At 63.2% G+C, this 46,898-nt stretch carries 43 protein-coding genes, 1 tRNA gene and 1 pseudogene (1 of these 45 only partly in view); 15 read left to right on the forward strand and 30 right to left on the reverse strand.

Annotated features, from left to right (window positions below; genetic code table 11):
• A protein-coding gene (locus tag ACPPVP_RS42375) for a bifunctional diguanylate cyclase/phosphodiesterase (protein ID WP_426530013.1) crosses the window boundary here: on the forward strand, positions 1 to 2,438 show its 3' portion. 670 nt of this gene lie to the left of the window's left edge; 2,438 of the gene's 3,108 nt are visible here — the last part of the coding sequence; the start codon falls outside the window, past its left edge; its stop codon occupies positions 2,436 to 2,438.
• Here the strand turns inward: ACPPVP_RS42375 and ACPPVP_RS42380 are convergent.
• Together ACPPVP_RS42380 and ACPPVP_RS42385 are read right to left on the reverse strand one after the other, a co-directional pair.
• A complete protein-coding gene (locus tag ACPPVP_RS42380; protein WP_426530015.1) occupies positions 2,354 to 4,288 on the reverse strand; it encodes a patatin-like phospholipase family protein in 1,935 nt (644 codons plus the stop codon). The two genes, ACPPVP_RS42375 and ACPPVP_RS42380, sit on opposite strands and share 85 nt — an antisense overlap.
• Before the next feature lie 152 nt (positions 4,289 to 4,440).
• Positions 4,441 to 5,520 (reverse strand): LLM class flavin-dependent oxidoreductase, encoded by a 1,080-nt coding sequence (locus ACPPVP_RS42385; RefSeq protein WP_426530017.1) that lies wholly within the window; start codon positions 5,518 to 5,520, stop codon positions 4,441 to 4,443.
• A 139-nt stretch (positions 5,521 to 5,659) separates the two neighbouring features.
• Between ACPPVP_RS42385 and ACPPVP_RS42390 the strand changes: the two genes are divergently transcribed.
• Positions 5,660 to 6,067 carry a YccF domain-containing protein gene (locus ACPPVP_RS42390; protein ID WP_426530019.1) on the forward strand — a complete coding sequence of 136 codons (408 nt, stop codon included), beginning with the start codon at positions 5,660 to 5,662 and terminating at the stop codon, positions 6,065 to 6,067.
• Positions 6,068 to 6,108: 41 nt separating this feature from the next.
• On the opposite strand, the gene ACPPVP_RS42395 is transcribed toward ACPPVP_RS42390, so the two are convergent.
• Positions 6,109 to 6,585 (reverse strand): universal stress protein, encoded by a 477-nt coding sequence (locus tag ACPPVP_RS42395; protein WP_426530021.1) that lies wholly within the window; start codon positions 6,583 to 6,585, stop codon positions 6,109 to 6,111.
• A 171-nt stretch (positions 6,586 to 6,756) separates the two neighbouring features.
• Between ACPPVP_RS42395 and ACPPVP_RS42400 the strand changes: the two genes are divergently transcribed.
• Positions 6,757 to 6,833: transfer RNA gene (locus tag ACPPVP_RS42400), tRNA-Arg, on the forward strand.
• 144 nt (positions 6,834 to 6,977) lie between these two features.
• Here the strand turns inward: ACPPVP_RS42400 and ACPPVP_RS42405 are convergent.
• The 4 genes from ACPPVP_RS42405 to ACPPVP_RS42420 form a co-directional block, all read right to left on the reverse strand.
• Complete coding sequence (locus ACPPVP_RS42405) at positions 6,978 to 7,811, reverse strand: creatininase family protein (protein ID WP_426530023.1); 834 nt, start codon at positions 7,809 to 7,811, stop codon at positions 6,978 to 6,980.
• Positions 7,812 to 7,888: 77 nt separating this feature from the next.
• On the reverse strand, positions 7,889 to 8,698 hold the full coding sequence (locus ACPPVP_RS42410) for a type III pantothenate kinase (protein WP_426530025.1): 810 nt from the start codon (positions 8,696 to 8,698) through the stop codon (positions 7,889 to 7,891).
• A 480-nt stretch (positions 8,699 to 9,178) separates the two neighbouring features.
• The gene (locus ACPPVP_RS42415) at positions 9,179 to 9,400 is read right to left on the reverse strand and encodes a hypothetical protein (protein WP_426530027.1); all 222 of its coding nucleotides are present in this window, start codon (positions 9,398 to 9,400) and stop codon (positions 9,179 to 9,181) included.
• Between the two features lie 476 nt (positions 9,401 to 9,876).
• Positions 9,877 to 10,395, reverse strand: coding sequence for a copper chaperone PCu(A)C (locus ACPPVP_RS42420; RefSeq protein ID WP_426530029.1), 519 nt, complete (start codon positions 10,393 to 10,395; stop codon positions 9,877 to 9,879).
• Between the two features lie 69 nt (positions 10,396 to 10,464).
• Here ACPPVP_RS42420 and ACPPVP_RS42425 point away from each other — a divergent pair, with 69 nt between their 5' ends.
• Positions 10,465 to 10,704 (forward strand): hypothetical protein, encoded by a 240-nt coding sequence (locus tag ACPPVP_RS42425; RefSeq protein WP_426530031.1) that lies wholly within the window; start codon positions 10,465 to 10,467, stop codon positions 10,702 to 10,704.
• 29 nt (positions 10,705 to 10,733) lie between these two features.
• Entirely contained in the window at positions 10,734 to 11,882 is a 1,149-nt protein-coding gene (locus ACPPVP_RS42430; protein ID WP_426530033.1) for a transporter, read from the forward strand.
• Between the two features lie 113 nt (positions 11,883 to 11,995).
• On the opposite strand, the gene ACPPVP_RS42435 is transcribed toward ACPPVP_RS42430, so the two are convergent.
• A complete protein-coding gene (locus tag ACPPVP_RS42435) occupies positions 11,996 to 13,693 on the reverse strand; it encodes a methyl-accepting chemotaxis protein (protein WP_426530035.1) in 1,698 nt (565 codons plus the stop codon).
• Positions 13,694 to 13,906: 213 nt separating this feature from the next.
• On the opposite strand from ACPPVP_RS42435, the gene ACPPVP_RS42440 reads away from it, so the two are divergent.
• The gene (locus ACPPVP_RS42440) at positions 13,907 to 14,221 is read left to right on the forward strand and encodes a hypothetical protein (RefSeq protein WP_426530037.1); all 315 of its coding nucleotides are present in this window, start codon (positions 13,907 to 13,909) and stop codon (positions 14,219 to 14,221) included.
• 13 nt (positions 14,222 to 14,234) lie between these two features.
• On the opposite strand, the gene ACPPVP_RS42445 is transcribed toward ACPPVP_RS42440, so the two are convergent.
• The 5 genes and pseudogenes from ACPPVP_RS42445 to ACPPVP_RS42465 form a co-directional block, all read right to left on the reverse strand.
• Positions 14,235 to 15,503 carry a serine hydrolase domain-containing protein gene (locus ACPPVP_RS42445; RefSeq protein ID WP_426530039.1) on the reverse strand — a complete coding sequence of 423 codons (1,269 nt, stop codon included), beginning with the start codon at positions 15,501 to 15,503 and terminating at the stop codon, positions 14,235 to 14,237.
• Positions 15,504 to 15,529: 26 nt separating this feature from the next.
• Positions 15,530 to 16,171, reverse strand: coding sequence for an aspartate/glutamate racemase family protein (locus tag ACPPVP_RS42450; RefSeq protein WP_426530041.1), 642 nt, complete (start codon positions 16,169 to 16,171; stop codon positions 15,530 to 15,532).
• A 55-nt stretch (positions 16,172 to 16,226) separates the two neighbouring features.
• Positions 16,227 to 17,238, reverse strand: a pseudogene (locus ACPPVP_RS42455) (amino acid ABC transporter substrate-binding protein).
• A gap of 13 nt (positions 17,239 to 17,251) precedes the next feature.
• Complete coding sequence (locus ACPPVP_RS42460) at positions 17,252 to 18,601, reverse strand: aspartate aminotransferase family protein (RefSeq protein WP_426530043.1); 1,350 nt, start codon at positions 18,599 to 18,601, stop codon at positions 17,252 to 17,254.
• A 5-nt stretch (positions 18,602 to 18,606) separates the two neighbouring features.
• The gene (locus tag ACPPVP_RS42465; protein WP_426530045.1) at positions 18,607 to 19,482 is read right to left on the reverse strand and encodes a MurR/RpiR family transcriptional regulator; all 876 of its coding nucleotides are present in this window, start codon (positions 19,480 to 19,482) and stop codon (positions 18,607 to 18,609) included.
• Between the two features lie 103 nt (positions 19,483 to 19,585).
• On the opposite strand from ACPPVP_RS42465, the gene ACPPVP_RS42470 reads away from it, so the two are divergent.
• A complete protein-coding gene (locus ACPPVP_RS42470; RefSeq protein WP_426530047.1) occupies positions 19,586 to 20,773 on the forward strand; it encodes an amino acid ABC transporter permease in 1,188 nt (395 codons plus the stop codon).
• A gap of 4 nt (positions 20,774 to 20,777) precedes the next feature.
• A complete protein-coding gene (locus ACPPVP_RS42475; RefSeq protein WP_426530049.1) occupies positions 20,778 to 21,899 on the forward strand; it encodes an amino acid ABC transporter permease in 1,122 nt (373 codons plus the stop codon).
• A gap of 62 nt (positions 21,900 to 21,961) precedes the next feature.
• Here ACPPVP_RS42475 and ACPPVP_RS42480 read toward each other — a convergent pair whose 3' ends face one another.
• From ACPPVP_RS42480 to ACPPVP_RS42520, 9 genes are all read right to left on the reverse strand, one after another.
• A complete protein-coding gene (locus tag ACPPVP_RS42480; RefSeq protein ID WP_426530051.1) occupies positions 21,962 to 23,833 on the reverse strand; it encodes a methyl-accepting chemotaxis protein in 1,872 nt (623 codons plus the stop codon).
• A 75-nt stretch (positions 23,834 to 23,908) separates the two neighbouring features.
• A complete protein-coding gene (locus ACPPVP_RS42485) occupies positions 23,909 to 24,088 on the reverse strand; it encodes a hypothetical protein (RefSeq protein WP_426530053.1) in 180 nt (59 codons plus the stop codon).
• 32 nt (positions 24,089 to 24,120) lie between these two features.
• The gene (dctP, locus tag ACPPVP_RS42490) at positions 24,121 to 25,176 is read right to left on the reverse strand and encodes a TRAP transporter substrate-binding protein DctP (RefSeq protein WP_426530055.1); all 1,056 of its coding nucleotides are present in this window, start codon (positions 25,174 to 25,176) and stop codon (positions 24,121 to 24,123) included.
• Between the two features lie 526 nt (positions 25,177 to 25,702).
• Complete coding sequence (locus ACPPVP_RS42495) at positions 25,703 to 26,059, reverse strand: DUF1428 domain-containing protein (RefSeq protein ID WP_426530057.1); 357 nt, start codon at positions 26,057 to 26,059, stop codon at positions 25,703 to 25,705.
• Between the two features lie 127 nt (positions 26,060 to 26,186).
• A complete protein-coding gene (locus ACPPVP_RS42500; RefSeq protein WP_426530059.1) occupies positions 26,187 to 26,921 on the reverse strand; it encodes a DUF899 domain-containing protein in 735 nt (244 codons plus the stop codon).
• A 15-nt stretch (positions 26,922 to 26,936) separates the two neighbouring features.
• Positions 26,937 to 27,278 (reverse strand): SRPBCC family protein, encoded by a 342-nt coding sequence (locus ACPPVP_RS42505; RefSeq protein ID WP_426530061.1) that lies wholly within the window; start codon positions 27,276 to 27,278, stop codon positions 26,937 to 26,939.
• Positions 27,278 to 27,745 (reverse strand): ArsR/SmtB family transcription factor, encoded by a 468-nt coding sequence (locus ACPPVP_RS42510; RefSeq protein WP_426530063.1) that lies wholly within the window; start codon positions 27,743 to 27,745, stop codon positions 27,278 to 27,280. Before ACPPVP_RS42510 ends, ACPPVP_RS42505 begins: the two co-directional genes overlap by 1 nt.
• A gap of 156 nt (positions 27,746 to 27,901) precedes the next feature.
• A complete protein-coding gene (locus tag ACPPVP_RS42515; RefSeq protein ID WP_426530065.1) occupies positions 27,902 to 28,156 on the reverse strand; it encodes a DUF3551 domain-containing protein in 255 nt (84 codons plus the stop codon).
• Positions 28,157 to 28,239: 83 nt separating this feature from the next.
• A complete protein-coding gene (locus ACPPVP_RS42520; protein ID WP_426530067.1) occupies positions 28,240 to 29,217 on the reverse strand; it encodes a Bug family tripartite tricarboxylate transporter substrate binding protein in 978 nt (325 codons plus the stop codon).
• 151 nt (positions 29,218 to 29,368) lie between these two features.
• Between ACPPVP_RS42520 and ACPPVP_RS42525 the strand changes: the two genes are divergently transcribed.
• The 3 genes from ACPPVP_RS42525 (at position 29,369) to ACPPVP_RS42535 (ending at position 33,423) form a co-directional block, all read left to right on the forward strand.
• The gene (locus ACPPVP_RS42525; protein ID WP_426530069.1) at positions 29,369 to 29,788 is read left to right on the forward strand and encodes a VOC family protein; all 420 of its coding nucleotides are present in this window, start codon (positions 29,369 to 29,371) and stop codon (positions 29,786 to 29,788) included.
• Positions 29,789 to 29,988: 200 nt separating this feature from the next.
• A complete protein-coding gene (locus tag ACPPVP_RS42530; RefSeq protein WP_426530071.1) occupies positions 29,989 to 31,569 on the forward strand; it encodes an AMP-binding protein in 1,581 nt (526 codons plus the stop codon).
• A gap of 162 nt (positions 31,570 to 31,731) precedes the next feature.
• Positions 31,732 to 33,423, forward strand: a complete 1,692-nt coding sequence (locus ACPPVP_RS42535) for an amidohydrolase (RefSeq protein ID WP_426530073.1) — start codon at positions 31,732 to 31,734, stop codon at positions 33,421 to 33,423.
• A 197-nt stretch (positions 33,424 to 33,620) separates the two neighbouring features.
• On the opposite strand, the gene ACPPVP_RS42540 is transcribed toward ACPPVP_RS42535, so the two are convergent.
• The 4 genes from ACPPVP_RS42540 to ACPPVP_RS42555 all read right to left on the reverse strand — a co-directional run bounded on the left by ACPPVP_RS42540 (position 33,621) and on the right by ACPPVP_RS42555 (position 39,300).
• Entirely contained in the window at positions 33,621 to 34,910 is a 1,290-nt protein-coding gene (locus ACPPVP_RS42540; protein ID WP_426538356.1) for a cytochrome P450, read from the reverse strand.
• A 202-nt stretch (positions 34,911 to 35,112) separates the two neighbouring features.
• The gene (locus tag ACPPVP_RS42545) at positions 35,113 to 36,210 is read right to left on the reverse strand and encodes an HD-GYP domain-containing protein (RefSeq protein WP_426530075.1); all 1,098 of its coding nucleotides are present in this window, start codon (positions 36,208 to 36,210) and stop codon (positions 35,113 to 35,115) included.
• Positions 36,211 to 36,538: 328 nt separating this feature from the next.
• Positions 36,539 to 38,812, reverse strand: coding sequence for a molybdopterin cofactor-binding domain-containing protein (locus ACPPVP_RS42550; protein WP_426530077.1), 2,274 nt, complete (start codon positions 38,810 to 38,812; stop codon positions 36,539 to 36,541).
• Complete coding sequence (locus ACPPVP_RS42555; protein ID WP_426530079.1) at positions 38,809 to 39,300, reverse strand: (2Fe-2S)-binding protein; 492 nt, start codon at positions 39,298 to 39,300, stop codon at positions 38,809 to 38,811. Before ACPPVP_RS42555 ends, ACPPVP_RS42550 begins: the two co-directional genes overlap by 4 nt.
• Positions 39,301 to 39,606: 306 nt before the next feature.
• Between ACPPVP_RS42555 and ACPPVP_RS42560 the strand changes: the two genes are divergently transcribed.
• The 3 genes from ACPPVP_RS42560 (at position 39,607) to ACPPVP_RS42570 (ending at position 41,469) form a co-directional block, all read left to right on the forward strand.
• Positions 39,607 to 40,395, forward strand: coding sequence for an alpha/beta fold hydrolase (locus tag ACPPVP_RS42560; RefSeq protein ID WP_426530081.1), 789 nt, complete (start codon positions 39,607 to 39,609; stop codon positions 40,393 to 40,395).
• Complete coding sequence (locus ACPPVP_RS42565) at positions 40,392 to 40,736, forward strand: hypothetical protein (protein WP_426530083.1); 345 nt, start codon at positions 40,392 to 40,394, stop codon at positions 40,734 to 40,736. Before ACPPVP_RS42560 ends, ACPPVP_RS42565 begins: the two co-directional genes overlap by 4 nt.
• Before the next feature lie 61 nt (positions 40,737 to 40,797).
• The gene (locus ACPPVP_RS42570) at positions 40,798 to 41,469 is read left to right on the forward strand and encodes a dienelactone hydrolase family protein (protein ID WP_426530085.1); all 672 of its coding nucleotides are present in this window, start codon (positions 40,798 to 40,800) and stop codon (positions 41,467 to 41,469) included.
• 105 nt (positions 41,470 to 41,574) lie between these two features.
• Here the strand turns inward: ACPPVP_RS42570 and ACPPVP_RS42575 are convergent, their stop codons facing one another.
• From ACPPVP_RS42575 to ACPPVP_RS42590, 4 genes are all read right to left on the reverse strand, one after another.
• Positions 41,575 to 42,582: a Bug family tripartite tricarboxylate transporter substrate binding protein gene (locus tag ACPPVP_RS42575; protein ID WP_426530087.1), complete on the reverse strand. Its 1,008-nt coding sequence runs from the start codon at positions 42,580 to 42,582 to the stop codon at positions 41,575 to 41,577.
• Between the two features lie 349 nt (positions 42,583 to 42,931).
• Positions 42,932 to 43,684 carry a polysaccharide biosynthesis/export family protein gene (locus tag ACPPVP_RS42580; protein ID WP_426530089.1) on the reverse strand — a complete coding sequence of 251 codons (753 nt, stop codon included), beginning with the start codon at positions 43,682 to 43,684 and terminating at the stop codon, positions 42,932 to 42,934.
• Between the two features lie 138 nt (positions 43,685 to 43,822).
• Positions 43,823 to 44,479, reverse strand: coding sequence for a peptide-methionine (S)-S-oxide reductase MsrA (msrA, locus tag ACPPVP_RS42585; protein ID WP_426530091.1), 657 nt, complete (start codon positions 44,477 to 44,479; stop codon positions 43,823 to 43,825).
• A gap of 122 nt (positions 44,480 to 44,601) precedes the next feature.
• Positions 44,602 to 44,919 (reverse strand): hypothetical protein, encoded by a 318-nt coding sequence (locus tag ACPPVP_RS42590; RefSeq protein ID WP_426530093.1) that lies wholly within the window; start codon positions 44,917 to 44,919, stop codon positions 44,602 to 44,604.
• A 374-nt stretch (positions 44,920 to 45,293) separates the two neighbouring features.
• On the opposite strand from ACPPVP_RS42590, the gene rpsT reads away from it, so the two are divergent.
• Positions 45,294 to 45,560 carry a 30S ribosomal protein S20 gene (rpsT, locus tag ACPPVP_RS42595; protein ID WP_426530095.1) on the forward strand — a complete coding sequence of 89 codons (267 nt, stop codon included), beginning with the start codon at positions 45,294 to 45,296 and terminating at the stop codon, positions 45,558 to 45,560.
• The last annotated feature ends 1,338 nt before the right edge of the window (positions 45,561 to 46,898 follow it).

Below are 46,898 nucleotides of genomic sequence, written 5' to 3' on the forward strand. Positions count from 1 at the left end.
TCGGAACCGGCGCCGCGATCTCGATGTTCCATGCCGACGGCACCCTGCTGGCGCGCTATCCGCAGGTTGACGACCTGGTCGGCCAGAATTTCGCAAAGGCGCCGCTGCTGCAGCAGGTCCGGGAGCGCGGCGGCCGGCAGACGCTGCGCGTCCAAAGCCCGATCGACCAGACGGACAGGCTGGGATCTGCAGCTCCGCTCAACCACTACTCGGGCGTCGTGGTCGCGACCAACACCGTTACCGCCGCGCTTGCCGACTGGCGCGAGCAAACCCGCTTCCTCGTCGCCGCGGCAACGCTGGCGGCAGCGGTGATCGCCATGATCCTGTTCGTGATCATCAGGCAGATCGCCCGGCAGAACCGCGATGCGCAGCAGCGGCTGGAAGCAGAACGAAGCCGGCTCGACACCGCGCTGAACAACATGATCCAGGGACTGGTGACGTTCGACGCCTCGACGCGCCTCGTCACCTGCAACCGGCGCTATATCGAAATGCACGACCTGTCGACCGACATCGTGAAACCGGGCTGCCTCTTCCGTGACCTGATGCAGCATCGCAAGGACAACGGATCGTTCGACGGCGACGTCGATGCATTCTGCTCCCTTGTCATGCGAAACGTCGCGCGCGGTCAGGTCACCCACAGCGTCATGCAGTGCCGGGACGGGCGCGCCTTCCTGGCCGTCAGCAGGCCGCTCGCGGATGGCGGCTGGGTCGCCACCATGGAAGACATCACCGAACGGCGCAATCTCGAACAGGAGCGCGACCGCAACTACGCCTTCCTGAGCCAGATCATCGATCACATCCCCTCGCAAATCACCGTGAAGGATGTGCACGACCGGCGCTATCTGCTGGTCAACCGCGTGGCCGAAGCCCAGTTCGGCATTTCGCGCGACCTGATCGTCGGCAAGACGACCTCCGACATCTTCCCGAAAGCCGCGGCCGAAATCATCGCGGCCGACGAGGAGAAAACGCTGCAATCTCCCGACGGCCTGTTCAAGGACGAGCACATCTGGGAAACCCCGGGGATGGGGCCGCGCTACATCACCTCCAGGCGGCTCGGAATCCGCAATGCGGCGGGTCAGGCGCGCTACATCATCAACGTCGTCGACGACGTCACCGAGCGCCGGTTGGCCAACGACAAGATCGCGCATCTGGCGCATTTCGACGCGCTGACCGACCTTCCGAACCGGGTGCTGTTCCGCGAGCAGATCGAGCGCGAGCTTCGCAAGGCCGCCAGCGGCCAACAATTCGCGCTGCTCTATATCGACATCGACGAATTCAAGGGCATCAACGATTCGCTTGGACACCATGTCGGCGATGAGCTTTTGAAGGCGGTCGCCGCCAGCCTGAAGAATTGCACCAAGCCGGGTGATCTCATCGCCCGCCTTGGCGGCGACGAATTTGCGGTGATCCAGACCGCTGTCGGCGGCCGCGCCGAGGTCGAGGAATTCGTGACCCGCATTTACGAGGCGATACGCCGGCCTTATCAATGCCTCGGTCATCACCTCTCGACCGACGCCAGCATCGGCATCGCGCTGGCGCCGGAAGACGGCACCGAGCTCGACCAGCTGATCAAGCACGCCGACCTCGCGATGTACGCCGCCAAGGCCGAGGGACGCCGCGTCCATCGCTTCTTCGAGCCTGCCATGGATGCCCGCGCCAAGGCGCGGCTCACCATGGAGCAGGATCTGCGGCAGGCGCTGGCCGACGGCGCCTTCGAAATCCACTATCAGCCGTTGCTCGATCTCGCGAGCGGCGAGGTGACGGGCTGCGAAGCGCTGTTGCGCTGGCGTCATCCCGAACGCGGCATGATCTCGCCCGTGGAATTCATTCCGGTCGCCGAGGACACCGGCCTGATCAATGAACTCGGCGACTGGGTCATGCAGACCGCCTGCACCGAGGCGGCCAGCTGGCCGTCGCGGGTCAGGCTCGCCGTCAACGTTTCTCCGATCCAGCTGAAGTCGCCGACGCTGGCGCTTCGGATCACCGGCGCGCTTGCCGCCTCCGGCCTGCCGCCCGACCGGCTCGAGATCGAAATTACCGAGGCGGTGCTGATCCACGACGACGAAAGCGCGCTGGCGATCCTGCATCAGCTCCGCGGCATCGGCGTGCGCATCGCGCTCGACGATTTCGGCACCGGCTTCTCCTCGTTGAGCTATCTGAAGCGGTTCCCGTTCGACAAGATCAAGATCGACCGCTGCTTCATCAGCGACATCGAGGTCGACGGCTCGGCCGCGATCGTGCAGGCGGTGGTGAACATCGCCGCAGCCCGCCACATGACCACCACCGCGGAAGGCGTCGAGACCGAGCAGCAGCGCGACATGCTGCGCCAGCTCGGCTGCACCCAGATGCAGGGCTATCTGTTCAGCGCGCCGAAGCCGGCGGCCGAGGCGAGGCGATTGCTGGGCGCGCGATCGGAAGCTGCGACCGCCGTCGCCTGACGCCGGTTCAGCGCGCCGGTATCGAGAATGGCTTCGATCGCCGAACTGCCGCCGGCCTCCAGCGCCGCGATGGCCTCCTGGGCCCAGCGGTAGGACGCGTCAAAGATTTCCGTGTGACGATCGAAATCCGTCACGTCGACCCCGTCCGGAGACGGCGGCCGCATCACCGTATCGAACGGCCCGACCGGCAGCGTATCGTAGCGCTGATGCGCCACGAGGCTTCGCCACAGCACGTTCACTGCGCTGGGTGCGGCGGGCAGCAGCTTCTTGCGGAACGGCGTCAGCATGGCGGCGATCAGCTCGAGCCGTCCCGGCAGCGATGCATAATCGACGTCGAACATCTCCGCCGCCGGCTCGCCGAAATGCACCACCAGATTGGGACCGCTCTTGAGCTGGTGCATCGACGCCAAGGGCACGTTGTCGATGAGACATCCATCGACCAGCATCGCCCCCTCCGGTGTGTAGAACGGCGGCAATAGCCCGGGGATCGCGCTCGATGCGCGCACCGCCTGCCAGAGCGGCCCGGTGCGGATCAGTTCGAGATTGTGGGTCGAAAGATTGGTCGCGACGGCCGCAAACGGCCGCCAGCAATCCTCGATCCTGCAGTCGGGGCCGTATTGATCGGCCAGCGCGCGATCGAATGCCTTGTGATCCAGCAGCGAATAGCGCGGCCAGGTCGGCCGCCGAAAACTTCGGCTTCTGACGAAGATCTCGTGCGTGCCGCGCTCGAGATGCTCGGCTTCGAGATTTTTGGCAAAGCCGGCCACCATGGCGGAGCCAACGCTGGTGCCGACAAAGATATCGAACATCACGCCGCGTTCGCGAAAGGCCTTGTAGATTCCGACATGCGCGGTCCCAAAACTGCCGCCGCCGGCGGCAACGAAGCCGACCGCCCGGCCGCACAGAAAGCGGACAAGGCTGTCGATATCGATCTGGTCTTCGAGGGCGACATGGTGATGCATGAAGGCCGGCAGCCGGGTCAGCCAGGCCGTGGTGCCAGAGACCTCGCCGCTTCGATGGTCATGAACACGGACGAGACGTCTGGCCGAAACGGAATGAACCTCGCAGGCAAAGGCCTCGATCTCGGTCAATGCGGCGGCAGGTGCGTCACCGCGGCACGCGAACACGACCATGTCGGCCTGACGGATGGCCTTGCGCGCCCAGGGCGAAGCGTCGCGGCCACCGAGATAAACCACCAGCGGCGCGGTGTGTTCGAGCCTGTTGAGCCATTCGGTGACGTCGTGTGCATCGAGTGCGCGCCCGGGAAACATCGCCTGGAGGCGGGCGGAGTCGATAATCTCGGCATCGATCGCGGCGAGCCCCTCGCGCATCCGGCGATCGAAAGCGCCCGGCAGCGGCTCCAGTCCGCCGTCGATCAGCGCCACCGTTCGCGCCTTCGGCGAGCTGGGGAATGGCGCGATGCGCGCGGTCTCCTTGGCGAACCGCCGCGCCAGCGCTGCGAGCAGCGCCTCGACGATGGCGGGGGCTTCCTCGACAAGCTTCTGGTAGGCCGGACGCGTCAATGCCAGCACGCTGGTGTCGCGGATGGCGATCACATCAGCCGTGCGCGGCACATCGGCGAAGAAGCCGATCTCGCCCACCAGTTCGCCGGCCCGAAGCTCGGCGATCGGCTCGCTATAGCCGGTCTTGCGCACCGCGAGCGCACCATGCAGCACCAGGAAAAACGAATCCGACGGACCGCCTTGTGCGACAAGCAACTGCCCGCGCACCAGATCCTGGCGGACCAAGGCGTTGAGAACCTTCAGCCGCTGTTCGGCACTCAGCGTTCGAAACAGCGCGAACTCCTCCAGGGCGGAGCTCCACGCAAGTACCGAACTCGATCCACTCATTTGGCGGCACCCGGTTGAAACCGTCCAACTCTAGCCCCGCGCCATCACCGCCGCGAGCGATATAAAGGCCGCCGCTAGGCGCAGCGCAGCAACACCACGTGAAACGGGCTTGCGGATGCACTGCAGCATGACCGCCGCATCTGTCTCCGGCTCTACGCCGTCCACCGGCCGCGATTTTTCTCGGCCAGAATGGGCCGAATCAGTTGGCCGAAGCGCTCGGCTTCCTCGTCATGCAGATAGCCGGACAGGCAGAAGGAATGGCAGCCGGCATCGATGAATTGCTGCAGCGTCTCTGCGCACTGGACGGGATTGCCGACCACGGCAATGCCGGCGCCGGGGCGGACTTTTGTGATGCCGGTCCACAGATGCGGCAACAGCAAGTCGCCATGCTCGCGGGCAAGCTGCTGCACGCGCAGGTTCGCTTCCGACTTGTTGTAAAGTGTCTGGATTTCCTGCTTCTGCCGCTCGGTGCCGTGGCGCACCAGTTGATCGGCGGCTTCCCAGGCGTCCGCTTCGTTCTCGCGGCAAATCACCTGCAGCCGCATGCCGAAGCCGATGTCATTTTCGCGGCCGTGCGCGCGCGCCATCTGTCTGATCTCGGCCATATTCGAGGCGATCTTTTCCGGCAGGTCGCCCCAGAACAAATGCACGTCGGAATGTTTGGCCGACAATTCCCAGGCCTGGCGCGAGCCGCCGCCGAGATAGAATTTTGGAAACGGCTGCTGGAACGGGCGCGGCTTGATATGCGCGCCAGAAAGTTTGTGAAATTTTCCTTCGAAGTTCACCGGGCCGTGCGTCGTCCACAGCGCCTTCAGGATCGAGACTTCCTCCTCCATCAGTTCGTAACGCGCTTCCTTCGGATAGCGCACGCCCTCGCCTTCGACCTCGCTCTCGTTCTGGCCGGCGATCAGATTGATGCATATCCGCCCGCCCGACATCTGGTCGAAGGTCGAGATCATCTTCGCCAGCAGCACCGGATTGATGTAGCCCGGCCGCGCCGCAATCAGCGGCTTGATGGTGGACGAACGTGCCGCCATGAACGCGCCGGTGATCCAGGCTTCCCAGCACACCGAGCCGACCGGGATCAGGAGATACTCAAAACCGGCCGCTTCCGCCGCCTGCACCACGCGGTCGCACAGTTCGGGCGAGCCCGGAATCTGCGCATCCATCAGGCCATAGGCGGTGGTGTCGCCATGCGTGGGCAGATACCAGCCGAATTCAAGCGGACGCATGAACGTTTCTCCCTGTCGACGCGTGTTGCCGGATCGTTCGGCCGACGAGTTTAACGGTTGCGAAGCGAGGGGCAATCGGGTTCCGGTTGCAAGGCGTTTTTGATTTCAATCGCGCGCACGGCAAGTTAGAGTTTCGACCATGTCACCGGTTTCACTGCTGCTCAATATCATCTGGATCGTTCTCGGCGGCGCATGGATGGCGTTCGGCTGGCTGGTTGCCGCCGTCGTCATGGCGATCACGATTATCGGGATTCCCTGGGCGCGCGCCGCGTTCAACATCGCGGCCTATACCCTGTTCCCGTTCGGCTTCACCGCGATCTCCCGCGACGCCTATACCGGCCAGGAGGATATCGGCACCGGGCCGCTCGGGGTGATCGGCAACATCATCTGGCTGGTGCTGGCGGGATGGTGGCTGGCGCTCGGGCATCTCATCACGGCCGTGGTGCTGGCCGTGACCATCATCGGCATTCCCTTTGCCTGGGCGCACCTGAAACTTGCCGGCATCGCGCTGTGGCCGATCGGCAAGGTCATCGTTCCCACGAACTAGGTTCGGATCAGCCCAAGGCGGCCTGGAAGTCAGCCTTGGACTTATCCCGAGGCTGTCGTTTCCGCCGGCTTCAGCCGTTCGAACTCGGCGTCGCTGATCTCGGTCTGGGCCACCAGCACGCTGCAGCGCAGGCGCTTGACCAGATAGCTGCCGATCGAGCCGAACCACCGCGCCAGCGTCCCCTGCGGGCGGTGGCCGACGACGACGAGATGCGCGCCGATTTCCTCGGCCACCTCGGCGATTTTCTGCCCGGCATCGCCGACCTCGAGCCGCGCGGTCGGCGTAAAGCCCACAGCCTTCAGCCGTTCGCACCCCTCGTTCAGGATGGCCTTGTAGTCCTCGGTTTGCAGCTCGATCGGGATCGTGAGCCCGGCCTCCGGCGTCATGATCGAGGAAACCTCGACGACGGCGAGCAAAAAGACCTCGGAACGGCAGAGTTGTGCGAGCTTTGCGCCCTCCCGCAATGCGCGCCGCCCCTCGACCGAACCGTCATAGGCGAGAAGAACCTTCTTATACATCGGACGTCCCCATCGATGGCGAGAAGATCAACGCGGCAAGACTAGCACCAATTGGCGCAAACGGATCGGAATTTTGCATGGGGAACGCGGTTCATCCTACCACCTTCGTCTCCCCGACCCCGAGAAGGGCCGTTGCCCCTGCCCGGCCAATCGGCTAAATGAGGCGGCGAAGCACCCGTAGCTCAGCTGGATAGAGCGTTGCCCTCCGAAGGCAAAGGTCACACGTTCGAATCGTGTCGGGTGCGCCAGTTCGGTACAGAACTGGGCACGCCAAAACCCGCGATTTTTGCACTTAATGCGGCGACCAGTGTGCGCAGAAGCATGCTTTCGAGCCCGTGATGCGTAGTTCTTTCTGATCGACCCGTTGGGCGAGCGCATGAGCCGTGTCGTCGTCACTCCGCCTTGCCAGCCGTCGTCTCCTGCCCGCGGCCCGGCCGCCAGACCGGATCCGGGCGCGACCATAGCACCGTGTCGCGGATCGCTTCGGCCAAGGCCTCTGCCTGCACGGCGAGGAAACGTGCGCCCTTTTCGGCGGTGGCGGTTCGCGGGTCTCCCCAGGTGCCGGTGACCGGCGCGCGTTCCGAGAATGAGTAGAACCGGGAGAAGCCCGCCGGCGCGTGGACGGGAGCGGGAGCCTGCTGCATCGCCTCGTCCAGCTTGTGCGCCTTCACACTATCTTTCGCGATCGCCATCATGACCGAGGTCTCGCCCTCGCACGCGTGCTTCGGCGCGGTGTCGGACTCGAAGATGGCCGCGATCTTTGCCGGCGCCAGGAACCACGGCGTCGTGGCCACGATCGGAAAATCATATGCCACCGCCAGTTCGCGCGATGCCACGGCAAGAGGGTCGATATTGCCGCCGTGGCCGTTGACGATCAGCAGGCGGGCAAAGCCCAATGCGCGAAGCGATCGCACGATGCTTTCGAGGATCGCGCGATAGGCGGCGTAGTCGACGCTGATCGTGCCGCCAAACGGCAAATGATGCTCGCTCAAACCCAGCCACAGGCCGGGCAGCACCGCGACCGGCACTGGATCCGGCCCCTCGGCCACCAACCGGGCGGCCGCAATCGACGCCGCGCTGGCGCTGGCGGTATCGGTGATGACAGGCAGATGCGGACCATGCTGCTCCAGCGAGCCGGCGGGCAGGATCGCCAGAGCCCCTTTGCGTGCGGCGATCTCGCGCAGATCCGGAGCGGTCATGCGTGCCCATTCGACTTCAATGCTCATAACGATCTCCCGAAAGAATTGGATGGAGCGGGTTTATCATGTGGTCTGAAGCCGGAAGCCCGGCTGGAGAAAGCTGCTTAAGGATTGATATCCCCGGTCAGGCCGCGAACCTGATGCGCTGTTGTCGCATTGCGCCGGTAGATCTCCAGAAGGCCGCGAATCGTCAGGTCGGGATCGAAGTGATCGATCGCCTTGGTGGCGCCGTGGAACAACGACGCGATACCGCCGGTTGCGACGACTGTCATCGCTTCGTTCCGCTCGGCCTTGATGCGTTCGATCATACCCTCGATGAGCGCAACGTGACCCCAGAAAATGCCGGACTGCATGGCGCTGACCGTATCGTCGCCGACCACCCGTCGCGGCTTTTGCAGCGCAATCCTGGGAAGCTTCGCGGCAGCGGCATGCAGGGCCTCCATCGACAGATGGACGCCCGGCGCGATCACGCCTCCCTCGAAGCCGCCATCGCTCCCGATCACGTCCAGCGTGATGGCGGTCCCGCTGTCGACAATGATCAAGGGACCGGAATAGAGCTTGAGCGCGCCGAGCGCATTGACCAGACGGTCCGACCCAACTTCCGAAGGCTTGCTGGTCCGCACCTGGATGCCCAGCTCGACATTCTCACCGATAATCAGCGGCTCGACGTGCAGATAGCGACGCGACAGATTTCGCAGATTGAAGATCGACTGCGGCACCACACTCGATATCACGCAGGCCTTCAAAAGCCCGAGCTCGAGTTTGTGCATCGCCATCAGCTGCGACAGCCACACTGCGTATTCATCGGCTGTCCGGCTGGGCTCGGTCGCCGACCGCCATTGGGCGATCCAATGGTCGCCGTCGTGAACCGCGAACAGGCTGTTGGTGTTTCCCTGCTCAATTGCCAGAAGCATCGATCGAGTCCTGCGTTTGCCGCTTCAGACTACGGAGGGTTGCGTTCTGAAATGCCGCCTGAACGCGAGCTCTCCGAAGACTTCCAGGAGGCGTAGCACAAGTTCGTATGCTGTCGCAGCACCGGTAATTGGAAGGGCGGCAAGCGCCGACATCATGGCGGCACGGCGAGGCAGCGATGCTCCTCTATGGCGATGGCGCGTCGTCGCTTTTTTAAGGATTTTCTGAAATCGCCCGGTCTGCCTGATCCAGGAACGGTCAGTCCCGGACACGTCGCAGGTGCCCAGACCCAAAATATCGAAAACAACCCCATGCAAAGTAGAATGGGGGCCCGGCTCGCAGCACTCAGGCGGCTTGCGCCCCGGCCGCTGGCCATCGACCCTGGCAGCGGAAGCACGCAAATGGCCCGTTGGCCTCACCCCACGCCGCCGCAATTCTTAATGAATTCCAGGCGCACCCCGTTCGGGGCACCCGCCGTCAGCTCACGCGGCGTAGCTTGCGGAGTGGATCGAGGTATTGCCGGAGGCCGCGGAACAGAAGGCCTCATAGTAGGCTTCCAGTTCGGCTACGGCGCGATGCTCCCATTCCCTGGCTTGCGCCAGAAGGGAGCAGCTGTGAAGCGGCCGGAAGGCCGCGGTTTGGCGGTACAACGACGCGATGGTGCGGTACCGGCGAACGTTTTCCATGATGGCCAGGCTGCGCATGTTCGGATCTCCCTTTCTTTCCCGGGGACGAATTTGCGGCACAACGATTTTCGATTCGTTAGCGGGGCGCGAAGAGAGAACCTGTGGTTTCCGAACTGTTGACGGCGCATCCTTACGGGTGGACACGACGCAACTCTTCGGAGAACGGAAGCCCGGCCGCTTCAATCGCCTGTGCGCGCCGCCTGGGGCGAGGTCGGAGAATTCCCGCTCGAACAGACGACGTTCGTCAGGAAGCCGCTATCAAGTGCCCATGCGGGCAGCATCGTGCGGGCGCAGTATGCCAGTCCGACGCCGAGAAGTGATGCGCACACCAGCGTGGCCACGAACGGCCATGCCGTTCGTTTTTGTTGCGGTGATGATGGCAGGCTGGCTGCGGTGGCCGCTGACGTCTGGTTCGAACTGGACACTGGTCAGAATCCCCGCTGGTGAATGATGCGTTCGAGACCAATCTCGGGCAGAGCCCGCGAAGCCACAGTCTAGTGATGCTTGTGCTGTGCACCCGCGACGCCGCTGACGGCGGCTCCGGGATTTTCCTCGACGTTGTAGACGATCTCGACCGGCCCGGCCTTCTCGAACACCAGCGTGCCCTTGATCTTCTGGCCGAGCTGAAAGGGCTCCTTGAGGCCGAGCAGGACGATACGAAGCGCGCCGGGCTTGAGCTCTATGGTTTTGCCGGGCTTGATCTCGATGCCATTCTCGAGCGGGCGCGTTTTCGCCATGCCGTCGACATCGACCACCTCGTGCACCTCGATCTGGCCCGCCGCGGGCGAGGCGCCGCCGATCAGGCGATCCGCGGTCTTGCCCTTGTTGGTGATGGTGAGATAGCCCCCCGCGATGTTGGCGTCTTTCGGGGTCGGGCGCGACCAGGGGTGACCGATATCGAGGGCCCCGACCTTGAATTCGTGCGCGCCGGCCCCGCTCGTAATGAGCACAGCGGCTGCGACGAAAATAGCCGCTGAAATAAACACAAAGATATCTCTAACGATGGTTGTCATAATGTCCTACTCCGATACGCGCTGGACAGCTGACGCATGTAGAGAAACAATCGGACGCGATTACGGCCGGTGCTCGCCGCGATTACGGCTCCCGCCGGACGTGATTGCGGCCGCCGCATCGCGGCGCGAAGAAAATCAGACACACAACCGGAAATCGAGCCGCGCCTCTTCGCCATTCGCTCACCACGCGACAGCCACATCGACGCCGCGCTCGCGAGGACGCCTTCGCTTTTCCGCTTCCCTTCCGTCGCCAGCCAGCCGCGCTTCTCGCACGATCCAGTCAATCTCGCGCCTGATTGCGATGGCTAATCGTCGGACATCAGTGAATGGGGGCGTATGTGTGTGCGTATCTGAAGCGGCCCACGGCCGGCATTTTTTCATCCGTCATGTTTTTTCTCGCACTACCTGCAGAAGCACATCATCCCGGCGGCGGCGGCAATACCGGTAGCGGCGGCCCCATCAACACCATCTCGGCCGACACGCTTTCCGAAGGACTGATCGCCGCTTCGGTCCGCTACGAATTCATCCGCCTGGGCCAGCTCAGCGACGCCGACCTGATCGCCGCAGCGAGCAAAGGCAACCACGCGCATTCGATCCGCTCGATCGACGCCGTCTCGCTTTCGGTCGCCTACGGCATCACCAATGACTTCACCGTTGGCGTTCGCGCCGCCGGCGTCCGCCGCTCGGATATCCGCGAACCCGGGGAAGACATGCTGAGCGGCGGCCATATGGGCATCATGAATACGAACGACATGAGCAGCCTGATGAGCCCCGACGGCGTCAACCGGCGCGGCAATTCGGCGGGCTTCGGCGACGTGACCATGCTCGGGCAATACCGCTTCCACAACAACGCGGCGAACGGAACGTCAGCCGCCGTGCTGTTCGGCTTCAAGGCGCCGACCGGCAGCACCAGCCAGCGCGACAATTTCGGCAATCTGTTCGAAGCCGAGTTTCAGCCGGGCTCGGGCTCGTGGGACGGACTGTTCGGCGCCGCCTTCACCAAGCGCACGGGCCGCTGGTCGTTCGACGTGAGCGGGCTGTATTATCTGATCAGCACCGGCACGCAGAACACCAATCTCGGCGACCGCTTCCTGTTCGGCACCGCCGTCTCCTACCGCCTTGTTGGCGCCACCGGCTCGTCGAAAGAGACGGAATTGCACGAATACTGCATGCAGCCCCGCAACCAGTTGCAGGAGCATTGCCTCTATCACGCCAATCACGACCACAGCGACATGATGAAGACGCCCTACACGCTCGACCTCGTGCTCGAGCTCAATGGCGAGTGGCACGACAAGCAGCGGATCGCCGGCATTCCGGATCCCAATTCCGGCGGCACCACGGTCTATATCTCGCCCGGCGTGCGCGTGGGCTTCGATCGCTTCTCGGGCTTTGTCTCCGTCGGCGTGCCTATCCTCAACGAACACAACGGCGTTCAGTCGAAGCCGGATTTTCGCGTGCTGACCGGGATCGGTGCGCGGCTGAATTGAACGCAGAAGGCGGTCACGACTGTTCGTCATGGCCGGGACATAGGCGAGCGGAAGCGACGCCGTCCTTTCGGACGGCTGTGCCCGGCCATGACGAGGAAGCTTGAGCCTGCCCGTCAGGCGGCGCGGATGTTGCCGAGGAATTTGCCGGTTTCGCTCTCGAGCTGCTCGGATTGCGAGGTGAGCTGGGCTGCTGCCTTCAAGACGAGGGTTGCGGCAGCGTTGACCTTGCCCGACGCTTCACGCACGCCCGTGATGTTTTGCATCACCTCCTGGGCGCCTTGTGCCGCCTGCTGCACGCTGCGGGCAATCTCGTTGGTCGCAGCGCCCTGCTCTTCGACCGCAGCGGCAATGGAGCCGGTGATTTCGTTCATCTGCCCGATCGTGGTGCCGATTTCGCGGATGGCGTCGACCGTCGAGCCGGTCGCGTCGCGTATGGCCTGAATCTGGCTGGTGATTTCTTCGGTGGCCTTGGCGGTTTGCGACGACAGCGCCTTGACCTCGTTGGCCACGACGGCAAACCCTCTGCCGGCGTCGCCGGCCCGCGCGGCCTCGATGGTTGCGTTCAGGGCCAAAAGGTTGGTCTGACCCGCGATGGTCTGGATCAGCGCCATGACCTCGCCGATCTTTTGGGAAGCCTCGACCAGGCGTCCGACCATGGCCTCGGTCCGGCCGGCCTGCCCGACCGCGTTCTGGGCAATGGACGAGGATTGCGTGACCTGCCGCGAGATCTCGTGGATCGAGGACGACAGCTCTTCCGCCGACGCCGCAACGGTCTGAACGTTCGATGCGGTCTGCTCGGCCGCGGCCGCCACCCTGGCGCTCTGATCCGTCGTCCCCACTGCGATCGTGGACATCGACGAAGCCGAATTCTGCAGCTCGTCGGCGGCGGTGGTGGTGCCCCGGATCACCCCGCCGATGCTGCGCTCGAAGTCGTCCGCGATGCGGGACAAATCCGTCCGCCGCTCCTCGGCGGAACGGACTTTCATCGCTTCCTGCTCGGTGCGCAGCCGCGTCGTTTCGACCAGATGATCCTTGAAGATCTGCAGGCTTCGCGCAATCCGGCCGACCTCGTTGGTCTGGTCGACAAACGGAACGTCGACCGCAAGATTGCCCCTGACCAGTTCGTCCATCACCGCGCAGGTTCTGTTGAGCGGGCCCACCACGCCGCGGCCAAGCCAGAAGGCCGCGAATGCCGCGACGACCAGCCCGCCCAGCCCGGCGATCCCGGCCCAGATCATCCGGCGAAACACCACGGCGTCGATATCGTCGACATAGGCGCCGGCCTGAAGCGCGAGAGCCTTGTCGCCCGTGCCAAAGGCTCCGACATAAGAGAGCTTGCGAAGTTCGTCGCCACCGGCCGACCGCGGCGCCAGATATTCGACAAAGCCACCCCCGGCGCGCGCGGTCCGCACGATGTCCTGGATCAGCAGCTTGCCGCTCTTGTCCTTGAAGTCCCAACGGTTGACGTTGATGTATTTGGGGTTGGCATGGACGTAAGTGACACCCGCATCCGAGCTGCCCGTCCCGTAGACGCCGATATAGTCCGAATATTCGCCCCAGCGCATGGAACTGATCGCGGCGTAGGCCATCTGGCGGGCCTTGTCCGGCTCGATCCTGCCGGCCTTGGCCTCGCCTTCATAGTGAACGAGAATTTTCGTCGCCGCTTCGACGAAACCGCGAACCGTGGTGCGCCGCTCGTCGAGCGTCGCATCGCGCAGCACCAGGATCTGCAAGGCGGAGACGGCAAACAGCACGATCGTCAGCGCCGCAATGATCATCGCAAAACGCTGATAGACGGTGAGGTTACGCATGCGGCTTGCCTTCCTGTTGGTTGAAGACTCGTACCAACACAACGTTAATCGATTGTTAGCGGGTTGCGCAGATGGTCCGCAGCGTCCGATCGCGAGAATCGACGCTTGAAATGACCGCGCCGCGGCGACACAATGGCGCCCATCCTTCCAACAAGACGCGCCGTTGATCCCCGCACCGTGCGGAATCGCATGGCGCGCCAAGAGTGACCCATAATGGCTGAAGCCGACCTCGACATTTTCATCCGGCAAATCGCAAAAGCGCAGAACAAGAGCCTGATGGCCGCCGTCAAGAAGCGCCGCGACCAGATCATGGCCCGCGCGGCCAAGGCCAAGGACAAGGAGACCCGGAACCAGTTCCGGCTGATCGCCAAGAGCACGATGGAGCTTGGCGCGGCCGCAGCCAAGCGGCTGCAGAATTCGGCACAAAACACCGCCGATAGCTACGCCCGGGCGATCCGGAACGCCGCCGAGGAAGCCGCGGCGGCTGCGAAGGCTGCGAAAAAGCCCGCCAAGAAAAAGGACGATTGAAGCGGCGCCGGGCTCAGGCAGCCCCATGGGCGCGGTAAATGCCGCGCTCGAACAGGCGATAGGCTTTAAGCGCGCGCTGGTCGGCGAACGGCAATATCTGCATCATGATCACGCCTGCGATACGCGACGCCGGGTCGATCCAATAGTAGGTATTGTAGAGCCCGGCCCATGTCAGGCTGCCTGCCCTGCGGCCCTCAGGGACGGGATCGATGTTGATCATATCGCCAAGCCCCCACCGCAGCCGGACTCCCGGGAAGAAATCGACGTTCCCGGACAATGCCGGATTTGTGGTCTTGAGAACTCCCGCATCGAGGTTGCCGATCTGATTGGTGGACATCAGCGCCACCGTCTGCGGCTGCAGGATGCTGTTTCCGGCAAGTGCGCCGCCATTCAACAGCGCCTGGAGCAACGTCAGATAATCCGGCGCGGTGGAATAGAGGCCGCCGCCGCCGGAAAATACTTTCGGTTCGGCTCGTCTCACCAGAGGCTGCGGCACAAGCGTCCCGTCCGCCTTGCGCAAATGCAGACTTGCCTGCCGCGCGCGCTGCTTCTCGTTAAGCGGGAAAGTGGTGTCGTTCATCCCGAGCGGACCCAGGATGTGATCACGGAAATAACGATCCAGGCTCTGTCCACTGATGATCTCTACCAGCCGGCCGACCCGGTCGAGGCTGCCGCCATAGGCCCACCTGGTGTCCGGGTCAAACATCAGCGGCGTACGCGGCAGCGCTGGATGGTTGCGAGACTCCTTGCCATAGCGAACGGCGTTCGTGTCCCAAAGCTGATAGCTAAGCCCGGATGTATGCGTCAACAGATGGCGTAGTGTGATGGGTTTTCTCGCGGCGCGCAGTTGCGGGGCCCCTTTCGCATCGAAGCCATGGAGAACTTGAGGCGCCCCGAGCGTCGGATCAATTCTTGCTACCGGTTCGTCCAGTTTGAGTTTGTCCCGTTCGACGAGTTGCAGTGCTGCGACGGATGTCAGCAATTTGGTCATGGACGCGATACTGAACACCGTATCGGCCGACATCCTGGCCGCCGTGCCCATGCTTCTCGCGCCGAATGCGCCCTGGTAGATCAATGACTGCTCGGTTGCGGCCATGGCGACAACGCCCGGCACGTCCGCCGCATCGACCCGCGCCTGCAAAATAGCGTCGATTTCCTCGTTGCGGGGCGATGTGCGCAGCGGAGCCGCAAGGCCGGGAACGGCTGCGCCTGATATCAGGCCTGCCGCCGCGACAGCTGCCGTTCGCAACAACGTATCGCGCCGACTGAACCGCAGCGTCATCGCGCTCCCCTCAACGCCCTGGAGCCTTAAGTGCGGCCGGCGTTCAGCATTCCCTTCAATTTCATTACCGCGCTGTCGGGCGTCGTCAGCACCGGCCGGCCGGTTACCTCGGCGACCCGCTCTGCCGCGGGCGCCATGCTGTATTGCGCCAACGCGATCAGGTCGCAATCGCGCAAATCTTTTGAAGCTTCGACCACCAGACGATCATGCGTCGCACGGTCGCCGCGATCGAGCGCCGCCATGGCGCCTTCCGCCAGTTTCGGCACGAGTTCGATGGACGACGGAAACTCCGGCGGCATCGACGCCAATGTCGGGGGAAACGTCGACAATAAACCGATCTTGCGGCCCTTTGCGACGGCCTGCTCGATCATCGCTTCGTTGGGCTTGAGCACCGGCATCGGCGCGTGCGCACGGGCAACCGCTTCGATGCAGGGGCCGAAGGCCGAACACGTGAACAGGATGGCATCCGATCCGGTGCCGGCCGCGTAGCGCCCGAGCCGGAGGAAGCGCTCGGTCATGGGGTCGGTGAGCCCGCCATCCCGCGCCAGATCGGCCGACAGGCTGTCGTCGAGCAGATTCATCAGGCGGGCGTCCGGCCAAAGCCGGGCGAACGAGGCTTCGATCGGCACGATCGAATGTTTCAGGGCGTGGACCAGGGTGATGCGCATGCGGATCAGTCTGGCTGCGGCGCGGCTGGTGTCAACCCGTGCCGCCGCGTGATTATTATTTGAACGGCAGGGCGTACATCAGGCCGCCCTTGTTCCAGGTCGCGTTCAGGCCGCGATCGAGCTTCAGCGGGCTCGCCTTGCCGACATTGCGCTCAAAAATCTCGCCGTAATTGCCGCCCACTTTGATTGCCTGCAGCATCCATTTGTTGTCGAGGCCGAGCCGCGATCCGAGATCGCCTGAGGTGCCGAGCAGCCGCTGGATGGCCGGAACGCTGCTGGACTTCGCCATCTCGTCGGCATTGCCGGCTGTGACGCCGAGTTCTTCTGCCTCGATCAATCCGTAATGCAGCCAGGCAATGATGTCGGTCCACACCTCGTCGCCGTTGCGGGTGAACGGCCCGAGCGGCTCCTTGCTGATGGTTTGCGGGAGGACGACATAGTCGGCGGGGTTTGAGGCCGCCGTGGTCACGGCGCCCGCCAGCGCCGATGCGTCCTGGGTCATGGCATCGCAGCGCCCGCCGAAAAAAGTCTGGTACATGGTGTCGGTGCGGTCGAACACCAGCGGCTTCCATTCGATCCCGTTGGCGCGGCCGTAATCGCCGAGCGTGACCTCATGGGTCGTGCCCTGCGCAACGCACACGGTGGCGCCGTTCAGGCCCTTGATGTCCTTCACGCCGGCGTCGGCGCGCACGATAAAGCCTTGGCCGTCGTAAAAATTGACCGGGCCCTGACGCAGCCCGAGCGTCGTGCCGCGCAGATAGGTCTGGGTCGAGTTGCGATAGAGCACGTCGATCTCGCCCGATTGCAGGGCAGTGAAGCGGTTCTGCGCTGTCAGCGCGACGTATCGCACTTTTGTGGCATCTCCGAGCAAGCCGGCCGCCAAGGCGCGGCAATAGTCGACGTCGAGCCCCTTGTAGTTGCCTTGCGAGTCCGGCGTCGAGAAGCCGGCAAAGCCGGCGCTGACGCCGCACACCAGCGTGCCGCTGTTTAACGGTGTCCAGCGTAGCGGCCTGCGCCGTCAGGTATGACGCGGCGAGCAAGCCTGTAGCGATCAAAATCCTCTTCATACTGCTCCTCCTGCTAATGACCCACACTCTTCAAGGCCAAGTCGACCGCCTGGCCCAGCCTGTCGACGATCATGTCGATATCATCTGATGTCGCGATATAGGGCGGCGCGAGCAGGACGTGATCGCCGCTGCGGCCATCCATGCATCCGCCCGCGGGATAACAGCCGAGCCCGCCTTCGAACGCGACCGCCTTGACGCGCTGGTTCAATTTCAGCGCCGGATCGAACGGCGCGCGGGTGGCACGGTCGGCGACGAGTTCGATGGCCTGGAACAGGCCACGGCCCCTGATGTCACCGACATGCCGGTGATTGCCAAAACGCTCGGTCAGCCGCCGCTCGAGTTGAGCGCCGAGAATCTTGACCCTGTCGAGCAATTGCTCGTCCTCGATCACCCGCTGTACCTCGAGCGCCGCGGCACAGGCGAGCGGGTGCGCCAGATAGGTGTGGCCGTGCTGGAACGCGCCCGAACCATCGCGGATGGCATCGACGATGCGCGCGCTCGCAAGCATGGCGCCGATCGGCTGATAACCGCCGCCGAGCCCCTTGGCGATCGCCTGGATATCAGGCGCGATTCCTTCCTGCTCCCAGGCGTGGCGCGTGCCGGTGCGGCCCATGCCGCACATCACCTCGTCGAGGATGAGGAGTATGCCGTGCCGGTCGCAGATATCGCGGACGGCGCGGAAATATCCCTCCGGGGCCGGCACGCAGCCGGCGGTCGCGCCCACGACTGGCTCGGCGATGAACGCCGCCACGTTCTCCGGGCCGAGACGTTGGAATTCCGCCTCAAGCTCGGCCGCAAGGCGGGCAACAAAATCCACTTCGGATTCGCTGTCCTGTTTTTCGTGATAAGCGAAGGCCGGAGTCACATGGCTAAAGGCCGATGACAACAGCGGCGCATAGGGCGCGCGCCGCCAGGCGTTGCCGCCGGCAGCCAGCGCACCCAGCGTATTGCCGTGATAGCTCTGTCGGCGCGCGATGAAGTGCCTGCGTTGCGGCTGGCCTGTCTCGATAAAATACTGCCGCGCCAGCTTGAGGCCGGCTTCGATCGCTTCCGAACCGCCGCTGACGAAGTAAGCGTAACCCAACCCGCCGGGCTCATGGCCGACGAGATTGTCGGCCAACGATTCAGCCGGCTCCGATGAGAAGAAGCTGGTATGGGCATAAGCGAGCTTCGACGCCTGCCGGGACATTGCCTCGATCACGCGCGGGTGCTGGTGGCCCAAACAGGAGACGGCCGCGCCGCCGGACGCATCCAGAATCCGGCGGCCATCCTCACCAATCAGCCAGACGCCCTCGCCGCCAATCGCCTTGGGAGGGGTTTCACGCAGGCTTCGATGCAGCACCCGGCTCTTGCTGATGCTCATGACGGTCAATCCTTCTCGGCAACATACTGCGACATCGCGGCCAGCCGGCCTTCGGTCTCCTCGAGGCGCCGCCTTGCGCTCGCGCCGCCCAGCACGAAGGTGACCGCGGCCAGCGATTGCGCAATCGCAATGGCGCCGGTCAGGCTCGGGAAGAATCCAGGTGATGCGGCGGCTTCATAGAGCAGCAGATGATCGGCGCCCTCCGCCATCGGCGCGTTGATCGCGTCCGTAATCGCGACCAGCGTGGCGCCGGAATCATGCGCCGCGCGCGCCGACAGCACGCTGGCCCTGGAATAGGGCGCAAAGCCGATGACCACGACCGCATCGCTGCGCTGGAAGGCGCCGAGGTCGAGATCTTCCGGTCCGGAGCCACCGACCAGTTGCACTTCGCCGGAGCGAAACAGGCGAAGCTGATAATTGAGCAGTTCGGCCACGCTGCGGCAGCTTCGAAACCCGGCGATCCAGATGCGCTGCGCGGCATGCAAGGCCTTGGCGGCTTCGGCCACGGAACCCGTGGAAATGCGCGCAAGGCCTGCCGCCTCTGCTTCCAGCTTGTCGGCGACCAGCGATATTTCGGGGTGCGGCCCTTTGCGGCCAGCGCGGGTGCGGGCCGAAAACGGCTGGGCCGGCGCCGGCCGGCGCGCCTCGGTCAACGCGGCGCGCAACTCGTCCCATCCGGAATAGCCCAACGCCTTCGCCAGACGCGTGAAGGAAGCCGGATCGGCGCCGGCCTCGGCAGCCAGATCGCGCATCGAACGCGTGGTGGCGTCGTAATCATTGGCGGCAACGAAGCGCCCGACATGCTGCAGCCGCGCCGGAAGCGACGGCAGGGCACTGCACAGTTCACTGAGCGGCGAGGACTTCGGTTGCGGCTGCGCCATGAAACATATGTTGCACATATCCTATTTTGGTGCAACATTTGAAACGCGTTCCCCCTGAGGACGCATGGCCGAAGATCGCTGTTGCCAGAAGGATCCTTGTGCTGTGACGACATCCACGCCCGACCTCCCACGCCGCAGGCGGCTGCGTTTCTCGCTGAACCGCCAGCAGATCATCGGCCTTCTCTGGCAGGTCGCGGTGGTCGGGATCGCGGTCGCTATCGTCGCCTTCCTGTGGTCGAACGCCCTGCACAATCTCTCGGTACGCCGGATCTCGACAGGCTTCGCCTTTCTCGGCCGCGAAGCCGGGATGCCGATTGCCGACACCTGGCTCGCCTACAGCCCGAAGGACCCTTACGTCCGCGCCTTCATCGTCGGCATCGTCAATACGCTGCGCGTCGCTGTCATCGGCATCGTGCTGGCCACCGTGATAGGCACACTGGTCGGCGTCGCGCGGCTGTCGTCGAACTGGCTGCTGTCGCGGCTGGCCGCCGTCTATGTCGAACTGCTGCGCGACATTCCCCTGCTGCTGCAACTGCTGTTCTGGTACGTGCTGATGCAGGGATTGCCGGCGGCGCGTGGCGCATGGAAGCCGATCGAGGGCGTGTTTCTTTCCAACCGGGGACTGGTGCTGCCATCCGTCCCGATCGCGGAAGCAAATCTTTGGGTGATCGCGGCTGTCATCGCCGGGCTGATCGCGCTCTATCTGCTGCGGCAGCAACTGATGGCGCGGCAGATGGCCGACGGCAACGTGCGCCAGCTCTTGCCGTACGCGCTGGCGCTCGCCGTCGCATTTCCGTCGCTGGTGTCGTTCGGGCTCGGCGCATCATGGACCATCACGCTGCCGGAGCTGCGCGGATTCAATTTCGTCGGCGGGCTGACGCTGGCGCCAGAATATTTCGCGCTGCTGATCGCGCTCGTCACCTACACATCGGCCTTCATCGCCGAGATCGTCCGCAGCGGCATCCAGGCCGTCCCCAAAGGACAATGGGACGCCGCCAACGCGCTCGGCCTGCGCCGGAGTTTTGTACTTCAGCGCATCGTGTTGCCGCAGGCGTTGCGCGTCATCATTCCGCCGATGACGAGCCAGTATCTGAACCTCACCAAGAATTCCTCGCTGGCGGTTGCGGTCGGCTACCAGGACGTCGTGTCGATCGCCAACACGACGCTGAACCAGACCGGTCAGGCGATCGAGGCCATCGCGCTCATCATGATGGTGTTTCTCACGATCAGCCTCGGCATCAGCCTGTTCATGAACTGGTACAATGGGCGCATCGCGCTGGTGGAGCGCTGATCCCATGACATCGATATCGGACGCACCGCAAAATCCGCTGCCGTTCAGCAGCGCGCGATCGCGCAAGGTTCCGGGCGGGCGCGTCATCCACTGGCTGCGCGCGAATCTTTTCGCCTCGGTCACGTCCTCGGTGATCTCCCTGCTCCTGATCGCGCTGCTCGGCAAGGCGCTGGTGAGCCTCGTGCAATGGGGCTACTGGAATGCGATCTGGTCGGTGCCCGGCGACCAGACCGGCGCCTGCCGGTCGATCCGCGGGCTCGGGGCCTGCTGGGCGGTGATCCCCGAAAAATACCGTTTCATCCTGTTCGGCACCTATCCGTTCAACGAGCAATGGCGGCCGGCGCTGGTGTGCCTGACCTTCATTGCACTGTTCTATGTATCGAGCAGGCGGAGCTGGTGGCGCAAGGAACTGGTGGCGGTGTGGGCGGCCGCACTGATGCTGATCGGCGTGCTGATGTGGGGCGGCGTCGCCGGACTAAGCTACGTGTCGCAGGACCGTTGGGGCGGTCTGCCGGTGACGCTGATCCTCGCGACGTTCGGGCTCGCCTTCGGCTTTCCGCTCGGCATCGTCGTGGCGCTGGGCCGCCGCTCAAAACTTCCCGCGATCCGCTCGCTCTGCGTGCTCTATGTCGAACTGATCCGCGGCGTCCCCTTGATCAGCCTGCTGTTCATGGCCAGCGTGATGTTTCCGCTGTTCATGCCCGACGGCGTCAACATCGATAAATTGCTGCGGGCCCAGATCGCGTTCGTGCTGTACGCGGGCGCGTATCTTGCCGAAGTCGTCCGCGGCGGGCTGCAGGCGATTCCGAGAGGGCAGCACGACGCCGCCGACGCGCTCGGGCTTTCCTACTGGAAGAAAAACGGACTGATCATCCTGCCGCAGGCGATCCGCCACGTCATCCCGCCGCTGGTGAACACGTTCATCGCCTTCTTCAAGGATACCAGCCTGGTGCTGATCATCGGCATTTTCGACCTGCTGACGACGGCGAAGACCTCGATCATCGATCCCGCCTGGCAACCGTTCAGCATCGAAGTCTACGTGTTCGTAGGGTTGATCTATTTCGTGTTCTGCTTTGCGATGTCGCGCTACAGCCGCAGCCTGGAGGCGCAGGCCCGGCCGGGCTGACGGCGGATCAGCCCTGAACGGCAACAACCAAACACGGCGCCGGGAACGCTGTCCGGGGCGGCTTACGCGGCCTTGATGCGGGCCAGGAAGCGGCCGACCTCGTTGCTGAGCGCTTCCGATTCCGCCGCCAGGCCGTCGGAGGATTGCAGAACGTCGGATGCGGTTTCGCCGGTCTCATTGGCGGCAGTGGAGACGCCGACGATATTGTCGGAGACGTTCTGCGTTCCGGAGGCCGCCTGCTGGATGTTGCGTGCGATCTCCGCGGTCGCGGCGCCCTGCTGCTCGACGGCGGCCGCGACTGTCGTTGCGATCTCCGACATCTTGTCGATGATCTGGCCGATGCCCTTGATGGTATCCACCGCCTCCTGGGTTGAGCCCTGAATGGCGGAGACCTGCGCGATGATGCCTTCGGTGGCCCGCGCCGTTTGCGTGGCAAGGCTCTTGACCTCGGAGGCGACGACGGCAAATCCCCTGCCGGACTCGCCCGCGCGCGCCGCTTCGATGGTCGCATTCAGCGCCAGCAGGTTGGTCTGCGCCGCAATCGTGTTGATCAGGCCGACCACTTCGCCGATGCGGTTCGCCGCGTTGGCAAGCTCGGTGACCGTGACTTCGCTCTTTGCCACCTGCTCGACGGCCTGGGCAGCGATCCGCGTGGATTCGCCGACCTGGCGGGAAATCTCTGATATTGAGCTCGAAAGCTCTTCGGTCGCCGCGGCCACTGTCTGAACGTTCGCCGCCGCCTGCTCCGAGGCCGACGCGACGGCGCCGGTCTGTTGCTTGGCTTGCGCCGCGACCTTGGACATCTTCTCGGCCGATCCCTTCATGCGCGAGGCGGCGGTAGACACCGCGGACAGTGCGCTGGTCGCGCCATCGTTGAACTCGCGCGTCAACTGGTCGATCAGCGCGGCCTGTCGCTGCTTCGCCTCCTGTTCGACGGCCTTTTCGGCAGCGGCGGCATTGGCCTCGACGATGCCTTCGCGGAACACCGACAGCGCCTTCGCCATCTGGCCGATCTCGTCGCCGCCGCGCTTGGTGTCGACTTCGGCGGAGAGGTCGCCGCCGGCAAGCCGCGTCATGGTACTCTCCAGGCCGACCAGCCGCGCCACCAGATTGCGGCCGATATAGAACCAGACGAACAAAGCGGCGCCGGCGACGCTGATTGCTGCGATCATCAGCATCACGAAGGTGCCGAAACTAATCGCCTCGTCGGAACGGTCGGTGGCTTCCTTGGTCTTGTTGGTAACGGCCTTGACCTGGCCCGCGACTTCCTTCGCGAGCTCATCAGTCAGGCCGCGCGTCTCGTCCAGCAGCTTCTGCCCGAGCTGGCTGGCGGCGAGCTCCTTGCGGCGCATCTCGAAGATCGTCTCGCCGGCGCCGAGCTTCAGCCAGGCTTCGCCCGCCTTGGGCAGGCCTTCGGTCGGCTGCAGGGTGTTGACGATATCGAGCTTCTCCTCGACCTTCGCCGACATCGCCTTGAAATTCTTCTCCAGCGCCGTGACGCTTTCGGCATTCGGCGCGACCGCCGCGCGGTCCAAAAGGCTCGACGCCAGATTGACGAAGCCGACCAGGTCGGCAAAGCCCTGCGACACTGGCACCTGAGTCGAAACCAGCTTGAGCAGTGTCATCATGGACTGATTGGCGTCACCGCCAAGAGTCATGGAGACCATGGTGATGTCGGCCTGGGCCTTTTCGCCGGCCGGCAGCAGCACGTCGTTGAGCTTGGTCTGGGTATTCTGGGCCGCCTTCACGATCTCCTCGCCACGGGCGCTGAGCTTGAGGCGATCGTCGACCGCCCCGTCCAGCGCGCCAAGCTTGCCGTTCATCGCCGCAATCAGCTTCTTCAGCCGATCGATCGCTTCACGATCGGATTGGGTGCGGGCGACCTCGTCGAGCCGCTTCGCGATGCCATCCTGACGCGCCTTCAGCGCGGTCATTTCCTGCTGCCGCTGTGCTTGCGATTTCGCCGCCAGCAACGTCGGCGCCGAACCCGCCAGCGCCTGGGTGTCTGTCTACAGGCCCAGCGTCTCGACGATCTCCGGAATGTTGCGACCGGCGACACCATGGAAGAGATCGCGAACCTGCGAGAACATCAGCCAGGCGGCGGCGCCCGCGATGACGGTGGTCCCCGATACCGCGGCGAAAGCGAAGAAAAGCTTGGCCCGGATGCCGAGTTTGCGAGCTGATGTCACGGTCTGTTTCCTCAATTCTTGAGTGCTTGTTATTACTTGGTGGCAACCTTGTATTGCTGGATCAATTCCCTGGCGCGCGTGTAGAGCCGCTCGCCGTCGATGCCGAGCTTCGCCATGTTGGCTTTCCATTCCGCCACGGCCGGCGCGGTGACCCGCTGCAGCTCGGCGCGCTGCTCGTCATTGAAGGTCAGCGCGGTAAAGCGCGGATCGCTCTGCAGCTTCTTCTTGGTGACAGCTTCCTGCGCCTCGCGGATGCGCGCGCTGCCCATCGCGATATCGGAAGAGTGTTTCTCGACGATCTTCTTCAGATCGTCGGGCATCGCTTCCCACGTGGCGCGGTTCATGACGATCATCAGCGCTGGCGCAGCCAGCCGCGCGTCGATCACGACCTTCAGCTGATCGGCGAGATACTTGCCGCCCGCGCCCTTGGTCGTGGTCGTGGAATCCCAGCCATAGGCGATGGCGTCGACGTAGCCGCTGGCGATGGTGTCGCCGATCATGTTGAGGGGAATGCCGAGCGGCACCGTCCCGAGCTTGGCGAGCGCGACGCCGACGGTGGTGCTGGGCGTGCGCATGCGCAGGCCGCGGAAATCCTTCACCGACTGGATCTTCTTGCCGGTAGTGAAGATCGGATAGGGCGGCAGCACGTAGAGACCGAGCACCTTCACCGAGGCGTAGTCCTTGTCGAGCAGGCCTTCCTTGTAGAGCGACATCATCGCCGAAGTGCCCGAGATCGAGTTCTCGAACATGAAGGGCAGTTCCATCACCGACGACTGCGGGAATCTGCCGGGATGGTAACCCTGCACGGTCGCGGCCATCTCGATGGCGCCCTTCTCGACCATGGTGAACAGTTCGGCCGGCTTGCCGTAACCGCCGAGCGGCTTCAGCGCCACTTCAATGCGGCCGCCGGACTCCTCCTCGACCGCCTTTGCGAACGGCACCAGAACCTGATCGTAGGGCGCGGTGTTTTCGGTGTTGATCGAGCCGAAGCGCAGAACCACGTCCGCGGCGGATGCAGGTGTAGAAAACAAAGCCGCGAGACCGAGCAGGGCTGTGGCCGCGGAAGGCATCCTGGTGCGGGAGAACATTCTGTTTCCTTCATCACCGTCAGCTGTCGAGTTCAGCTCGCAGCACCTGACGGTCGCATGGGCGGGTCCTTGACGGCGTCGACCCTAACTTTGGCGGATTAATCGCGGGTAAACCTAACGACCATCACCTCACGCGAGCGACACAAGTCGCAAGCGAGCGCCTGCTGTAGCCGATCACGCCGGCGCGGTTTGATGAGGTATCCGCAAAACTACTGATCTCGATGATCAGTGCGTGCCACCGGTGACGCCGGTTCTTGAAGCGCCGGCCGAAGACCAGCGACGCTGCGGCGCACGACAGCGCTGGAGACACTCGCTGATAATTCCGTCACGCGGCATACATATAGCAAGGCACGCCATGACGCGCTCAAGCCGAACCTACCGGTTAATTCATTGCAAGGCGGCGCGGTCCTGCAATGAGAGCAGCAGCCCATCGTGGAGGAACGGGCATTGATGGATCACGACCTGGCCGGCGCTGACGGTCACGTGTGAATAGTCCGGCAGTTCATGCGATGAGACGCACTCCTGCCTACACTTTCACCAGGCTTTCGAAGCCGCCATAGATCAGCCGCTTGCCGTCGAACGGCGGCGACCCTTCCGTCATCTCTTTGAGCCGCGGGTCCGCCATCACCTTGGCGTTGATCTTGTCGCGCTGGGCGCGCGACTTGTAGGTGATCCAGGCGAAAACGACGGTCTCACCCGCCTTCAGCTTGACGCTGCGCGGGAACGAGGTGAGCTTGCCGACCTTGACGTCGTCGGCGACCCATTCGCGGTAATCCAGCGCGCCGTATTCGCGCCAGACCTTGCCGCATTTCTTTGAAAGGCGGACGTAAGCTTCGAGCTTTTTCTTCGGCACGGCGACGATGAAACCATCGACGTAGGGCATGGGGGATCCTCTTCACATTCTACGTTCTCGCCGTCATTGCGAGGAGCGGCGCGACGAAGCAATCCAGCTATCCGTTATGCCGCGGTATGGATTGCTTCGCTTCGCTCGCAATGACGACCAGGCGCATTCAGCCATGACAACAGGATGCCTGAACCGGCGCCGGCTGGTATTGGTCACGTAGCCGCACCCAGTCCATCGGATAGGGCAGGCCTTCCTCATGACGCCCGAGCGGGGTCAGGTCGAGATAGTGATAGGCGGCATTCATCATGTCGAGGCCGCGCGAGTAGCAGGAATAGGTGTGGAAGATGTTCCCGGCCTCATCGCGATAGAACACGCTGATTCCGGGCGCTTCCTCGCTGCCAAAGGGGGTGGTTCCGAAATTGTAGTTGCCACCTCGCTCGATTTGCGCCGGCGTGAACGAAACGCCGTAGTCATAGTTGAACGCGTTGTCGCCAGCCGACAGCCAGTCAAACGTCCAGCCCATCCGCTGCTTGAACGCGGCAAGCTTCTGCAGGGGCGCGCGCGAGATCGCGACCATCGTGGTATCGCGGGCGGCGAGATGCGGGACCATGCGTTCGAAGCCGTCGGCCCAGAACGAGCAGCTCTTGCAGGCCTCGTTCCAGTCGGGCGCGAACATGACGTGCTGCACCACGAGCTGGCTGCGCCCCCTGAACAGATCGGCCAGGGTCAGCTTTCCATCAGGCCCGTCGAACACATAATCCTTGTCGACCTTGACCCATGGCAGCGCGCGGCGTTCCTCGGCCAGGCGCTCGCGCGCCCTGGTGTATTCCTTCTCATGCGCAAGGTGGGCCTTGCGGGCGGCAATCCATTCCGCGCGGGAGACGATGGTGTGCGGCTGCATGGGCGGCTCCTGTGTTCAGGCCAGATAGATTTCGAGTTTAGCGAACAGGTCCATCCAGCCACGCTCGTGATTGTCGCGCGCGGTCGCATCGGCGAACTGTTCGTGCAGGAAGGTGAGCAGCGTGCCGCCACCTTCGGGCTTCATCGAAATTGTCACCAGCGATTCCCGCTCCGGCGTCGAATGCCATGCCCAGCTGAACACCAGCCGCTGGTTCGGAACGACCTCGCGATAGACGCCGCCGACCTCGTTATAGGTGCCCTTGGCGTTGAAGCTGATGCGATAGCGGCCGCCGACGCGCAGATCGATGTCAGCCTTGACCGAGCCCTCCTCGACCGGCCCGGGCGCGAACCATTGCACTAGCTTTTGCGGGTCGGCCCACGCGGCGTAGACTTTTTCGGGCGCCGCGTTGAACCGGCGCTTGAGCGTGAGGCTGGGGCGCGCGGCCGGCTCGGCGTCGCGGACGTTTGACTTGGCAGGGCTTGACTGGGTGGCCATGGGTCTTCCTCCACAAAAGCGGCAAGGCGGTCGAGGGCGTCGGACCAGAAGCGCTGGTAGCGATTGAGCCACTCCATCGCCTGCTCCATCGGCTGGGCAGTCAACCGGCATGCGACCGTGCGGCCGGTCTTTTCGCGCGCGACCAGGCCGGCATCCGACAGCACATCGAGATGCTTCATGATCGCGGGCAGCGACATCGAAAACGGCTGCGCCAGTTCGCTGACCGACAGGCTTTCGCGGCTGCCGAGCCGCGCCAGCAGCGCGCGCCGGGTGGGATCCGACAGCGCGGCAAAGGTGCGGTCCAGGATTTCTTCTTGATACTTAACCATAAGGTTTAGTATATAGGCAAACGAAACGTCGTCAAGCCCGCGCCTGCATCACGTAATTGAGAGTTGTGACGGGGAAGTCCGGATGGCCGGATCATCCAGCACGAACAGTTTTCGCGCCTTAGTCCGGCCATTCCGGGGAGGAATTCGCGAGCCCGATCAATAATCCCGGTAAACCCGCATCCGCCGCTGCTCTCCGAAGGCAACGCGCGGATTGACATTGCAGTACAGGGCGCGGCCGGACGCCGACGCCATACACTGGGCATAGCTGGTGTAGGCGCAGTCGCCGGGGATGCCGATGCCCCGGCCCTGGAGGCAGTAGGGATAATCATAGGCCGCTGCCGGCGAGCTGCCCGCCATCGTGGCAACTGACGCCGCCGACATCGCCAATATCGCTAACATTGCATTGCGCATCATGGATCTCCTTCACGTGACGCAAAAGCCGCGTCGCCTTTTGGATAAAACACCGCGACCCGGCCAATGTTCCGTGAGGTAGATCACTGCACCTTTTCGACCTTGGCTTCCTCGATCACCTTCTTCCACTTGTCGGTCTCGGCCGCAATCATCTCGCCAAACGCTTCCGGCGTGCCGATCAACGGTTCGCCACCGAGGTCGACCAGCCGCGCCTTGGTCGCGGGTTCGGCGAGCACCTCGTTGATTTCCTTGTTCAGCTTGGCGATGATTTCCTTCGGGGTGTTCTTTGGCGCCCCCATGCCGAACAGCGCGCTCGCTTCATAGCCCGGGATGGTGTCGGCCAGCACCGGCACGTCAGGCAGCAGCGACGACTTCGTCGCACTGGTAACCGCCAGCGCTCGCACCGAGCCGGCGCGGACATGCTGGATGATGGACGGCATGTTGTCGAAGATCACCTGGACCTGGCCGCCGAGCAGATCGGTGATCGCGGGCGCGGCGCCGCGATAGGGCACATGCTGCATCTTGGCGCCCGACATCGCCATGAACATTTCGCCGGACAGATGCACGGAGGTGCCGTTGCCCGACGATGCCATGTTCACCTTGCCGGGGTTGGCCTTCACGTAATCGATGAACTCGGCGACCGTCTTGGCCGGCACGTCCTTGTTGACCGTCATCACGTTCGGCACGCGATTGAACGCCGCGACCGGCGCAATATCGCGAACGACGTTGAATTTCAGGTTGGCGTAGAGCGCAGCATTGATGAAGTTCGCCGGATTGACCAGCAGCACCGTATAGCCGTCGGGCTCGGCGTTGATGACGGATTCCGTCGCGATGTTATTGCCGGCGCCGGGCTTGTTTTCGATCACGAATTGCTGGCCGAGCCGCTCCGAGAGCCGCTGGCCGATCAGCCGCGCAACAATGTCGGTCGCGCCGCCCGGAGGATATCCGACGACCCATCTCACCGGCCGGGTCGGATAATCCGCCGCCGAAACGCTGGCGATCGAAGCGGTCGTGGAAAGGCCGATCACGGCCAGACAAATCGCGGTGCGACGTGAAATCATAAAGCTTCTCCTTGGAGGCCGGGATTCAGAGCCCAGTCCATTTCTATTGATGCGCGGTTCTATTGAACCGAATGCGGCCCGCGTTGTAACAAACAAAGTCAGGTGCGGCCAGTGCGACAGGGCGCCGCCGACCGCGACGAAAGGATAAGGCATGTCTGTCAGAGTTAACGCGCTCGACCATCTCGTCATCAACGTCGCCGACGTGGCGCGTTCCACCGAGTGGTATCGAAAAATCCTCGGCATGGAGGTCAGGGTGTTCGATCCCGGCCCAGGCAAAACGCCGCGGACCTCGCTGGTGTTCGGGAACCAGAAGATCAATGTGCGGCCGCGCGGCGCCGACAAGATCGAGTGGTTCACCGCCGACCACGAAACCGCTGGCAGCGACGATCTGTGCTTCCTGACCTCGAGCACGCCGGATGAAGTGGTGGCGCACCTGAAGGCCAATGGCGTCGCAATCGAGGAAGGCCCGTCGGCAAAGCAAGGCGCCCGCGGCACGTTGCGGTCGGTCTATTGCCGGGATCCCGACGGCAGCTTGATCGAGATTTCGTCGTATGAGGATGGGGCTGGCTAGGTCCGCTCCCTCCCCGTCATTGCGAGCGAAGCGAAGCAATCCATAGCGCGGCATAACGGATGGATGGATTGCTTCGCTGCGCTCGCAATGACGTTGAGAGAGCCGAGCCCTCAACGACCATTTGCCCATCGCGCCGTCCAATGGCAGAACTACTCCCAAGCAAGATGAAAAAGCCGCCGTAAGGCTGCACGGGAGGATCGATGACCAATTCACAGGCAGCGCCGGGCATTGTCGGCCCCTTCGCAGGCCTCGACGTGCCGTGGCTGCTGGGGATGCGCGCCGAGAGCCGCCGCAACCATCCATTTCTGATCTGGGCGCCGTTCGAAGGCCCGGCCCGGAGCTGGTCCTATGGCGAATTTCACGAGCGCGTCGGCCAGCTTTCCGCAGGCCTTGTGAAACGCGGCATCAAGCCCGGCGAATATGTGCTGATCCATCTCGACAATTGCATCGAGGCCGTTCTGGCCTGGTTTGCCTGCGTCGAGCTCGGCGCCATTGCCGTCACCACCAACACCCGCTCGGCCGCGACGGAAATGGAGTATTTCGCCGGCCATTGCGGCGCGGTCGCCGCCATCACCCAGCCGGCCTATGCCGAGCTGATCTCGGCCAATTGCCGCGGGCTGCGCTGGATCGCCGTGATCTCGCATGATGCGGGAGCCAAGCCTGCGCGTGGCGCGCCGCGCGGCGACAGCTTTGAATCATTATTCGCCGACAGCGCCGACCGGCCGCGCCGCGCCGCCGACCCGTTCGCGCCATGCAGCGTTCAATACACTTCGGGCACCACGTCGCGGCCAAAGGCGGTGCTGTGGACGCATGCCAACGCGCTGTGGGGCGGCAAGATCAACGCCGCGCATGAGGATCTGCACGCCGGCGACGTGCACCAGACTTACCTGCCGCTGTTCCACACCAACGCGCTGGCCTACTCGATGCTGGCGACGCTGTGGGTCGGCGCTTCCTGCGTGATCCAGCCGCGGTTTTCGGCGAGCCGGTTTTGGAATGTTGCGCTGGAGCACAACTGCACCTGGACCTCGACGATCCCGTTCTGCATGAAGGCGCTGCTGGAACACGAGATTCCCGATAACCACAAGTTCCGGCTCTGGGGCACCGCGGTATCCGAGCCGCCACCGTTCGCCGCCTTCGGCATCAAGATGATCGGCTGGTGGGGCATGACCGAAACCATCACCCACGGCATCGTCGGCGAGGTCGACCAGCCCAATATGCCGATGTCGATTGGCCGCGCCGCACCCGAATATCAGATCCGCATCGTTGAAGATGATGGTTCGCCGACCGGCGTCGGCGGCACCGGCGATCTCCTGATCAAGGGCATTCCCGGCTTGTCGCTGTTTTCGGAATATCTGCACAACGAAAAGGCCACCCGCGAAAGCTTTGACGAGCACGGCTATTTCATCACCGGCGACCGCGTCACGCTGCTGGAGAACGGTTTTATAAAGTTCGGCGACCGCACCAAGGACATGCTCAAGGTCGGCGGCGAGAATGTCGCGGCATCCGAGATCGAACAGGTGATCGCGGTGGTGCCGGGCGTGCGCGAGGCCGCCGTGGTGGCGAAGAAGCACGCGATGCTGGATGAAGTGCCGGTTGTCTTCATCATCCCGCAGGCCGGCGTCAACGGCGCACCGGCCGACCTGCACGACACGGTCATGGCCGCCTGCCGCACGTCGCTGGCGGACTTCAAGGTGCCGCGCGAGATTCACTTCGTCGACGACATGCCGCGCTCGACGCTGGAGAAGGTGGCGAAGGCGGAATTGCGGAAGATGCTGGGGTGAAGGTTTCGTAGGGTGGGCAAAGCGGAGCGTGCCCACCATCTCGCAGCGTGCTCGGTGATGGATGGTGGGCACGTCGCTTACGCTCCTTTGCCCGCCCTACGATTTCGGCTTCGTCGTTGAGAGTAACGGAAAATACCAAAAGAAAATCACAGGGAGCGCGTCATGCCGGGACTGGGGCGAAATTCTGCAAGACTTTCCTGCTATTTTGCGGCGGCTTTCATCGTGGCGTCGCCGGTCGGCATTGCGTCGGCCCAGACCGCCGACACGATCCTGTTCAACGGTAAAATCCTCACCGTTGACAAGGATTTCTCCACGCAGCAGGCCGTGGCAATCGGGGACGGCAAGATCCTCGCCACCGGCGCTTCGGCCGCGATGAAGAAGCTCGCCGGCAAGAATGCGAAGCTGATCGATCTCGGTGGCCGCACCGTGATTCCCGGGCTCACCGATGGCCACATCCACGGCATCCGCGCCGCGCTCACCTTTGGCACCGAGGTGAACTGGATCGGCGTGCCCACGCTGAAAGACGCGCTTGAGAAGATCGGCCAGGCGGCGAAGGCGCAGAAGCCCGGATCCTGGATCGTCGTCGCCGGCGGCTGGACCGAGGAGCAGTTTGCCGAGAAGCGCCGGCCAACACCGGCGGAGGTCACCGCCGTGGCGCCCGACAATCCCGTCTACATCCAGCATCTCTATGACTGGCTGCTGCTGTCGCCGAAGGCGATGGAGGCGCTCAACATCCGCGACGACAACGACGTGGCGCCCGGCGGCAAGCTCGCGCGCGATAGCGACAACAAGCCGACGGGCATCATCGACGCCGCCGGCGCCGCGCTCGGCAAGATTTTCGACAAGCTGCCGAAGCCGACCATGGAGCAGCAGGTCGACGGCTCCAAAAAATTCTTCCGCGAGATGAACAGTCTCGGCATTACCGGCATCGTCGATGGCGGCGGCGTCAGCATGTATCCGGCGAACTACCAGGCCGTGTTCAAGCTGTGGCAGGACAAGCAGCTCACCGTGCGCGTCGCCTATCACCTCTGCGCGCCAAAGCCCGGCAGCGAACTCGCCGACCTGCAAAACCTGACGCAACTCTCGCCACCGGGATTCGGCGACGCCATGCTGCACTTCAACGGCCCCGGCGAAATCCTGATCTGGGCCGACTGGACCGACGGCGACATCACGCCCGACGGCAAGGCGAAGCTTGCCGAACTGCTGCGCTGGGCGGCGTCAAAGCGCTACACCATCCAGCTGCACTGGAACCCGGACCGCACCGTCCACGACCTGCTCGACGTGGTCGAGGACATCAACAAGGATTTCCCGGTGCGCGACCTGCGCTGGGCCGTGCTGCATCTCTACACCGCCTCTGAAGACAGCCTGAAGCGGATGAAGGCGCTCGGCCTGGTCTGGGGCGTACAGGACGGGCTCTATTTCGGCGGCGAACGGCTGCAGAAGGAGGTCGGCGTCGACCAGGCCAGGGCGATGCCGCGGATCGTCACCGCGATGAAGCTCGGGCTCGTGGTCGGCGGCGGCACCGATGCGCATCGGGTGTCCTCCTACAATCCCTTCGTGTCGCTGCAATGGTATCTCGACGGCACCACGATCGGCGGCACCAAGACCCGTGGCGACGAGGAAGCGCCCAGCCGCCGCCAGGCGCTGGAGATGTACACAAGCAACACCGCCTTCATGGCAAATGACGATGACAAGCGCGGCACGCTGGAGGCCGGCAAGTTCGCCGACCTCGCGGTGCTGTCGGCGGACTACATGACGGCGCCGGTGAAGGAGATCGGCAAGATCAAATCGGTGCTGACGATGGTCGGCGGGAAAGTAGTGTATGCGGCACCGCCGTTTGCGGGGGAGCGCTAGCGCACGGTGCGTAGGGTGGGCAAAGCGAAGCGTGCCCACCATTCATCGGCGACGGTGCAAGAGATGGTGGGCACGTCGCTAACGCTCCTTTGCCCACCCTACAGCCTCTCGGCGTCATTGCGAGCGCCGCGAAGCAATCCATCTCACGGCGGAAAGAAAGTTGGATTGCTTCGCTGCGCTCGCAATGACGGAGGCCATCAATTCACCCCGAACTTGATCGGCAGCTTCTTCGGCCCGTTGACAAAATAGGCCTGCGTCATCTTCACTTCGCCGTCGAGGGCGATCGATTTCAACCGCGGCAGCAGTTCCTCGAACAGGATGCGCATTTCCAGCTTCGCTAGATATTGCCCGAGGCAGAGATGCGCGCCATAGCCGAATGCGACATGGCGGTTCGGCTTGCGGTCGCAGCGAAAACGATACGGCTCCTCGAACACGTCCTCGTCGCGGTTGCCGGAGGCGTAACACAGCATCAGCCAGTCGCCTTTTGCAATCTTGCGGCCGCCGAGCTCAGTGTCAGCCGTGGCCGAGCGCATGAAATGCTTGACCGGGGTCATCCAGCGAATCGCCTCGTCGACCAGGCCCGGGATCAATTCGGGATTGGCCTTCACCTTTTCGAATTGCGCGGGGTCTTCCGCCAGCGCCCAGATCGCGCCGGCGGTCGAGGATGACGTGGTGTCGTGGCCGGCGGTGGCGACGATCATGTAATAGCTGGTCGCGTCATGATCCGGCATGTAGGCGCCGCCGATCCTGGCGTTCGCAATAACGGTGGCGAGATCATCGCGCGGGTTGCGGCGCCGGTCCTCCGTAATGCCACGGAAATAGGAGCCGAAATCGGCCACCACCGCCTGCATCATTGCGGAGAACTGTTCCGCCGAGATCTGTTCCCTGATCCGCGCCGTATCAGGGTCCTGCGGACCGAACAGTTCCTGCGTCAGCTTGAGCATGCGTGGCTCGTCCTTCTCGGGCACGCCGAGAATTTCCATGATGACGTGCAGGGGATAGCCGAGGGCGACGTCTTCGACGAAATCGCAGGCGCCGCCCTTGTCGAGCATGCGCTGCACGGTGGCACGCGCGATCTCGCGTACCCGCGCCTCGAACTTTCCGAGATTGGCCGGCATGAACCAGCCCTGCGTCAACGCCCGGTATTTCGGATGATCGGGTGCATCCATCTGCACCAGCGAACGTACCAGATTGGGCCCGCCCGTGATCTTGCGGACGCGCTCTTCCACCGCCCGGTTCGTCAGTGTGGTGGGCCGGTCGGCATTGTGGAACAACTCGTTCTGGCGGCTGATAGCCTGGATATGCGCGTGCTTTGTCACGACCCAGAACGGGTCGAACTTCTCGGGCCGCGCAAGCCCGAGCGGGTTGTTGGCGCGCAGCCAGCGGTAGCTGTCATGGATGCGGTGGTCAGCATAGGCGGCCGGATTGACCAGCGTCGCCGCAATGTCGGCGGGGATGTCTGCACCCGCAGTCGGATCGACGGTCATATCCATGGGTCGCCTGCCTATATCACCTGCAAAGGTTGCCGATGATCAACGATAATTAGGCAGTTGCAAGGCGGACAGCTTGCGTTGAGCGGCTAATGGCACCTCCCCCGTCATTGCGAGCGAAGCGAAGCAATCCACAGTTCAGCACGGAGATAGATGGATTGCTTCGCTTCGCTCGCAATGACGGCGGAGCGTCCTGCGCTCAATAATACCCGAACGCCACCGGACGGAAGGCGTGCAGCAGATGCTGGTCGATCTTGTCGCCCATTTCTTCCATCATGCCGAACGCCTTGGCATGGGTGAACTGCAGCCGGTAGGCGCGCTTCTCGACCAGCGCGGCATAGATGTCCACGATCGTGGTCAGCCGCACGATGTCGCTGATCTCCTTGCCGTTCAGGCCGTCGGGATAGCCGGTGCCGTCGAGGAACTCGTGGTGGTGCAGCACGACGTCGAGCATTTCGGGCGGGAAACCGCCTTGAGCGGTCAGCGCGTCGAAGCCGCGGCGCGGATGCTGGCGCATCTCTTCCATTTCTTCCAGCGTCAACGGGCCCGGCTTGTCCAGGATCGCCACCGGAATGAACGCCTTGCCGACGTCGTGCAGCAGCGCGGCGCGAGCGAGACGGCGCTGGTCGTCCTCGCGCATGCCGAGATGCTGCGCGTAAGCGACCGCAAAGCCGGTGACGAAGAGGCAATGGCGATAGCTGCCGGTGTGATGGCAGCCGACCGTCGTCAGCCATTCCCGCAAGGACGAATGCTTGATCGCCTTGAGAATCTTGTTCTCGGCCTCGACGATGTCGGTGAATTTCAGGGGAACGCCGGACGGAAGCTTTTCGAAGATCTTGGTCATCACGGCATGCGCCGCTTCGACGCCCCGGTTCAGGACCTTGCCGCGATCGGTCTCGTCAAATCCGTCGCTGTCCGGGAACGCGGCGCGAATCCGCTGCAGGATACCTTGCGCGTCGAACGGCCGCGCGATGGTGTCGGTGGCGCCGAGCGCCCAGGCCTGCATCGATCCGTGATGCAGCGCGTCGGCCAGCACGAACAGCCGCGGCATTTCGCGATAGGCCTCGGCGCGCAGCTTGTTGCGCACCAACTGCACGCTCTCGGCGGAGCGCAAATTGATATCGACCACGATGCCCGCGAGATCGCGTTCGGGCGCGTCGGGAATGTCTGATGTCGCGATGGTGTCGACCTGACCGACGGATCGCAGGATGCTGGCGAGTTCGCTGCTTTGATCGCTTCGGTCCGAAGCCAGCAACAGCCGGCGCTTGGTCGAAGTCTTGTTGGCTACCGATGTCATGAAACCCCAGACCCCTAGCGTTGACCACTTGCAATAGAAACTAGCGGATAAGGGGTTCCTCGGGGCTTAAGAGGGATCGTGAATATAGGCTACCGTGAACGCTAAAATTTTAGCGATCTTGTTCGTGATGCAGCGCACCCGTGCACATCCGCGACTGTCATCATCCGCGAAAGCGGATGATCCAGTACGCCGTGATAGTTATTGTTACCCTCGAAGGCCGCGGCGTACTGGATGCCCCGCCTTCGCGGGGCATGACGAGATCGGGTCATAAAAAATCCGCCGGAGGCACTGCCGCCGGCGGATCATGCTTAATCGGCGCTTCGGCGATTTACGCCTTCATGTTCGCCTTTACCGCTTCCGCCGTGATCGGCAACGAGCGGATGCGCGCGCCGCAGGCGTTGAAGATGGCATTGCCGAGCGCGGGCGCGATCACCGTCACCGCCGGCTCGCCAACGCCGGTCGGCTTGTCGCCGTTGGCGATGACGTTGACGGCGACTTCCGGTGTCTGGCTCATCCGCAAGGGGGTGTAGGTATCGAAATTGGTTTGCTCGATACCGCCGTCCTTCAGCGTCGCCTTCTCATACATGGCGAGCGAAAGGCCCCACAATGCCGCGCCCTCGACCTGGGCGCGGATGTTGTCGGGATGCACCTGCATGCCGACGTCGGTGGCCACGGTCAATTTCTTGACCTTGACTTCACCGGACGGCGACACCGCAACATGGGCCACGCAGGCGGTCCAGCTCGCGGTTGCACGCTCCTGCGACGAGACGCAGGCGACGCCCATGCCCTCGCCTTTCGGCAATTTGCCGGTGCCGTAGCCGGCCAAGCCCATCGCGGCCAGCAGCGTATTGCGAAGGCGTTGCGCGCCGCCGTCGTTCTTGCCTTTGCCATCCAGCAACGCGATGCGGTACTCAGCTGGATCCTTGCCGGCCGCATGCGCCAGTTCGTCGATCATGCTTTCGACCGCCCAGAAGGTCCAGCCCGGCGCCACCGAGCGCAACTGACCGGACGGGGTGGCGTTGTGCGCCATCTCGTTCTTGATCGCGCGGACATTGTGATTGGGCACGGAATAGAAGAAGTCCGCACCGTTCACGGTGAAGGCGTCCAACGGTCCCTTCTTGTCGACCGAGGGCGACAGGAAATCGGGGATCCCCCATCGCTGGGTCGGCCACGCACTGACCACGTCATGATTGAGCGCGATCAGCTTGCCGTCGGCGTCCAGACCGGCCTTGACCTTCTGGAACGTCAGCGGGCGCGAATAATCCATGGTCATGTCGTTTTCGCGCGAATAGATCACCTTGACGGGCTTGCCGACGGCTTTCGCCGCCTGCACCGCAGGCACCATCATGTCGGCGTCGAGCCGCCGGCCGAAGCCGCCGCCCAGCCACATCTGATGCATCACGACGAATTTGGGATCGACTCCGGCTGCCCCCGCCGCAATCGCGCCGGAGCGCGTCGCGAACTGGTTGCCGGAATAAATGTGCCAGATATCGCCCTTCAGTTCGGCCGTGGCGTTCATCGGCTCGAGCGGCGCGTGGATGTTGATACTGGTGGTGTATTCCGCCTCCAGCACTTTCGCCGCCGTGCCCAATGCCGCCGCGGTATCACCGTCCTTGACGAAGAACTGCCCGGAATCGTCCAGCGCTTGCAGCCGCCTCGCCTCGTCAATCAACGACTGGCTCGACAGTTTGGCATTCGGACCGCCATCATAGGTGATCTTCAGCGCGTCCGCGGCTTTCCTCGCATTGGCGTAGGTATTGGCCACCGCCACCACCCAGCCGGTCGTGCTGCCGGTCTTGTCGTCGAGTGTGACGGCCTTGATGAAGCCCGGCACCTTCTTGGCAGCAGCATCGTCGACCGATTTCACCGTGGCGCCATAGCGCACCGGCGGCGTCACGACCTTGCCGTAGACCATGCCCGGCAGCATGACGTCGATGCCGTATTTTGCCGTGCCGTTGGTCTTCGGGGGAATATCGAGCTGCGGAACCGAGACGCCGACCATGGTGTACTGATCGGGCGTCTTCAGCTTGATCGCCTTGAGCTCGTCCGGCGTGAAGGTCTTGGTGATCTTGCCGCTCTTGACGATGTCGGCAAAGCTCATCGACTTCTTCGACTTCGGATGCGAGACGGTGGAGTTACGCACCACCAGTTCGCCTGAAGGCACGCCCATCGCGCTGGCTGCGGCTTCCGTCAATGCGATACGTCCGGCGGCGCCCGCCCGGCTCATCGCATCGAAGTTCATCATCGTGCTCCAGCTGCCGCCGGTAATCTGCGCGCCAAGCACGGGGTCGTTGAACTTCGGATCGTTGGAGGCAAGCTGGACCCGCATGTCCTTCCAGGACGAGCCTAGTTCTTCGGAAACGATCTGCGCCATCGTCGAGGCGATATGCTGACCCATATCGGCCTTGCCGCAAGTCACCGTGACGATGCCGTCGGGACCGATCGAATACCAGGTCGACGGCTCGAAGTTCGATGGCGCGGCCAAAGCCTGGCTGATGCCGGGGACGGCGGCATAACCGAGCACGAGGCCGGTGGCCGCGGAGCCAACCAGGAACGAGCGGCGGCTGAGATCGGTGGGCGCTATTTTCACGTGCGTATTCATGTGGCCCTCCGCTCGGTGCCGGCGTTGGAAGCGGTACGCATTTCGGATGCTGCGCGCATGATCGCCTTTTGAATGCGCGAATAGGTCATGCAGCGGCACAGATTGCCGTCCATGTGCGCGACCACTTCATCCTTGGTCGGATTGGGATTCTTGGAGAGAAGCGATGCCGCCTGCATGATCTGGCCGGACTGGCAGTAGCCGCACTGCGGCACCTGCTCAAGAACCCAGGCCTTCTGCAAGGGATGATCGCCCTTGGCGGACAGACCTTCGATGGTGGTGATCTTCTTGCCGAGCGCGTCGTTGACGGAAGTCTGGCAGGAGCGAACGGCTTCGCCGTTGACGTGAACCGTGCAGGCACCGCAGAGACCTGCGCCGCAACCGAATTTCGTACCGGTCATCTGCAGTTGCTCGCGGATAACCCACAGCAGCGGCGTATCGTTGGACGCCTCGACGGACATATTCCGTCCGTTGATATTGAGATTAGGCATGTTCGCTCCCCTTCCGGTGTTGGAAGCCGCTTACGGCGGCATCTCACTTTTGGGTATTGGCTGGCACCCACCGGGTCGATGCCAGTTGGCGCGAAGAATGATACCGAACTTTCCCGGAGGCAATCCAATTTGGAATCGTTCGAAGAGAATAGCGTTGTGCGCTGCGGCAAGTCGTTGTCATCGACACGTCCGTCAACCCCGCCGCCGCAGGCGCACCTTCCGTTTCCGCATTTCCCAACCGCGAACGGATCGCGCTAGGATGGCGCGAGGGCGGGATTAAGCGTCGTCGCTTCAGGAAAAACAGAAATGCCGACAATCGATCGTGACGGAGTCCAGATCTATTACGAGGTCCACGGCTCTGGCCCACCGTTGCTACTGACCCACGGCTATTCGTCGACCAGTGGGATGTGGCAGGGCCAGATCGCGGCCTTGTCGAAGCACCACAAGCTCGTGTTGTGGGACATGCGGGGTCATGGCCAGTCCGGTTACCCCGAGGATACCACCGCCTATAGCGAAGCGCTGACGGTCGCCGACATGGCGGCGCTGCTCGACGCCGTTGGCGCCGGGCAGGCGATCGTCGGTGGCCTCTCGCTGGGCGGCTACATGTCGCTGGCGTTCTACCGTGCCCATCCGGACCGCGTCCGCGCGCTCCTGATCATCGACACGGGTCCCGGCTTCAAGAAGGACGAGGCACGCGAGGTCTGGAATAAGCGCGCGCATGACACCGGCGACCGCTTCGAGCGCGAGGGACTGGAAGTCCTGAAATCAGCCAGTCGCGAACGCTCCAGCGTCACCCATCGCGATGCCTCGGGCCTGGCGCGCGCCGCGCGCGGCATGCTGACCCAGCGCGATGCCCGCGTGATCGAGTCCCTGCCCGATATCAAGGTGCCGTCGCTGATCGTGGTCGGCGCCGACGACACGCCGTTCCTCGCCGCCTCCGACTACATGGCCGCCAAGATTCCGGGCGCGCAAAAGGTAGTGATCCCGGCCGCCGGCCACGCCGTCAACATCGACCAGCCGCAGGCCTTCATCGACGCCGTGCTGCCGTTCCTCGACGGCCTGGACAACAAGGCACCGCAGAAAGCCGCGTCATGAAGACAGCCGCCATCGTCGTCGCGCTGATCGTAGCCAGCTTCACGCCAGCTGCCGCACAACAACTGCGGCCGATCGGCGGCCCCTACCCGCCGCCTTTCACCGAAACGCTCTCGAACAACACGCCATTGGCGTTCGGCATGGACGCCGAAGAAGCCGCGCGTGCGCTCGGCACCCCGCTCAATTATGTCCGCGGACGTCCGGGCGAAGAAATCTATCTCACATTCCGCAACATCGGCGGCAGCGGATTGTTCTACAAGAAGGACCGGCTGTTTCTGCAGTTCCGCAAAGGCAGGCTGGCCGGCTGGAAGGGCGACTGGGGCCACAACTGGATGTGGCAGTAGCCGCGGCTTCACACATTCACCAACCGACTTTCGCGCAACCCAAAACAAGAAGGGATGACCCGTGGGACAGGATATCAAACTGACGGCTTCGGACGGCTTCAAACTCGGCGGCTATCGCGCCGATCCCGCGGGCAAGCCGAAGGCAGCCATCGTGGTGATCCAGGAGATCTTTGGCGTCAATCACCATATCCGCTCGGTGTGCGACCGGCTGGCGGCCGAAGGCTATGTCGCGATCGCGCCGTCGATCTTCGATCGCATCGAACCTGACTTCACCAGCGGCTATTCGCCTGACGAAGTGACCAATGCGCGGAAGTTCGTCGCCAATCCGGATTGGGCCGCGATGCTGCGCGATACCCAGGCTGCGATCGATGCCGTGAAGAATGTCGGCCCGGTCGGCATCATCGGCTTCTGTCTCGGCGGCAGCATCGCCTATGCGGCGGCGACCAAGCTGTCGGGGCTATCGGCCGCCGTCGGCTATTACGGCGGCGCTGTCGTCCGCTTTGCCGATGATAAACCGCAAGTGCCGACGCAGCTGCATTTCGGCGAAAAGGATGCGGGGATTCCGCTGACCGATGTCGAGACCATCAAGACCAAGCGGCCGGACGTCGAAGTCCACATCTATCCCGGCGCGCAGCACGGCTTTCACTGCGACGAACGCGCGAGCTACGACAAGGCCAGCGCCGATATCGCCTGGCCGCGCAGCCTGGCGTTTTTCGCGAAGCATCTGAAGTGATGGCCGATGGACGTCATCCCGGGGCGCGCGTCTTCGCGCGAACCCGGGATCTCGAGGTTCCGGGTTCGCGTCTTCGACGCGCCCCGGAACGACGAAGCAGAGACCTCACTCGCCCTTGACGCCGGTTGCCTTCACCACATCGGCCCATTTCACGAGGTCGCGATGCAGGGCTTTGTCGAACGCTTCCGCCGATCCGCCCACCGGAACGAGGCTGAGCGTCTCGATCCCGGCCACGCCCTCGGGCGAAGCGATGATGCGGGCGAGTTCGTCCGAAAGCTTTGTCACGATCTCCTTGGGCGTTCCGGCGGGCACGAACACGCCAAGCCAGCCTTCGATTTCAAAACCGGGGTAACCGAGTTCGCCCATCGTCGGCACGTCAGGCAACGCTTTCCTGCGCTTCTCGCCGCCAACCGCCAGCGCCCTGAGCTTGCCCGCCTTGATTTGCGCGCTCGCGGTGGTCAGGTCCTGGAACGCCGAGATAACCGTGTTGGCGAGCAAGTCGTTCGTGAGAGGAGCCGAGCCGCGATAGGGGACGTGAGTCATGTCGATATTGGCGACCTTCTTGAGGAGTTCGCCGTAGAGATGTGACGTGGTCGCGTTGCCAAAGGTGCCATAGGGCTTGCCGGGGTTCGCCTTGGCATAATCGACCAACTCCTTCACGGACTTGAACGGCTGCTGCTCGGGCACCACCAGAACGATGGTCGACAGCGCGGCCTGGGTGACCGGCGTCAGATCCTTGAAGACGTCGTAGGGCAGTTTATCAACGAGGCTCGGCGCCTGAATGATCTGCGTGATGGCGACCAGCACGGTGTAGCCGTCGGGCTGCGCCTTGGCCACGTTGTCGTTGCCGACCACGCCGCCGCCGCCCGACTTGTTCTCCACGACGACGGCCTGCTTCCACGACTCCTGCAGTTTGTTGGCCAGCAAACGGGCCAGGACGTCGGTGGCGCCGCCCGCCGGATAAGGCACGACGAAGGTGATGCGCCGACTCGGATAGGCATCCGCCGCTGCTGCCGGTTGCGAAGAGCCGCACACGGCGGTCAGGGCGATGGAAGCGAGCAACGCTACCGCGATCGCGGCGCGCACCATGCGGGCCGGCAAGTGATAGTTCATGGTCATACTCCGGATTGCAGGCACTTAACCGACAAAACGGCGCGCCTAGATCTGACGGCGTTCTTCTACATCGCTGCAGTGCAACTTGAAACAGGGTTTCGAACCTGGTCAGCGCATCGCGCCAATTTACCGCAACCAAAGCGGTTGGATACCGATGCACGGACGTCAACAACACTTCCAGACACGTGCGAAGTCGCATTTTCGCCACTGCAAGTTAGATGCAGAACGCAGACTCCGCTTGAGCGAAAACAGATGATGAATTTTCTTGGTCAAATGCGAGGCATTTGCCTGACGCAACTGCTCAAGAAAGGGCCGGCTCAATGACGGTTCGATGAAGAAGCGTCACGCGCTAGAACCAGCGCTCGCCGATGAGCACGGTATCGCCCGGACTGATCGGGCTGCCGGGCGGAACGACATAGCGCGCCGTGCCCGAAGCATCGGTGTGCGTGACCGTGACGCTGTCCCGGCGGGCACGCGGCGAAAAGCCGCCGGCGATCGCCACCGCGCTCTCGACCGTCATGTTCGGTACGTACGGATATTGCCCGGGTGCTGCGACCTCGCCGAGAATGAAGAACGGCCGATACGCTTCGATCTCCACCGCGACCGACGGCTCCCTGATGAAGCCGGCGCGCAGCTTCGCCGATATCGCCGCCGCCAGTCCGGCCGTGGTGCGGCCGCGCGCCGGCACCGAACCGATCAGCGGCATCGTGATCGAGCCGCCGGCGTCGATCGCGTAGGTGTTGGTCAGACCTTCCTGGCCATAGACAACGACGCGCAGCCTGTCGCCGGCATCGAGATGATAGGCCGCGTCGTGTCGCACCGGCATCGGTTCGACATAGGCCACGGGCGCGGCAACGACGACGGGTTCTGGTGCTGCGTACGGTGCCGCGGCGAAGGCAGCGCGAAGCGCGCCGATGGCGCCGCCGCCGGAAGCAGCCGCGGCCGCCTGCGGCGGCGGGCTGTTGGGCTGGCCATAGGCGATTGAATCGAGATCGCCTTGCGGAGTAACCGCAACCGGCCCGGTCGTGCGCATGCAGCCCGACAGCGCGAGCGCGGTGATGATCGCAGTGATCGATATTCGAAACGCGCGCACAACCCGCACCCAGGCCATCCCTCAAAGCGAGACAGCTCCAGTCTTGCACCGGTTATGGTTAACAAACGGTTTTTTGCGCTCAATAGTGGGGTGAACGAAGCGTCCCCGCTCTGCGCTTGCGGAGCGAGGAAGCCGGAAGGCGAGCGATCAGGCGGTCACGCCAACACCGATCGGGCACGACACGCCGGTGCCGCCCAGGCCGCAATAGCCCGCCGGATTCTTGGCGAGATATTGCTGATGATAGTCCTCGGCGAAATAGAATTCGTCCGATGGCGCGATCTCGGTGGTGATGGCGCCGAGACCCTTCGCCGCCAGCGCCTTCTGATACATCGCCTTCGACGCGTCGGCGGCTTTGCGCTGCGCATCACCGAAGGTGTAGATCGCCGAGCGATACTGGGTGCCGACATCGTTGCCCTGGCGCATGCCCTGCGTCGGGTTGTGATTTTCCCAGAACGTCTTCAGCAGCTGCTCGTAGGAGATCTTCTTCGGATCGAACACGACCAGCACCACTTCGGTATGACCGGTGCGGCCCGAGCAGACCTCTTCATAGGCCGGATTGGGCGTATGTCCGCCGGCATAGCCGACGGCAGTCGCATGGATGCCGTCACCGAGTTGCCAGAACTTGCGCTCTGCGCCCCAGAAACAGCCGAGGCCAAATACTGCCTGCTCGAGGCCGGCTGGATAGGGCGGCTGCAGCTTGCGGCCGTTGACGAAATGCGTGGTGGCGGTCGGTATGGGGGTGGCGCGGCCCGGCAGCGCTTCGGCTGCGCTCGGCAACGCCGTGGTCTTGCGCATGAACAACATGGAGCACCTCCAGGCGGGACATCGGCCGACGCGCGGCAACGGCGCCGGCTGGTTGGTCCTCAATATATGTCTTTACGCCGGATACGGCAGTGCCGTTACGCGCCGCGCCCCGAGCGACCGGGTCAGTCCCGCGAATAGCCGATCAATGGCTTGCGGGGCCGGAACAGGATCATCAGCAGAATGCCGACCACGCCCAGCACGGCAAAAACCGGCTGATCCAGGAGGACCTTGACGACGCTGTTCCAGAGCCAGGGCGCGGTGGCCTCGACCCAGGTCCGGAATGCCAGCTGGCTGGACTGATGGACGTCGTTCCAGAACTGGCCAAACCGGGTAAACCGCAGGGTCTGGTCGGCGACGAACCGGGCGCCGTCATAGACCATAAAGATGAATCCGCCGGCCAGGAGCAGCAGGCCGATTAGCCGGAAAAAACCGCGGATCATGCGTCACCTTAATATCTGTCGCCCCTACGGGCCGTCAGCCAATACCGGGGGCTCCCCGGAAATTCAACCTCATCAGCACCTTACGCGGCCATTTCCGCCCCCCTCCCGGCCATTCGGGGAGGGCGGAAAGCGTTGACGGTGCAGGACTCGCCCTCTATAAGACCCCCAATGGCGGCGGGCGCAATCCCGCCGCCGCTGTTCTTTGAGCAGCGCCGCTTACGGCAGCATTTTGGCTTCCGTCCATGGCATCCTCAAGAACGGCTTAGGTTAAGAACACCCTGGAAAACGCAACGAGCGTCGATCACGCAATTTGAACGGCCGGCGCGCTCAAGCCCGACCACCCGAGCGATGACAGCCGAAGGATAGTTGAGAACATGGCCAATACCACTTCCGCCAAAAAGGCGACCCGCAAGATTGCCCGCCGCACCATCATCAACAAGTCGCGCCGCACCCAGATGCGTGGCGCGGTCCGCACCGTCGAGGAAGCGATCAAGAGTGGCGATCGCGAGGCGGCGCTCAAGGCGATGAAGAACGCGGAACCGGAACTGATGCAGGCCGCACAGCGGAACATCATTCACAAGAACAATGCGAGCCGTAAGGTGTCACGCCTGACGCACGCGATCGCAAAGCTCGCGAAGTGAACTGACAGAAACAGACATTCGTCAAAAGCCCGGCTTCGCCGGGCTTTTGTTTTTTGGTCATGTCGCGTGCCGCGCTAATCCCGAAAATCCATTTCACCCACGCAGTACACCTGTTGCATTTCGGGCCCACGTTGAAAGCGTGCCTGTGACAATTCAATTGTCCCGTTGCTGAGCACCGGGATACGTGTCACATTTCTAGCGCCCGTAATTTTACGAGGTGCATTTTATTGCACCAGCGTAGTTGTGAGCATTTGCGAGAAGCATGAGCGCAAAGGCTGACCAATCCGGCGCCAGCCTTCTTCTGTCCTTGTCATCGCCGGACGGGGTTACCCTGAAAAACAATTCCGAAAAACTTCGTCTCGCTAATCACTTATCCACATAGCGAGCCCAAGCATTTTGAAAATTGGTCCCGGTAACCACGATTGTAACGGTTTCTTAAAAAATTTTGCGAGTGCAGCGAAAATTGTCACGCTTGTCGGCGCCGCGCGATTCTGCGCGCGGATTCAAAAACTTGGTGTGGAGTTTCGCAATTGCAGTGTTGCAACACAGCCGAAGAGTCGGGCCGCGTCGTCGAATCACGGATTGTCAGAAATCGTCCTTGGTGTATTTGTTACTCGTTCGCGACGCTCAAGGCTCTTCTGACCAGCGCGGTATGAGACCCAAGAGCGGACGTGCAAATCGGCGGCGGTGTGCGCGTTAGCGACGCTTTCCAAGCGAAGCTGAGTTGGTAACTCATAGCAATATGAGGACGGCTGTTCTGTGTCTGAATTTTCCGGTGTGGGGCTCGCGTTCAGCGCGCTCCGGACAAGGGGAATACGACAAGGGGAATTGAAACGCTGACCGACGATGCAACCATTGGGAACGCGGAGTTCGTGAACGTGTTGAAGACGGCAGACTGAGATACGCGGCGGCGCAGCAGTCGAACAAGCGGATGTTCGGTGGCGGCAGACTGGCTTTGAAACACTGTGATCTGATTGCTCGTCGCGCGTTCTCGCGGCGAGAGGGGGAGGTACTATGCTTTACGGAATCAACGCGACATTCGGCACGCTCATTTCCATCGAGACCACTTCTGAATCCCTGAACGAGGACGACTCCAGTCGTCCATCCACGCGAACTCCGGCTAGACCGTCGAGTACGCGCTGACCTCACGGTAGCCTCTCACCCATCCAGCCTTTGAATCTGACGAACGGCGATTCCGTCGAACGCCCGATCCATGTCTGGTGGCCTGAAGCTCCGCGTCGAGGTCACGTCTGGCAGGAAACCTGCAAGGAAAATTGCAAGGCAACCCGCCAGGCGATTTCCGAAATACCATTACTCATTCAGAAAAGTTCTCAGGCA

It is taken from the genome of Bradyrhizobium sp. McL0615 (genome assembly GCF_049993905.1).
GTDB lineage: Bacteria > Pseudomonadota > Alphaproteobacteria > Rhizobiales > Xanthobacteraceae > Bradyrhizobium.

Excerpts from the sequence above, each read along its gene's own strand:
- ACPPVP_RS42445 (WP_426530039.1), bottom strand. The coding sequence starts at position 15,503 with ATGACGCTGCGGTTCAGTCGGCGCGATACGTTGTTGCGAACGGCAGCT.
- rpsT (WP_426530095.1), top strand. The coding sequence starts at position 45,294 with ATGGCCAATACCACTTCCGCCAAAAAGGCGACCCGCAAGATTGCCCGC.
- ACPPVP_RS42435 (WP_426530035.1), bottom strand. The coding sequence starts at position 13,693 with ATGCGTAACCTCACCGTCTATCAGCGTTTTGCGATGATCATTGCGGCG.
- ACPPVP_RS42395 (WP_426530021.1), bottom strand. The coding sequence starts at position 6,585 with ATGTATAAGAAGGTTCTTCTCGCCTATGACGGTTCGGTCGAGGGGCGG.
- ACPPVP_RS42385 (WP_426530017.1), bottom strand. The coding sequence starts at position 5,520 with ATGCGTCCGCTTGAATTCGGCTGGTATCTGCCCACGCATGGCGACACC.
- ACPPVP_RS42465 (WP_426530045.1), bottom strand. The coding sequence starts at position 19,482 with ATGGCGCAGCCGCAACCGAAGTCCTCGCCGCTCAGTGAACTGTGCAGT.
- ACPPVP_RS42555 (WP_426530079.1), bottom strand. The coding sequence starts at position 39,300 with ATGCCTAATCTCAATATCAACGGACGGAATATGTCCGTCGAGGCGTCC.
- ACPPVP_RS42520 (WP_426530067.1), bottom strand. The coding sequence starts at position 29,217 with ATGATTTCACGTCGCACCGCGATTTGTCTGGCCGTGATCGGCCTTTCC.
- ACPPVP_RS42590 (WP_426530093.1), bottom strand. The coding sequence starts at position 44,919 with ATGATCCGCGGTTTTTTCCGGCTAATCGGCCTGCTGCTCCTGGCCGGC.
- ACPPVP_RS42495 (WP_426530057.1), bottom strand. The coding sequence starts at position 26,059 with ATGCCCTACGTCGATGGTTTCATCGTCGCCGTGCCGAAGAAAAAGCTC.
- ACPPVP_RS42440 (WP_426530037.1), top strand. The coding sequence starts at position 13,907 with ATGGCTGAAGCCGACCTCGACATTTTCATCCGGCAAATCGCAAAAGCG.
- ACPPVP_RS42500 (WP_426530059.1), bottom strand. The coding sequence starts at position 26,921 with ATGCAGCCGCACACCATCGTCTCCCGCGCGGAATGGATTGCCGCCCGC.
- ACPPVP_RS42560 (WP_426530081.1), top strand. The coding sequence starts at position 39,607 with ATGCCGACAATCGATCGTGACGGAGTCCAGATCTATTACGAGGTCCAC.
- ACPPVP_RS42535 (WP_426530073.1), top strand. The coding sequence starts at position 31,732 with ATGCCGGGACTGGGGCGAAATTCTGCAAGACTTTCCTGCTATTTTGCG.
- ACPPVP_RS42515 (WP_426530065.1), bottom strand. The coding sequence starts at position 28,156 with ATGCGCAATGCAATGTTAGCGATATTGGCGATGTCGGCGGCGTCAGTT.
- dctP (WP_426530055.1), bottom strand. The coding sequence starts at position 25,176 with ATGTTCTCCCGCACCAGGATGCCTTCCGCGGCCACAGCCCTGCTCGGT.
- ACPPVP_RS42565 (WP_426530083.1), top strand. The coding sequence starts at position 40,392 with ATGAAGACAGCCGCCATCGTCGTCGCGCTGATCGTAGCCAGCTTCACG.
- ACPPVP_RS42550 (WP_426530077.1), bottom strand. The coding sequence starts at position 38,812 with ATGAATACGCACGTGAAAATAGCGCCCACCGATCTCAGCCGCCGCTCG.
- ACPPVP_RS42415 (WP_426530027.1), bottom strand. The coding sequence starts at position 9,400 with ATGCGCAGCCTGGCCATCATGGAAAACGTTCGCCGGTACCGCACCATC.
- ACPPVP_RS42380 (WP_426530015.1), bottom strand. The coding sequence starts at position 4,288 with ATGAGTGGATCGAGTTCGGTACTTGCGTGGAGCTCCGCCCTGGAGGAG.
- ACPPVP_RS42420 (WP_426530029.1), bottom strand. The coding sequence starts at position 10,395 with ATGACAACCATCGTTAGAGATATCTTTGTGTTTATTTCAGCGGCTATT.
- ACPPVP_RS42450 (WP_426530041.1), bottom strand. The coding sequence starts at position 16,171 with ATGCGCATCACCCTGGTCCACGCCCTGAAACATTCGATCGTGCCGATC.
- ACPPVP_RS42460 (WP_426530043.1), bottom strand. The coding sequence starts at position 18,601 with ATGAGCATCAGCAAGAGCCGGGTGCTGCATCGAAGCCTGCGTGAAACC.
- ACPPVP_RS42525 (WP_426530069.1), top strand. The coding sequence starts at position 29,369 with ATGTCTGTCAGAGTTAACGCGCTCGACCATCTCGTCATCAACGTCGCC.
- msrA (WP_426530091.1), bottom strand. The coding sequence starts at position 44,479 with ATGTTGTTCATGCGCAAGACCACGGCGTTGCCGAGCGCAGCCGAAGCG.
- ACPPVP_RS42480 (WP_426530051.1), bottom strand. The coding sequence starts at position 23,833 with ATGACCGCGCTGAAGGCGCGTCAGGATGGCATCGCGAAGCGGCTCGAC.
- ACPPVP_RS42540 (WP_426538356.1), bottom strand. The coding sequence starts at position 34,910 with ATGACCGTCGATCCGACTGCGGGTGCAGACATCCCCGCCGACATTGCG.
- ACPPVP_RS42545 (WP_426530075.1), bottom strand. The coding sequence starts at position 36,210 with ATGACATCGGTAGCCAACAAGACTTCGACCAAGCGCCGGCTGTTGCTG.
- ACPPVP_RS42405 (WP_426530023.1), bottom strand. The coding sequence starts at position 7,811 with ATGAGCATTGAAGTCGAATGGGCACGCATGACCGCTCCGGATCTGCGC.
- ACPPVP_RS42410 (WP_426530025.1), bottom strand. The coding sequence starts at position 8,698 with ATGCTTCTGGCAATTGAGCAGGGAAACACCAACAGCCTGTTCGCGGTT.
- ACPPVP_RS42575 (WP_426530087.1), bottom strand. The coding sequence starts at position 42,582 with ATGAACTATCACTTGCCGGCCCGCATGGTGCGCGCCGCGATCGCGGTA.
- ACPPVP_RS42390 (WP_426530019.1), top strand. The coding sequence starts at position 5,660 with ATGTCACCGGTTTCACTGCTGCTCAATATCATCTGGATCGTTCTCGGC.
- ACPPVP_RS42530 (WP_426530071.1), top strand. The coding sequence starts at position 29,989 with ATGACCAATTCACAGGCAGCGCCGGGCATTGTCGGCCCCTTCGCAGGC.
- ACPPVP_RS42475 (WP_426530049.1), top strand. The coding sequence starts at position 20,778 with ATGACATCGATATCGGACGCACCGCAAAATCCGCTGCCGTTCAGCAGC.
- ACPPVP_RS42510 (WP_426530063.1), bottom strand. The coding sequence starts at position 27,745 with ATGGTTAAGTATCAAGAAGAAATCCTGGACCGCACCTTTGCCGCGCTG.